General features: G+C 36.7%; 44 protein-coding genes and 1 pseudogene (1 of these 45 running past the window's edge). 22 read left to right on the forward strand and 23 right to left on the reverse strand.

Going from position 1 to position 45,731, the window contains the following annotated elements:
• Positions 1 to 184, reverse strand: partial view of a D-alanyl-D-alanine carboxypeptidase gene (locus HCO57_RS14060; protein WP_317171172.1) — the start only. The gene continues 599 nt to the left of window position 1, outside the view; the window shows 184 of its 783 coding nt (coding positions 1–184); it begins with the start codon at positions 182 to 184; its stop codon lies beyond the left edge, outside the window.
• Between the two features lie 93 nt (positions 185 to 277).
• Here HCO57_RS14060 and HCO57_RS14065 point away from each other — a divergent pair, with 93 nt between their 5' ends.
• Together HCO57_RS14065 and HCO57_RS14070 are read left to right on the forward strand one after the other, a co-directional pair.
• Entirely contained in the window at positions 278 to 475 is a 198-nt protein-coding gene (locus tag HCO57_RS14065) for a hypothetical protein (RefSeq protein WP_136951042.1), read from the forward strand.
• A 229-nt stretch (positions 476 to 704) separates the two neighbouring features.
• The gene (locus HCO57_RS14070) at positions 705 to 3,878 is read left to right on the forward strand and encodes a PAS domain S-box protein (RefSeq protein ID WP_167989541.1); all 3,174 of its coding nucleotides are present in this window, start codon (positions 705 to 707) and stop codon (positions 3,876 to 3,878) included.
• Here HCO57_RS14070 and HCO57_RS14075 read toward each other — a convergent pair.
• On the reverse strand, positions 3,875 to 4,822 hold the full coding sequence (locus HCO57_RS14075) for a LysR substrate-binding domain-containing protein (protein ID WP_167989542.1): 948 nt from the start codon (positions 4,820 to 4,822) through the stop codon (positions 3,875 to 3,877). The two genes, HCO57_RS14070 and HCO57_RS14075, sit on opposite strands and share 4 nt — an antisense overlap.
• Before the next feature lie 132 nt (positions 4,823 to 4,954).
• On the opposite strand from HCO57_RS14075, the gene HCO57_RS14080 reads away from it, so the two are divergent.
• On the forward strand, positions 4,955 to 5,428 hold the full coding sequence (locus HCO57_RS14080; RefSeq protein WP_167989543.1) for a Dps family protein: 474 nt from the start codon (positions 4,955 to 4,957) through the stop codon (positions 5,426 to 5,428).
• Between the two features lie 54 nt (positions 5,429 to 5,482).
• Here HCO57_RS14080 and HCO57_RS14085 read toward each other — a convergent pair whose 3' ends face one another.
• The 3 genes from HCO57_RS14085 to HCO57_RS14095 form a co-directional block, all read right to left on the reverse strand.
• A complete protein-coding gene (locus tag HCO57_RS14085) occupies positions 5,483 to 5,899 on the reverse strand; it encodes a DUF2141 domain-containing protein (protein WP_167989544.1) in 417 nt (138 codons plus the stop codon).
• A gap of 112 nt (positions 5,900 to 6,011) precedes the next feature.
• Positions 6,012 to 6,482, reverse strand: coding sequence for a GNAT family N-acetyltransferase (locus HCO57_RS14090; protein WP_167989545.1), 471 nt, complete (start codon positions 6,480 to 6,482; stop codon positions 6,012 to 6,014).
• Complete coding sequence (locus HCO57_RS14095) at positions 6,482 to 7,084, reverse strand: FMN-binding negative transcriptional regulator (RefSeq protein WP_167989546.1); 603 nt, start codon at positions 7,082 to 7,084, stop codon at positions 6,482 to 6,484. The genes HCO57_RS14090 and HCO57_RS14095 overlap by 1 nt, the downstream gene beginning before the upstream one ends.
• Before the next feature lie 191 nt (positions 7,085 to 7,275).
• Between HCO57_RS14095 and HCO57_RS14100 the strand changes: the two genes are divergently transcribed.
• On the forward strand, positions 7,276 to 8,322 hold the full coding sequence (locus tag HCO57_RS14100) for a M23 family metallopeptidase (protein WP_167989547.1): 1,047 nt from the start codon (positions 7,276 to 7,278) through the stop codon (positions 8,320 to 8,322).
• Positions 8,323 to 8,667: 345 nt separating this feature from the next.
• On the opposite strand, the gene HCO57_RS14105 is transcribed toward HCO57_RS14100, so the two are convergent.
• The gene (locus tag HCO57_RS14105; RefSeq protein ID WP_167989548.1) at positions 8,668 to 9,366 is read right to left on the reverse strand and encodes a peptidase E; all 699 of its coding nucleotides are present in this window, start codon (positions 9,364 to 9,366) and stop codon (positions 8,668 to 8,670) included.
• A 132-nt stretch (positions 9,367 to 9,498) separates the two neighbouring features.
• Here HCO57_RS14105 and HCO57_RS14110 point away from each other — a divergent pair, with 132 nt between their 5' ends.
• From HCO57_RS14110 to HCO57_RS14120, 3 genes are all read left to right on the forward strand, one after another.
• Positions 9,499 to 11,655 (forward strand): TonB-dependent receptor domain-containing protein, encoded by a 2,157-nt coding sequence (locus HCO57_RS14110; RefSeq protein ID WP_167989549.1) that lies wholly within the window; start codon positions 9,499 to 9,501, stop codon positions 11,653 to 11,655.
• A 105-nt stretch (positions 11,656 to 11,760) separates the two neighbouring features.
• Positions 11,761 to 12,384 (forward strand): hypothetical protein, encoded by a 624-nt coding sequence (locus tag HCO57_RS14115; RefSeq protein ID WP_167989550.1) that lies wholly within the window; start codon positions 11,761 to 11,763, stop codon positions 12,382 to 12,384.
• 3 nt (positions 12,385 to 12,387) lie between these two features.
• Positions 12,388 to 13,725: a 2TM domain-containing protein gene (locus HCO57_RS14120; protein ID WP_167989551.1), complete on the forward strand. Its 1,338-nt coding sequence runs from the start codon at positions 12,388 to 12,390 to the stop codon at positions 13,723 to 13,725.
• Here the strand turns inward: HCO57_RS14120 and HCO57_RS14125 are convergent.
• Entirely contained in the window at positions 13,722 to 14,159 is a 438-nt protein-coding gene (locus tag HCO57_RS14125; RefSeq protein WP_136951054.1) for a hypothetical protein, read from the reverse strand. The two genes, HCO57_RS14120 and HCO57_RS14125, sit on opposite strands and share 4 nt — an antisense overlap.
• 197 nt (positions 14,160 to 14,356) lie before the next feature.
• On the opposite strand from HCO57_RS14125, the gene HCO57_RS14130 reads away from it, so the two are divergent.
• The 4 genes from HCO57_RS14130 (at position 14,357) to HCO57_RS14145 (ending at position 16,111) form a co-directional block, all read left to right on the forward strand.
• Positions 14,357 to 14,635: a 2TM domain-containing protein gene (locus HCO57_RS14130; RefSeq protein ID WP_136951055.1), complete on the forward strand. Its 279-nt coding sequence runs from the start codon at positions 14,357 to 14,359 to the stop codon at positions 14,633 to 14,635.
• Positions 14,636 to 14,700: 65 nt separating this feature from the next.
• A complete protein-coding gene (locus HCO57_RS14135; protein WP_167989552.1) occupies positions 14,701 to 15,003 on the forward strand; it encodes a 2TM domain-containing protein in 303 nt (100 codons plus the stop codon).
• 2 nt (positions 15,004 to 15,005) lie between these two features.
• On the forward strand, positions 15,006 to 15,323 hold the full coding sequence (locus tag HCO57_RS14140; protein ID WP_245167604.1) for a 2TM domain-containing protein: 318 nt from the start codon (positions 15,006 to 15,008) through the stop codon (positions 15,321 to 15,323).
• A gap of 32 nt (positions 15,324 to 15,355) precedes the next feature.
• The gene (locus HCO57_RS14145) at positions 15,356 to 16,111 is read left to right on the forward strand and encodes a LytR/AlgR family response regulator transcription factor (RefSeq protein ID WP_167989554.1); all 756 of its coding nucleotides are present in this window, start codon (positions 15,356 to 15,358) and stop codon (positions 16,109 to 16,111) included.
• Positions 16,112 to 16,193: 82 nt separating this feature from the next.
• Here HCO57_RS14145 and HCO57_RS14150 read toward each other — a convergent pair whose 3' ends face one another.
• Positions 16,194 to 17,381, reverse strand: coding sequence for an LETM1-related biofilm-associated protein (locus HCO57_RS14150; RefSeq protein ID WP_167989555.1), 1,188 nt, complete (start codon positions 17,379 to 17,381; stop codon positions 16,194 to 16,196).
• Between the two features lie 175 nt (positions 17,382 to 17,556).
• Here HCO57_RS14150 and HCO57_RS14155 point away from each other — a divergent pair, with 175 nt between their 5' ends.
• The 3 genes from HCO57_RS14155 to HCO57_RS14165 all read left to right on the forward strand — a co-directional run bounded on the left by HCO57_RS14155 (position 17,557) and on the right by HCO57_RS14165 (position 20,329).
• The gene (locus tag HCO57_RS14155) at positions 17,557 to 18,240 is read left to right on the forward strand and encodes a DUF4331 family protein (protein WP_167989556.1); all 684 of its coding nucleotides are present in this window, start codon (positions 17,557 to 17,559) and stop codon (positions 18,238 to 18,240) included.
• 20 nt (positions 18,241 to 18,260) lie between these two features.
• A complete protein-coding gene (locus tag HCO57_RS14160; RefSeq protein ID WP_167989557.1) occupies positions 18,261 to 18,974 on the forward strand; it encodes a DUF4331 family protein in 714 nt (237 codons plus the stop codon).
• Positions 18,975 to 19,054: 80 nt separating this feature from the next.
• Positions 19,055 to 20,329, forward strand: a complete 1,275-nt coding sequence (locus HCO57_RS14165) for a tetratricopeptide repeat protein (RefSeq protein WP_167989558.1) — start codon at positions 19,055 to 19,057, stop codon at positions 20,327 to 20,329.
• A gap of 68 nt (positions 20,330 to 20,397) precedes the next feature.
• Here HCO57_RS14165 and HCO57_RS14170 read toward each other — a convergent pair whose 3' ends face one another.
• The gene (locus HCO57_RS14170) at positions 20,398 to 21,180 is read right to left on the reverse strand and encodes a DUF547 domain-containing protein (protein WP_167989559.1); all 783 of its coding nucleotides are present in this window, start codon (positions 21,178 to 21,180) and stop codon (positions 20,398 to 20,400) included.
• A gap of 116 nt (positions 21,181 to 21,296) precedes the next feature.
• On the opposite strand from HCO57_RS14170, the gene HCO57_RS14175 reads away from it, so the two are divergent.
• Positions 21,297 to 22,007: a TIGR04283 family arsenosugar biosynthesis glycosyltransferase gene (locus HCO57_RS14175; RefSeq protein ID WP_167989560.1), complete on the forward strand. Its 711-nt coding sequence runs from the start codon at positions 21,297 to 21,299 to the stop codon at positions 22,005 to 22,007.
• 3 nt (positions 22,008 to 22,010) lie between these two features.
• Here the strand turns inward: HCO57_RS14175 and HCO57_RS14180 are convergent, their stop codons facing one another.
• The 5 genes from HCO57_RS14180 to HCO57_RS14200 form a co-directional block, all read right to left on the reverse strand.
• Complete coding sequence (locus HCO57_RS14180) at positions 22,011 to 22,808, reverse strand: anti-sigma factor domain-containing protein (protein ID WP_167989561.1); 798 nt, start codon at positions 22,806 to 22,808, stop codon at positions 22,011 to 22,013.
• Complete coding sequence (locus HCO57_RS14185; RefSeq protein ID WP_167989582.1) at positions 22,808 to 23,338, reverse strand: RNA polymerase sigma factor; 531 nt, start codon at positions 23,336 to 23,338, stop codon at positions 22,808 to 22,810. Before HCO57_RS14185 ends, HCO57_RS14180 begins: the two co-directional genes overlap by 1 nt.
• Positions 23,339 to 23,504: 166 nt before the next feature.
• Complete coding sequence (locus tag HCO57_RS14190) at positions 23,505 to 24,329, reverse strand: hypothetical protein (protein ID WP_167989562.1); 825 nt, start codon at positions 24,327 to 24,329, stop codon at positions 23,505 to 23,507.
• A gap of 123 nt (positions 24,330 to 24,452) precedes the next feature.
• Complete coding sequence (locus tag HCO57_RS14195) at positions 24,453 to 25,667, reverse strand: bifunctional alpha/beta hydrolase/OsmC family protein (RefSeq protein ID WP_167989563.1); 1,215 nt, start codon at positions 25,665 to 25,667, stop codon at positions 24,453 to 24,455.
• Between the two features lie 53 nt (positions 25,668 to 25,720).
• On the reverse strand, positions 25,721 to 26,434 hold the full coding sequence (locus HCO57_RS14200; RefSeq protein WP_167989564.1) for a DUF2490 domain-containing protein: 714 nt from the start codon (positions 26,432 to 26,434) through the stop codon (positions 25,721 to 25,723).
• A gap of 228 nt (positions 26,435 to 26,662) precedes the next feature.
• Here HCO57_RS14200 and HCO57_RS14205 point away from each other — a divergent pair, with 228 nt between their 5' ends.
• Positions 26,663 to 29,812, forward strand: a complete 3,150-nt coding sequence (locus HCO57_RS14205; protein WP_167989565.1) for a carboxypeptidase-like regulatory domain-containing protein — start codon at positions 26,663 to 26,665, stop codon at positions 29,810 to 29,812.
• A gap of 11 nt (positions 29,813 to 29,823) precedes the next feature.
• Complete coding sequence (locus HCO57_RS14210) at positions 29,824 to 31,155, forward strand: alkaline phosphatase family protein (protein WP_167989566.1); 1,332 nt, start codon at positions 29,824 to 29,826, stop codon at positions 31,153 to 31,155.
• A 14-nt stretch (positions 31,156 to 31,169) separates the two neighbouring features.
• Here the strand turns inward: HCO57_RS14210 and HCO57_RS14215 are convergent, their stop codons facing one another.
• Both HCO57_RS14215 and HCO57_RS14220 read right to left on the reverse strand, forming a co-directional pair.
• Positions 31,170 to 31,787, reverse strand: coding sequence for a Crp/Fnr family transcriptional regulator (locus tag HCO57_RS14215; RefSeq protein WP_167989567.1), 618 nt, complete (start codon positions 31,785 to 31,787; stop codon positions 31,170 to 31,172).
• Between the two features lie 131 nt (positions 31,788 to 31,918).
• On the reverse strand, positions 31,919 to 35,140 hold the full coding sequence (locus HCO57_RS14220) for a VPS10 domain-containing protein (RefSeq protein WP_167989568.1): 3,222 nt from the start codon (positions 35,138 to 35,140) through the stop codon (positions 31,919 to 31,921).
• Positions 35,141 to 35,506: 366 nt separating this feature from the next.
• Between HCO57_RS14220 and HCO57_RS14225 the strand changes: the two genes are divergently transcribed.
• The 3 genes from HCO57_RS14225 to HCO57_RS14235 all read left to right on the forward strand — a co-directional run bounded on the left by HCO57_RS14225 (position 35,507) and on the right by HCO57_RS14235 (position 40,710).
• Positions 35,507 to 36,187, forward strand: coding sequence for a type 1 glutamine amidotransferase domain-containing protein (locus HCO57_RS14225; protein ID WP_136951073.1), 681 nt, complete (start codon positions 35,507 to 35,509; stop codon positions 36,185 to 36,187).
• A 103-nt stretch (positions 36,188 to 36,290) separates the two neighbouring features.
• Positions 36,291 to 37,541 (forward strand): MFS transporter, encoded by a 1,251-nt coding sequence (locus HCO57_RS14230; RefSeq protein WP_167989569.1) that lies wholly within the window; start codon positions 36,291 to 36,293, stop codon positions 37,539 to 37,541.
• Positions 37,542 to 37,704: 163 nt separating this feature from the next.
• Positions 37,705 to 40,710 carry a ThuA domain-containing protein gene (locus HCO57_RS14235; protein WP_167989570.1) on the forward strand — a complete coding sequence of 1,002 codons (3,006 nt, stop codon included), beginning with the start codon at positions 37,705 to 37,707 and terminating at the stop codon, positions 40,708 to 40,710.
• A gap of 229 nt (positions 40,711 to 40,939) precedes the next feature.
• On the opposite strand, the gene HCO57_RS14240 is transcribed toward HCO57_RS14235, so the two are convergent.
• A complete protein-coding gene (locus HCO57_RS14240; RefSeq protein ID WP_317171175.1) occupies positions 40,940 to 41,245 on the reverse strand; it encodes a CCC motif membrane protein in 306 nt (101 codons plus the stop codon).
• 178 nt (positions 41,246 to 41,423) lie between these two features.
• On the opposite strand from HCO57_RS14240, the gene HCO57_RS14245 reads away from it, so the two are divergent.
• Positions 41,424 to 42,197, forward strand: coding sequence for a DUF1080 domain-containing protein (locus HCO57_RS14245; protein ID WP_167989572.1), 774 nt, complete (start codon positions 41,424 to 41,426; stop codon positions 42,195 to 42,197).
• Positions 42,198 to 42,281: 84 nt separating this feature from the next.
• Here the strand turns inward: HCO57_RS14245 and HCO57_RS14250 are convergent, their stop codons facing one another.
• Together HCO57_RS14250 and HCO57_RS14255 are read right to left on the reverse strand one after the other, a co-directional pair.
• Positions 42,282 to 42,770, reverse strand: a complete 489-nt coding sequence (locus tag HCO57_RS14250; protein ID WP_136951077.1) for a hypothetical protein — start codon at positions 42,768 to 42,770, stop codon at positions 42,282 to 42,284.
• Between the two features lie 92 nt (positions 42,771 to 42,862).
• Complete coding sequence (locus HCO57_RS14255) at positions 42,863 to 43,438, reverse strand: Crp/Fnr family transcriptional regulator (RefSeq protein WP_167989573.1); 576 nt, start codon at positions 43,436 to 43,438, stop codon at positions 42,863 to 42,865.
• A gap of 185 nt (positions 43,439 to 43,623) precedes the next feature.
• On the opposite strand from HCO57_RS14255, the pseudogene HCO57_RS16685 reads away from it, so the two are divergent.
• Positions 43,624 to 43,794: pseudogene (locus HCO57_RS16685) on the forward strand (IS110 family transposase); the annotation flags it as partial.
• Between the two features lie 134 nt (positions 43,795 to 43,928).
• On the opposite strand, the gene HCO57_RS14260 reads toward HCO57_RS16685, so the two are convergent.
• The 4 genes from HCO57_RS14260 to HCO57_RS16765 all read right to left on the reverse strand — a co-directional run bounded on the left by HCO57_RS14260 (position 43,929) and on the right by HCO57_RS16765 (position 45,590).
• The gene (locus HCO57_RS14260) at positions 43,929 to 44,252 is read right to left on the reverse strand and encodes a type II toxin-antitoxin system PemK/MazF family toxin (RefSeq protein ID WP_167989574.1); all 324 of its coding nucleotides are present in this window, start codon (positions 44,250 to 44,252) and stop codon (positions 43,929 to 43,931) included.
• Positions 44,243 to 44,488: an AbrB/MazE/SpoVT family DNA-binding domain-containing protein gene (locus HCO57_RS14265; protein WP_167989575.1), complete on the reverse strand. Its 246-nt coding sequence runs from the start codon at positions 44,486 to 44,488 to the stop codon at positions 44,243 to 44,245. The genes HCO57_RS14260 and HCO57_RS14265 overlap by 10 nt, the downstream gene beginning before the upstream one ends.
• A 201-nt stretch (positions 44,489 to 44,689) precedes the next feature.
• Positions 44,690 to 44,872: an alpha/beta hydrolase family protein gene (locus HCO57_RS16760; protein WP_262887825.1), complete on the reverse strand. Its 183-nt coding sequence runs from the start codon at positions 44,870 to 44,872 to the stop codon at positions 44,690 to 44,692.
• A gap of 10 nt (positions 44,873 to 44,882) precedes the next feature.
• Positions 44,883 to 45,590 (reverse strand): alpha/beta hydrolase family protein, encoded by a 708-nt coding sequence (locus tag HCO57_RS16765; protein WP_262887826.1) that lies wholly within the window; start codon positions 45,588 to 45,590, stop codon positions 44,883 to 44,885.
• Positions 45,591 to 45,731 lie beyond the last annotated feature (141 nt).

The raw sequence follows: 45,731 nt of genomic DNA on the forward strand, positions 1-45,731 counted from the left end.
CTGTAAACTCTTGTTTAGTTTCAGTATGGTTTAATTGAACAATAAACTTTTTGTTTTGCCGTTGAATCCTGGGGGTTGTGCAGTTTGTTAATAGTAAAACTATTAGTAAGAGACACATCAATCTAATAGTAAAATATTGATTTATAACGGATTCTATATTTTGTTTTAAATTGATTAACAGCATTTTTTCTTATAATTAACGTTTGTGATTGTTCAACAATAGTATTTTTATTTGTAAATTAGTAAACGACCATTTTAACCTAAATATCGACAAAATATGCCGAGAGCAATGCTTGATTACACCAAAACTGTGCTACAGAAAGTCAGTTTTGATGCGAAGTTGTTCGCAAGAGAGCTAGAAAAAGCAATAAACCGCTTACTGCCCAATGAGGTTGAAGAATTAAAAATCTGGTTGAATACCTACATTTATGATAAGCCAGAGTTAAGACAAAGTTTAATTTATTTAAAAAAGTAATAAAAAGCCACTCATACTTGAGTGGCTTTTTTATTTTCAATACGTCTTACCATAATACTCGTGTTAAAATATTTAGATGTAAATAGGATATTTCTCACAATAAATGTGTTAATTTGTTTATATTGGTTTAAGATGTTGCTTTGGAAACTGGGTGTCAATCATTTTTTATTAATGATCTAGAAACCGTCCCTTTAAGCAAGTCTTCCTCAGTTCTTGTTTAATAGATGTTATGTCGGTTTTAGATCATATGGCAAATAAGAATCCCCATACTAACAAAGTCCTAGATAATAATGCGCCTTCATTTTTAAATGATTTATACAATAAATCCCCTTTTGGCATAGCAAAACTTGATAGCGATGGTCATTTTATGCAAGTAAATCAAAGATTCTGTACCATCACTTCGTATAAGGAAACAGATTTGCTCAGCATGCGTTTTATAGATGTTTTGGCACCAATAGAAATAGAAGATAAATCCAATCCCATACCCTTCGGATTTAATCAAAAAGACTATGCTACCATTTGCCTAGTAACTCCGAATCAGAATAAAATAAAGGCTAAAGTACATATTAATTCTGGTGAAGAAGACGGCAAAGCCTACTATACCTTGGTAATTGTAGATTATAGTGAAAAGCAAACGGTTGTCTCTACTCTGCAATTGCCAGAGCAAAATTGGTTTGAGAGAGCTTTTAATGATGCTAATGTGGGTATGTGTTTGTGTAATGCACAAGGCGATATATTACTTGTCAACAATTGGCTCGTAGCAAATATGCAGTATACTAAAGAAGAGTTTTTACAACTTAATTTAGGTGATGTAACTCATCCAGATGAATTGAAAATTGGACTGAAACGCTTTAAAGAAGTCCGTAATGGTTCACGAGACTCGTATAGTTTAGAGCAGCGTGTATTTAAAAAGGATACTACTGTTTTTTGGGTAGAAGTTTATGTGTCTGCTCTGCGAGAAAACAGGGGAGCAGATGATAGATTTGCTGTAATTGTTTTAGATATATCCAAACAGAAAAAGGCTACAGAAAAACTGAACCATAATAATATTTTTCTAAAATCGCTCATTGATAACCTTCCTATACCCATATTTTGGAAAGATAAAAACAGTGTTTATCAAGGATGTAATTTAAAATTTGCAGAAAATGTGGGCTTAAAGAATACAGAAGAAGCAATAGGAAAAACGGATTATGATTTTTTCTGGAGTGAAGGGTACAGCAAAACTTATCAAGAAAAAGATGCAATGATCATAAACTCTGGGAGGCCCATACTTAATTATGAAGAGCGCTACCAAATTCGTGGAGAAGAAGAGGAGGGTTGGGTGCTGACGAGCAAAGTACCTTTGAAAATAAATGGGGAAATAATTGGTGTTATTGGTTTTGGATTAGATATTACAGATTTTAAACAAGTAAAAAGTCAGGTTCATAAACAAAATGATTTTTTAAGGGCATTAATTGATTACCTACCCAATCAGGTTTTTTGGAAAGATGCGGAATGTGTCTACCAGGGCTGCAATGCAGAATTTGCAGCAATTGTGGGTCTAGAGCATCCAGAGCAAGTAATTGGTAAAACCGATTTTGATATTACCAAGGATGACAAACATGCTCAAAGTTACCAAGCTTGGGATAGAAAAGTGATGGCTAAAGGAGAGCCTGTTCTTAATTTAGAAGAGCGTTACTTTAAAGCAGATGGCAAAGAAGGTTGGGTGTTAACTAGTAAGATTCCTCTTTGGAACCCAGAAAAGACTAAGGTTACCGGCCTTTTAGGATTTTGTGTAGATATTTCTAACATTAAAGAGATAGAGGCGGAGCTAAAACAACAGAAAGATTTTCTTAGACTATTAATAGATAATATGCCAAACCAAGTTTTTTGGAAGGATAAGGAAAGCCGTTATTTAGGTTGTAATACCAAATTTGCGCGGGAGTTTGGCCTTGCTTCTACAGATGATGTAATTGGTAAAACAGACCATGATTTGGGATTAAACAGTGAATTTGCCGATAAGTTTGTAGAAGCCGATAAAAAAGTCATAGCCTCTGGTTTTCCATTATTAAATATGGAAGGTTCTTATGAAGATATTGAAGGGCAATTGCATTGGGGACTTACCAATAAATTACCATTAGTACTTAATGATGAAATTATTGGACTCCTAGGGTTCTGTGTGGATATTTCCAGTTTAAAAAGAGTACAGTCTGCTCTTGAATTTCAAAATAGAGCGTATGAAGCTCTGAACAAAAATTTAGTAAAAACCAACAACGAGCTTATTGCTGCCAAAGAAAAGGCTGAAGAGAGTAGTAGATTAAAATCTGAATTTTTGAACAATATGTCTCATGAAATTAGAACACCCATGAATGGTATTATTGGTTTTTCTCAGCTTTTAGAGGAGGCTAATACTACAGAAGAGCGGCAAACCTACATTAATATTATACAAAATAGCAGCAAGCAGTTGCTACGTATTATAAACGACATATTAGAGATTTCCATTCTCGAGTCTAAAAAAATAAACCTACAACGAACACACTTAAATCTAAATAGCTTTTTACTAGAACTGTATTCTGTATTCGGCTTAAAATCAAATAATTCTAAAATACAATTACAGTTAGAAATGCCCTTAGAAGATGAGGATAGTTACATCTATACAGATGGCTCCAAAATCCGAAAAATTTTGGAAAATCTGTTGGAAAATGCAATAAAATTCACCCCCCAAGGGCACGTAAAATTTGGATATTACATAAAAGACAAGGATTTGATTATTTACGTGGAAGACACCGGAATTGGTATATCAGAAGAACACAAAGATGTCATATTTGAGCGCTTTGTACAAGGCAGGGAAAATGCAGCGGTAGATTATGGAGGTTTGGGTTTAGGTTTAGCCATTTCTATGGAAAATGCAGTGTTATTAAATGGTAATTTAGCAGTACAATCAGCGGAAGGACAGGGCTCTACTTTTCTATTGACCATACCCCTTGGAGAAGAAGACTTTAAAGGACAGACTATTGGGGATATCCCAACACCCTATGAAGACCAACTAAAACAGTTTGTAATTCTAATTGCAGAAGACGAGGAGATAAACTATTTCTTTTTAAATACTTATATCAAGAAAATTAAAGAAGCGCAGCTTACTGTTATAAGAGCTAGAGACGGGGAAGAGGCTGTAGAATTTTGTAAAGAGCATCCAGAAATAGACTTAATTCTAATGGATGTAAAAATGCCAATCATGGATGGGTTAGAAGCAACCGAAATCATCAAAAAAATGCGTCCAGATTTACCCATTGTGGTACAAACTGCTTTTTCCTTAGAAGAAGATAAAGCAAAAGCTTTTGAGGCGGGATGTGATGGTTTCTTGTCTAAACCTATAGATAAGAACTTATTAAAAGATGTGTTACAAGAAAAATTGGGTTTCTAGTCTTTTTTAGTGTTAACAGGACTTATGATTTCTACATCTTGAAAAGTAATTGCACCGCGTACAATACCAGCAATAGTTTCTCTTAAAGCCTCTGTAATTTGCATTTTTAATTCGCTTTTATGGTAAATAAGACTAATTTCTCTTGCGGGAGAGGGTTTGGTAAAGTGCCTTAGATTTTTCTTCTTAGCATCATCCAAGTCCATGGTATTTAAATAGGGCAATAAGGTCATCCCTAAACCTTCATTAGACAAGTTGATTAAAGTTTCAAAACTGCCACTTTCTATCTGGAAATGCTCTCCTACCTTGTTTTTAGGCGACTTGCACAAGTTAATTACCCCATCTCTAAAGCAATGCCCATCTTGTAGTAATAAAACATCTGCTATTTCTAAATCGGCAGTTTCTATTTCTTTTTTCTCATGTAACCGATGATTTTGAGGTATGTAACCTACAAAAGGCTCATAGTACAATGGTCTTTCCTTAATAGAGGAAACCTCTAATGGCGTGGCGGCTATAGCGGCGTCTAAATGACCGTCCTGTAGATTTTCTATAAGCGTATCCGTAGCCTGTTCTTTTATAATCAGGTTTACCTTTGGGTATTTTTTTATAAAAGTAGAAAGAAACATGGGCAATAATGTAGGCATTACCGTAGGGATTATTCCCAATACAAAATCACCTCCAATAAAGCCTTTATCTTGGTCCACAATATCTTTAATACGGTCTGCTTCTGCAACAATATTCTTTGCTTGCGCCACAATTTTAGCCCCTACCTCTGTTATGCCAATAGGCTTTTTGCTTCGGTCAAAAATTAGAATATCAAGCTCGTCTTCTAATTTCTGCACTTGCATGCTTAGCGTTGGTTGTGTTACAAAGCTTTTCTCTGCAGCTAGGGTAAAGTTGCGGTGTTCTGCAACGGCTAAAACATATTGCAATTGGGTAATGGTCATGCCTATAAATTAAAGCGATAAAGATATAAATTACATCAATTAAAACTATGTAAAAAGCCTCTAAGTATTGCGTAAATTTATATCAGAATTAAAGCGACCTTAAAACAGAAATAAACATAAAAGCACAACAACATGAAAACAAATAAAATAGGTTTAGACCAAGAAAAATCAGTAGCACTTAGCAAAGATTTAAATACCTTACTCGCTAATTTTCAACAATACTACTTAAACCTTAGAGGGGTACACTGGAATATAAAAGGGAAACGCTTTTTTGATTTACATGAAAAGTTTGAAGAATTATACGTGGATGCCAATTTAAAAGTTGATGAGATTGCCGAACGTATTTTAACTTTAGGAGGCACCCCTTTACACACTTTTGAAGATTATACCAATGCGGCAAAAGTACCCGTAGGTAAAGACGTAACTAAGGATGTAGAAGCGGTACAATTAATCGTAGATTCCTTAAGCGAATTGTTAACTATTGAAAGAGAAATTTTAGATGCTTCTGACGATGCTAATGATGAAGGAACCAATGCAATGATGAGTGACTTGATTACCGAGCAGGAAAAAACCGTATGGATGTTTACCGCTTGGTTATCAGAATAAGAGAGTATCGGTTCAGAAGAGAAAAGTCCCGCTACAAAGCGGGACTTTTTTAGTTTAAAATCTTATGGTGTGGCTCACTGGTTCTTCTGCAACAGTAAAGGAAGAATCCTTAAATGTTGGTGGTCCATACATATTCATTTCTCCGGTTGTACCATAGCTTTCTTTGGGCATACCGTTAGCTTGGAAATCCATTTTGTTATTACCGTTAGCATCATGCAATATCATAATAGCATATGTGCCTGGGGCAACGTTCTCAAAAGTGATGGTTACAGCCCCTTTTTTCGCAGCAACAGAGGACATTTTTATTCCTTGCGCTTTCATAAAAGTTTCTGCTGTATGCAAACTGGCTAAAAGATTTCCTTCGTCATTAAGTACATTTTCAATGGTTACACTTACGGTAACACCATCGGTTTGCGCTTGGCTAAAGGTTAACGTACATACAATTGCGAATAAGGATAATAAGGTTTTCATATTTTTTGTTTTAGTAGTTAATGAACAGGGTAAAACTCATTAAATTCCACTCACTATTCAATTGTGAGTTACCCAATTGTTGATTTTGCTTACTGAGCCGTACATCAATAAGCTAAAATGTGTATTCCATTTGAATATCGGCACGTTCATACGGAGATGGTGGCCCCTCTATTTCTACAAAACCGAGCTTCTCATATAATTTAATGGCTGGTACAAGTACACGGTTACTTTCTATAAAAATGTTCTTTGCACCTAAACTTTTGGCTTTAGCTATAATGTGTTGCCCTAATAAATACCCTACTCGTTTGCCTTGGGCTTTTGGAGTAACTCCCATCTTGGCCAATTCGTAATCAAAATGGTAGCCATCCGTTTTAATCAAGGCACAAACGCCTACCACTTCATTGTTTAATAAGGCAACAGCAATATAACCGCCTTGGTCTATTATATTCTCTTGTGGATGATTCAAAGCTTTAAAATCTGATGGCTCCATTTTAAAATACTGTTCTATCCATTGCTGATTTATCGCCTTAAAAGCTTTAGCATATTCTGGTGAAAAGGGAACTATTTTTATGCTTTCACTCATTATTTTTTCATTTTATCGGCAACAGCTTTACTAGCTGCAGTATCCAATTCTTTTAATTCTGACATAATTGTAGCATGGTCTTCACTACGGGTCTGACTCATTTTATAAGCGGCCTGTATATCCGTTATTTTAACTTCAAACCCTACTGTGCCTTTAACTTGGCGCAAGGTTTTAGAAGAAAATTTAGATAAGTCGATAGGATTTTTAGCCATTTGCTCATATTTCGCTACTAATCGATGCATCGATGCCATAGTTTCCTCCTCAGAAAGCACTTTTAGATTTCCATAAACATGTACGGCAATATAATTCCATGTGGGTACTTCCTCTTCTTTATACCAAGAAGAAGAAATATAATGGTGTGGACCATTGAAAATACATAATACTTCTTTCCCGTCAACCAAAGCCTTTGCTTGTGGGTTCGCCTTGGCCAAATGACTCACCAAAATGGCTTCCCCATCCTTATCTGTTTCCAATTCTAACGGAATGTGGGTACCCCATGGTTTACCTTCCACTTGGTCTATTAAGATACCAAAGCTATTGGCTTGTATAAAAGCTTTTACTTCTTCTATATTTTCATTTTGATAATAGTGTGGTATGTACATGCTGTAAAGGAGCTCATTTAATTTAACAGATTAAACATACTCTTTTTTCAATTAAGAATACCCATACAAAGCGTTTACCTTGCTTTAGCATGAAATTAAAGAAACATATAAAATATATTATAAGCTTTGTACAGAAGTTTAAATTCTGTTTTTTATTGGCTACACTATTTATACTTTATGGCTGTAAACAAATGACCAGTTTGTCAGATGCTATTACTCAACCTTCTGCTAGAGAAGTATACGAACGCAATTATAGTTTAGAGAATACGGCGTATGCAGCGTGGCAGAATGCATTTGCTAACGCTTTAAACGATAGTGTAATCATCAACCTGCCCTATAAACAAGTAGGCAAGTTTTCTAGTGTTGAGCCTACGGTTTTAAGTTTTTCTTTAGCCTTGAAAGAAGGAGAGCGTTTGGTAGTGTCCTTACAAACAGATAGTATTACCTCTAATTTTTTAAGTCTATTCAAATATGATGAATCAAAAAAAATAGACTTACTACTAGAAAACAAACCCAATGCATCTTCTTTGTCCTATATCATAAGGGAATCGGGTATGTACAAATTACTCCTGCAGCCCCAACTTTTTGCAAATACAGAATATACCCTATTAATAAGGAGAAGGCCTACCTATTATTTTCCCGTTAGTGGAAAGGACAACAGCGCCGTGCAAAGTTTCTGGGGTGCACCACGGGCTGGTGGTACCCGTCAACATGAGGGTATAGATATTTTTGCTGCTAGAGGTACGCCCGTAGTTGCTGTAACAGATGGTCGCGTAGTGAGCACACGTAATCAAGGATTGGGTGGTAAACAAGTTTGGTTAGCAGATGGGCTGTTTGGCAATCGTTTGTATTATGCGCATTTAGATAGCATTATTGCAAGTACAGGGCAAAAAGTAACTGTTGGCGATACTTTGGGCTTGGTAGGGAATACAGGTAATGCAAAAACCACGGCACCACATCTACACTTCGGTATTTACAAATCCAAAGCAGTAGACCCTTATCCTTTTGTAAAAAAGATAGAACCATTGCCAAGTTTTGAATTAAATAATCCAACAACTGGTGGAATTATAAAAGCAGCCAAAGCCAATGTACGGCAAGGAAATTCAGTAAAATCAACTAAACTAAAAACCTTAAAAGAACAAGATACAGTACAAATTTTGGGGTATACTAAAAACTGGGTTCATATTAGGGACCAAAATGGAACGGCAGGTTACGTTTACAAAAATCTACTGCAATAAAAAAAGCGGGTCGAGACCCGCTTTCATTTCAAGTGTTTATGTAGGAAGGCAATTTATGCCCTGGATGTTTTAGAAGTAGTCTTAATAACTAATTTGTAATGGACTTTTTCCACTTTTGTATTTTGAGTAGAGCTAATCTTTTCATGCTGGTCATAGCTAGAATAGCATAATGTAGCTACTAGCACTAATCCATAAAATATACACTTTCTCATTCAATCGATTTAGGTTGTTTTGTGTTCTTTACGTATGCGAAGATTTTACATTTTAACTCCGTCCGCTACCTCAATCCGAATATTAATTAATTCATTTAAAAATTTGTGATAAGTGTATTTAAAAAGCTGCTTTTTAATCTTGTGCTAAAATAGTTCCCGGTATTAACTCCTCTACAATTTGGCCTTCTTTTTTATAAACATAATACGAATGGTTATCTGCATCTAAGGCAACAGAGGTATGTACTTTTTCATTTATAAAGTGGATAGCAGAACGGTCGTCACAAGCGTAACCATCTGCCAAGGTACCTGCTAAAATATTAGAATGATAAAGGGGTCTTCTAGATTTCTCAGAGTTGTAATGCGGACAATGACTCTTTTCTATAAAACCTAAGCAAGAAACAATGCTCAATTCTTTGGGTCTAGAATCTGTAGTGCCGCCCAGTGTCCAACATAAAGAGCCTGCGCTGCCACCGCCCATAATAACACCCTTGTCATAAGCCTTACGCAAGGCAATATCTATACCTTGGGCTTTCCAAATGGCCATCATGTTTAAAGTATTGCCACCGCCAACAACTACGGCGTCCATTTTTGATAGTATTTCATCAAAACTCTCTTTTTGGTCGTAAGAATTAATCCAAACCCGCAGCACATGGGGAATAACAGCTATTTGTTCGCAAACCTCGTAAAACCGTTGTATATATTCTGCATCGTCCCCACTGGCCGTTGGAATAAAACACAGGTTAGGTTTGGTTTTACCTGTGGCCTTTGCCATGTAATTTAAGAAAGGAACTGTATGTCTGCCACTACCGTAAATCAATAGTTGTCTTTTCATATAAAATTATTTTTGCGGTAAGTTAAAACGAATTTTTACAATCCAGTAGGTAATTTCTACAGTTGGGTTAGTAAGCTTTAAATAGTAGATAGGGTTTATAGATTTTTGGAGCATCAATCTAAAACAACAGTCATGAAAAACTATTTAGCACTATTACTTTTCTTTATCAGCTTTGCACTTTTGGCGCAAACAACAATTACAGGTACTGTTACCGCAGGTAAATTACCGGTAGCAGGGGCCAATGTGTATTTAGAAGGTACGTATGATGGTGCTTCTACTGATGCTGCAGGTCGTTTCTCCTTTATAACTACAGAAACGGGTACACAAATGTTGGTGGTCTCAAGTATAGGTTACGATACCCATTATGAAATGGGAGAGGTTACCTATTTTCAAGAATTAAAAATTGTTTTGCAAGAAGCCATTAATAGCTTAAGTGGAGTAACGCTAACAGCGGGTTCTTTTGAGGCGGGTACGGAATCTAAAGCGGCGGCATTAAAACCGCTAGATATTGTAACCACGGCAGGTGTGGCCGGAGATATAGGCTCTGCTTTGCAAACCTTGCCGGGCACCACTACAGTTAGTGAAGACGGGCGTTTGTTTGTGCGCGGCGGTAGGGCAGAAGAGACCCAAGTGTTTATAGACGGGCAGCGAGTTTTTCAACCGTTTATGGCGAGTACCAACAATGTACCCACAAGAGGCAGGTTTTCTCCTTTTCTTTTTAAAGGAGTTAGCTTTAGTACCGGCGGTTATTCTGCGGAGTATGGGCAGGCGCTTTCTGGTGTGTTGCTTATGAATACTACTGATTTACCAGACCAAGAAAAGACGGATATTTCTGTGATGAGCGTAGGTGCAGGTCTGGGACATACCGAGATTTGGGGCAATACTAGTTTAAGTTTTAATACCAGTTACATCAATTTATCGCCTTACGAAGCCTTGATACCTTCTACCAATGGAGTGCGTTGGAACAACCCGTATGAATCCATGGCTGGCGAAGCTGTTTTTAGGCATAAGGGGGAACGCAGTATGTTTAAATTCTACACGGGTTTTAACCATGCCAATTTTGATATAGACCAGGAGGACATCAATTTTGAGGAGTATGTAAATTTTAGATTGAAAAACAATAACCTGTATTTAAACGCGAATTATAAATACTTTTTTGAAAACAATTGGACGGTTTATGCCGGAGCTAGTACGGCATGGGATACCAATGCCATTACGGTTGTTGAAAATGACATAGAAACAGCAGATACTTCGCTTCATTTGAAGTTGAAAGCTTCTAAAGAATTCAGTAGCCGGTTTAAATTAAATGTTGGTTCTGAAGTGTTCCACACCAATTATGAAGAAGAATTTATAGCCAATAATGGATTCGATTTCACCACTGGCTTTGATGACTTGCTTTGGAGTGGCTTTGCAGAGGCCGATGTGTTTTTTAGCAACAATTTTGCCCTAAAACTAGGGGCACGCGCAGAGTATTCTAATTTAATTGAAGCTTGGAATGTAGCCCCACGAGCATCCTTGGCTTACAAAACGGGTCAGGATAGTCAGTTATCCTTAGCTTATGGTAATTATTATCAGAATCCATTAACCCAGTTTATCAACTACGATGCTACCCTAGATTATGAAAGAACGGCCCATTATATTCTTAATTATCAATACGCTAAAAACGGCAAAACCTTTAGGGTAGAAGGGTACTACAAGGATTATGACAATTTGGTGAAGTATGATACCCGTGAGCCACAATTCAACTCCAATTTTAGCAATTTAGGAAATGGCTATGCTGCCGGTCTAGATGTATTTTACAGGGATAACAAGAGCATTAAAAACTTGGATTATTGGCTATCTTATAGCTACTTAAATACAGAACGTGATTTTCTGGATTTTACGGAGCAGGCCACACCAAATTTTGCGAATGCTCACAATTTTTCTGCCGTAGGTAAATATTGGGTCAACGATTGGCGTTCGCAAATAGGAATGTCTTATAGTTATGGTTCTGGCAGACCCTATGATAACCCTAACACACCAGAATTTTATGCCGAAAAAACTAAAGACTACCACAATCTAAGCCTTAATTGGGCCTATTTAATAGACCAGCAAAAGATTTTATTTTTCTCGGTTAACAATGTGTTGGGTACTAATAATATTGGAAACTACCAGTATGCCAATACCCCAAATGCAGAAGGTGTTTACAACCGTAGAGCCATATCACCCGCTGCGGATAGTTTCTTTTTTGTAGGATTCTTTTGGACTATCAGCAGCGATAAAAAGAGCAATCAATTAGATAATTTATAAAAAGTACAATTCGGTAAGCAATTCATACAGTTGGGTAACTCCTATTGGTGTGGTTTGTTGGTTAACCCGAGTTTTACATCGTAATCAAACATTAAACAAACAGTCATGAAAAAAACTATTTTAATTTGTCTTTTAGCCGTAACTAGTGTGTTAACTGCACAAGACAAGTACACTAAGGGAATGCAAAAAGCTTTGCAACTTTGGGGAGAAGGTAAAATAACCGAAGCCTCTAATTTATTTGAACGTATTTCTATGGCAGAACAAGACAATTGGCTTCCCTACTACTATAACGCATTGGTAAATACAACCGCCTCTTTTGGCGAAACAGATGAAACCAAATTGAAACAACAATTAGAAAAAGCACAAGAATTCATAGACGTGGCCAAGAATATTTCGCCAGATAATGCAGAGCTATTGGTTTTAGAGGCCTTGACAAATACGGCCTACATTGCTTTTGATGGGGCTACCTATGGGATGACGCTTTCTGGAAAAGTAGTGCAATTGTATGGAAAGGCGGCACAGTTAGCGCCCAACAACCCTAGAGTAGTGTTTTCTAAAGCGGAGTGGGACATGGGGTCTGCCAAATATTTTGGAAAGGATACCATCCCTTATTGCAAAGATGTGGAACGCTCTTTGGAACTTTTCGCTAATTTTAAACCAGAAACCGAATTTTATCCAAACTGGGGGCAAGACAGAGCCAAAGAAGTTTTGGCCCAATGCAACAACTAGAGCATGCAAAAATTTATAAAGGAATTTTTTAAAGGAACACTCATAGGGACCGCAATTTATGTGGTCTTTATGGTTTATTTCTACTTTTTTACGGATGTAGATAAAACCCAATTATGGCGTGGAGCGTGGTCAGAATATTATGAGAATATTATTTTTTCTGTCATTATCTACATGCTCAACATTTATTGGTTTGATTATATTCTAAAGCGATTTGATAAGAAAATATGGGGTATTAAACGTTTTTCTATTGCCTTTGGAGGTAATATAGTAGTTTCTCTTATTGCAATTTTCTTTGCAAGACTTATAAGGCTTGTATTTTTTGGAGATGAGGTTTTTATGGAGTTTCTTCTTGGGGAGCGCGTACATAACTATACCCAATCCCTAATTATCTCTTTTGTAATAAACCTCATATTTTATGGGGCCTATTATTACAAGTATAGACAAGACAATAAGGTAAAAGAGCAGAAAATCATTGCGGGTACCGCATCTGCTCGTTTTGATGCATTAAAAAATCAGTTAGACCCACACTTCTTGTTCAATAGCTTAAATGTATTGACTAGTTTAATAGAAGAAGACCCCTATCAAGCGCAGAAATTCACCACGTCCCTTTCCAAAGTATACCGCTATGTTTTGGAGCAGAAGAATAAAGATTTGGTAACGGTAGATGAGGAGCTCAACTTTGCTAGGACCTATGTGCGTTTACTAAAAATGCGTTTTGAGGATAGCATTGTGTTTGATATTCCAGACCAGGCAACGGACCCGGACGCTAAGATTGTACCTTTAAGTTTGCAATTATTGTTAGAAAATGCAGTAAAGCATAATGTTGTTACGGCATCTAGACCATTGCACTTAAAAGTGTTTGAAGCCGAGAATAATTTGGTGGTGAGTAACAACCTACAGGCTAAGGAAGTGGTAAAAAAGAGTAGCGGGGTTGGACTGCAGAACATCAAACAACGTTATCAGATTTTAACGAATAGGGAGGTATCTATAGAAAAAACAGAAACCGATTTTAGAGTAACCTTACCCATGCTTAACCAACAAATATCTCGTGTGGAAACCCAGGACGAATTTTTAGAGGAAAAGCGTTACGAGAAAGCAAAGGAGCGCGTAGAGGCAATAAAAGGGTTTTATGGTAATTTAACGGCTTACGTATTTGTCATCCCTTTTTTATGGTGGATAAATTACCGTACTACGAGTTTTACTTGGGCAATTTTCCCCACATTGGGCTGGGGGTTTGGGCTAGCGGCTCATGCGTTGCAGGCTTTTGGCTATCATCCTCTTTTGGGTAAGGATTGGGAAGAACGTAAAATTCGTCAGTTTATGGAAGACGAAGATTTTTAATTTTCACTCTCTTTAAATTGCACTTCATTTCTCAAATCTTCTAAATGTATTAAGGCTTCATCTGGTGTAAGACTAACGTTTAAAAGCGAAATAGCTTTTTCTATAGTGCTACAAAAATGAAATACGGCATTATCACTACCAATGCGTTGTAGTAACGTAGCAAAAGCAGTTGTAGCTGGAGTGGTAACCAATAACACCTCCTTAAAGGGTATTGTTACCTTATTATTCCTTGAGGTGCTGGTTTGTATCACAGATTTTACAACATCATCAACTTCCATTTCTGTCAGGTCAGACAATACATATCTAATATCCTTAGAAAAAGGTTCTTTTAAAATACGCTCTAAGTGTTGTTTGTAGGTATCATGGCAAGCTTTACCTGAATACTTCTGTATAAGTAATTTTTTATGAGCTATATATTGATATACTATCTTCATCTATCAATGCAATTGATTTTACTCCAAATATAAAAATCGTAAGGTTTTTCTTAATAATCACTAACTATTTTACCTGGTGCATTATTGTATAACAATTCATCATTCTTTTTCTACAATTGAGTAAGACGCTTTATGGAAAGTGGTTCTGGTAAAGGATATTTACAGTGTAATTAATCAAAACAAAAAAAACAACTATTATGGAATACCAAAACGACGCTAAGTACAGAAGAGCTAAAGAAAAAGTAGAAAGCATAAGAAGTTTTTATGGTAATTTATTTGCTTATGCATTAGTAATTCCTTTTTTAGCATATATCAATTACAGTACTACAAGTTTTCCTTGGGTAATTTTCCCTGCTTTAGGATGGGGATTGGGCCTATTAGGACACGGATTGCATGCGTTTGCTCAAAATCCTTTTTTTGGTAAAGAATGGGAAGAGCGCAAGATTGCGGAACTTATGAAGGATCATAACTTTTAATAGTTACTATCTTTAAAAAAGCAACAAAGAAATATCAAAAAACGAATAGCAAATAATATTTAACAATGGATACAAAGTTTAATGAAAGCAAATACCAGAGAGCCAGAGATAGGGTAGATGAGCTCAAAAAGTTCTACAACAACCTAACCATATATTTAATTTTTGTGGTGTTCTTGGCGGGTATAAATTACTATACCACGGGTTTTGGATACATGTGGTTTCTGTGGGCAGCCTTTGGCTGGGGAATAGGAGTTTTCTTTCATGCACTAAAAACATTTAGGGTAAATCCATTTTTTAATAAAGATTGGGAAGAAAGAAAGATTAGAGAAATAATGGAAAAAGAAAGAGAAACAGAAAAATGGAAGTAATCATGAAAAAAACCAACGATGCAAAATATCAACGTGCGCAAAAACGCGTAAAAGAGATAAAAAGTTTCTACATACACCTTGGAGTTTATGTAATTATTAATGCGTTTATTTTAGCCAATTTTTTTATCCAAAGTGGGTTTGATCAAATGCGATTTTGGGATTGGACCAACTTCTCTACACTCTTCTTTTGGGGTATAGGATTAGCATTCCATGGCATACGTGTATTTGGAATATTTCCAATATTTGGAAGTAACTGGGAAGAACGAAAAATTCAAGAATATATGGATAGGGATAGCGCGGAAAAAGATAAGTATCTTTAAAAACTAAATAAACCAAAATAACCAAACCAAACATGAATGTACTAATCATAGAAGACGAAAAACCTGCAGCAAGAAGATTGGGTAGAATGCTGTCAGAATTACAAGTAGAAGTTGCAACCATGTTACACTCTGTAGAAGAATCTATTTTGTGGTTTAAGCAAAACCCACATCCTGAATTAATTTTTTTAGACATCCAATTATCAGACGGATTATCTTTTGAAATTTTTGATGCAGTACATGTAAAATCTGCAGTGATTTTTACTACTGCTTATGACGAGTATGCACTACAAGCTTTTAAGCTAAATAGCATTGATTATTTGCTAAAACCAATTGATGATGAAGACTTGGAAAAAGCAGTAAAAAAATACCGTGATTTTGCACCTAAAAAGGACAAGATTTCAATTGATTTTGAAGACATAAAAAAGCTCCTTGTTAACCCTCTGGAGCGGGAGTATAAAAAACGATTTACCGCTAGAGTAGGGCAACATTTAAAGATTATAAATGCAGATGAGGTAGAGTGCTTCTACAGTGAAAATAAAGGCACTTATGCGGCTACTACAGATGGTAGAAATTATTTGTTAGATACTACTCTAGAAAATTTGGAGGACGAAATCTCTCCTAAAACCTTTTTTCGCGTTAGCAGAAAATTCTATGTAAACATTGACCATATTAAAGACATAGTTTCTTATACCAATTCTAGGCTTCAAATAAAGCTAAAGACGTATAAAGAACAAGATGTTATAGTTAGTAGGGAGCGCGTAAAAGACTTTAAGTTTTGGTTAGAGTAAAGCTGTTTAAAAATCTGGTAAATTGTATTTTAAGTGTCGCTATAAAATTTTATTATAATTAAAGTGATACTCTAGATAAGGGCTATTTGTCTATTCGGTTGTCATCAAAAGCAGAAGGTAGTAATTGCGGAATCAATTTAATAAAAATGGGTAGTAAAACAGCCCCACCAGGAAGCATGAAAATTGCTAAAGATGGTATGCTTTTAAATAAATCTAATAATTGTTGCTGCATTTTTTTACGCTCCTGTGGCGTTAAGTCTTGCTTAGTAGATTTTGCTAAAAGCTGTAAAAGTTCTTTGCTCTCTACCAGTTCTTTTTTAAGTCGCTTACTGTTTCTTAAAATAAGTTTACTTACGTTTTTGGTCATCCCATCGTAAAATTGAGATGCCATATTAAGCTCTTTTAGATAAGGTATTTTTTCTCGGTTTTCATCAAAGAAAATAAGCACATTTTTTACCGCTTCTGCAATCGTATTTTTATCCCGATTTAACCCATAGCCTACCTCATAAATAAAGTCAGATTCCTCTTGTTCTAATTTACCATCTTCCCATACAGTTAAGCAGGCAATATCTAGTAAATATTTCTTTTCAGATTCGCTAAATTTAAGACTCAATAATTCATAAAAACTATGTTCAAAATGGGTTTCATTTAAATCAACATAACTTAAAGATGCAGCTAGAATTTCTAAAAGTTTTTCATCACTCTTTCTGGTTTCTTTAGAATTTAATGCTTGGTAAGCAATGTTTATGGTAACATATTCAAGTAGCTCTGCATGCGATTTTATATCAGGATTACCTCTAAGAAATTCCTTAAATATTAGAACGTCTACATATAGCAAAGAGTTAGTAAGGCTGTTGCCAAAAGCACGACTAAAGGCACTCCCGTTAAGATAAATTCTGGAGTCCAATAATTTCTCTAATTGGTCTTCTGTTTTTTTGCCAATTAGGATTTTGTCCAAGAAACCAATCTGCCCAAGATTCATCAATTTATAGTATTCAAAAACCATACTGACAAAGTGAGAGAAGTCGGTTTTCTGGGTCTCGAATTTATAAGAAAAATACAGTGCTGTTAATAGATTAATTTTAGCAATTTCATCCTCTGTATAGCTATGCTCAGCCACGGCAAAAGGGGGCGGAGTTAAATGTATTCCGTATACAAATCCATTAGCTAATAAAACCTGATAAAGATGATTTTGGTCAACATACAGCTCTTGCTTTTCTTGGATTAAATGTCCAAATTTTTTAATCCAACCAGTTGCGGATGGGTTCATATTGGTGTTTGATTGCTTAGATCAAAGTAAGAAAAAATCTACGAGCTTGTCGCTAATTAGTTATCACAGCTTATTTACAATTGTATTTTTTGTTGGGAATACTTTAACATTTAAAACCAAACCCACCCTTTTTAAACCCCGTAGGTAAGGGAAATAATCTTTAAAACATTTGATGATGAAAAAATCAATTAAAAAGGGAGTATTCTTTGGTTCGCTTGCAGTAGCAATGGCTATTGTGGTTGCAGCAGACCATATAGATGCCCCTAACAGTATGGGGACCACGGCAGATATTGCAGATTTCTATGCTTTTGAACCTACAGAAGGTTCTGATAATACCGTATTTATTGTAGACTTACAATCTAACGTAGTAGATGGTTTAGCATACGGTTCTTTTGATGAGGACGTGCTAACCGAAATTAATATTGATTTGGATGGCGATTTGGTAGAAGACCAAGTGATACAAGCCATACCAAGAGACGGTATTATGTACTTTTTTGGTCCCGTAGCACCAACAACCACAGGTATTTCTAGTGAAGTAGCAGTAGATATGCCATTGGGTATGGTAGAAATTTCTGCAGAAACTGCAATTACAGAAACTACTGCAGATGGCGTAAAATTATTCGCTGGGCCCAGACAAGATGCTTTCTTTTTTGACTTTACACAGTACAACCAAGTGGTTATGCCAAGCCCAGAAAACAATAGCGGATTTAATAATCCCGGTACAGACACTTTTGATGGCGCTAATACCATGGCACTAGTGGTAGAGATTCCTAATACAATGTTAGGAACGCCTACAGCGACTAATGTTTTAGGTTTAGAGGTGTACAAAACCTGGGTAACTACAAATAGAAAACAATAATCAACTTAAAAAGAAACAAAATGAAATTATATAGAATAAGCTGTATCGCAGCATGTAGTGCATTATTAGCGTTGAATGTAGCCTGTGATGCTGACGATAATGATACTCCAATGATGGATGATGATATGGTGGGTTTGGAAGATGATGGAATGATGGAGGTAGACTTTTCTGGCACATACGCACAAGTAGATTATATGGGGCGTCCTGGCATTAATACGGTTTTAAGTGGCAGCGGTGAACTAAAAGACATGCATAACGCTGCAATCCCTTCAGAAATGCAAGCAACGTTTCAACCGAGCTTTGAAGCGCAGCTAGAAGCATATCATGATGCATATGCAGTTGCCTTGGGTTTAACTGCAGAAGATGTGGATTACGAACCTAATATTTTAGGTGATATTTTAAATGGACCAGAGAATGATGGATATACAGAAAATCCCGTTAGTGCTACCGTATTGACAAGTGTTTTGGCGGACGACGTTTTAGAAGTTGCTCCCAATTTGCCAACAACGTATTTTAACCCAGGGGCTGGTGCACCCGCGTACGAAGGCGCTGTTGGTTTAACAGGTAGAACCTTAACAGATGATGTTATTGATGTTTCTTTAATTCTTTTATTTGGTGGCGGTAATGGCGCTAGATTTAATGGCCAAGATGGTCTGCCATTATTAGTAAGTGATGGTGTAGGCATCACAGCTACGGTGGCTACAGAATTTCCTTATCTGGGCAATCCAGAATAGTACTTTGAAAAAGAGAAGAGGGAGCTGTATTGCAGCTTCCTCTTATAAAAACATACAATTCATCCTAAAACACCCAAAAAATGAAAATACTACTTTCCTTTAGCTTGTTGCTGGTTCTATTCTCTTGCCAAGAGACTACCACATTTGCAACCCAACAAGAAGATTACAATACATATTTGGTGCAAAAAGCTCCTAAAACCCATACCAAATATTTTAATACTTGGAATAATAAAATAACACAAGACAGTTTGCAATTAATGAGTTTAGGCATTGTTGCTGGGGAGTACAATAATTATTTTTCTAAAACCGCAGATGTTGTATACTTAAAGAAGGCAGAACTGGCTTTAGAAAAGGCCTTAGCTGTTGCTAACATAGATAAGGCATCTTATGCAAGAGCCTTGGCGCGTAACTACATTTCTCAACATCGGTTTAAAGAAGCATTACAAATGGCGCATTTAGCAGACCGCGTTGGTGGTGGTAAAGAAGAAACCCAAGCCTTATTGTTTGATGTTTATATGGAATTGGGGGAGTACGATTTAGCACAAACCTATTTAGATTCTCTTACCAATATGAGCAGTTTTGGATACTTAATTAGAGCTGCAAAGTGGAATGATTATAAGGGCGATTTGGATACTACTATTACCCTTATGGAAAAAGCTTTAGCCAAGGCAGAATCTAGTAAGAATGCTAACTTACTTTTATGGTCTTATACCAATATAGCAGATTATTATGGGCATGCTGGTCGTATAGAAGATTCTTATCAAAATTATCTTAAAGCATTGCGTTTAGACCCAAACAACGCATACGCCAAAAAAGGTATTGCTTGGATTGTCTTTAGTTATGAAAAAAATGGAGCAGAAGCGTTACGTATTCTAGACGCTATTACTACCAATTACAAGTCTCCAGACTATTTTCTTTTAAAAGCAGAAATCCATGAGTATATGGGGAACATGGATAAAAAAGCGGTAAATCTAGATTATTATTATAACATGGTTAAAAATCCCAATTATGGAGCCATGTACAATGCTTACAACATAGATTTTATGCTAGACCACTTGCAAGAGTACAAAAAGGCATTGGCATTGGCCCAAGAAGAAGTGACAAATAGACCTACTCCAGAGACTTATAATCTTTTGGCAAAAACCTATCTAAAGTTGGGTAAAGAAGAAAAAGCACTGCAGATAACACAAGAGAAAATAGTAGGTAAAACACATGAGCCTAGTATTTTACTTACTACAGCTAAAGTATATAAAGCAAATGGAAAATCTACTCAGGTAGAACCGATTCAAAAAGAATTGAAAGAAGCTTCTTATGAACTAGGTCCTGTGATAGCTAAGGAAATTCAGAGTTTGTAGTAGTTTTTTTTAGGTTGATTGTTTGGTTAGAAGCGCTCAAGTGTGGTACTTGAGCGCTTTTCTTTTTTTTATAATGATATAAAATTGTCTAGGTCTAAAGTCCAATCGTAATTGGAATATTCCACATCAACATCTGCATCTGCCGGAATTAGTTGGTGTTGCTCTAAAATTTCTTTGGTACCAGATTTACCACCAAAATCACCTCTAAACCAAGAAAACAAAGAAGTTACTTTCGCTGTACCATCACTATAGGTGGTTGATTTTTCTAAAAAACGTGCGGTTCCTTTTTTAAATTGTTCTTCTACTTTTTGAGGGGTGTAAATAGCCACTGGAGGGCAATCTTTGGCCCCGCAGTTTAGTGCAAAATGTATACGGTAATCGCGTTTATTTACGCGCAATTTGCGCTCAAATTTACCTGGAAACCATTTGCGTACATATCCTAAACCTATTCCCCATTGCGATTTTCTTAAAATACCATGTTCAATAGTTTCAAAAGCTACCGTATGGCCTGCTATAGTAATTTGTTCTTTAGAAAAGAACGCACCCCGGTCATCATAATATTCTGGATGTTCTTTTAAAATTAGTTGTATGTAGGCGTTGTAAATATTTACCCAAAAAGCATACTTCTGAGCATCTGTAACCAAGCTCCTTTGCAAGTCTTCAAAAGAAGCTGCTGCCAGTTTATCTGTGATTTCAGTAGTGGGCGTTTCGTTTTTAATATGTTCTAGCAACTGTTCTGATAATACATTGAATTCTGTAGAAGCAAAGTTTTTTTCTTGTAATGGTGCTTTTTTTACCTTACAACAACTAAAAAATAAAAAGCTTAAAACCGCTAATAATCTTATCTTCATTAAAATATATTTTATCTATTTACGTAAACATGGTATTTTGGGTTTGTCGCTTAAAAAAGCAGATGCTTTCTTAAAACCTACTTAAAAGAATTTCCGTAGGTATTAAAAATTTCTAAATGATTAGTGTTGTAATTCCTGCTCATAATGAAGCAACTAATTTAGCTAACTTACTTCCTCACATCAAGGGCTTAAAACAGTATGAAAATACGGAAATCATAGTGGTTTTGTCTAAAGATACCCAAGATAAATCTATCCAAGTATGTAATAGGTATGGCGTGCACTGGTATCAATCTTCGGTTACTGGTAGAGCAGCACAATTAAATCTAGGAGCTTTGCACGCAAAAGGCAAGTATTTGGCTTTTTTACACGCAGATGTATGGCCACCCAGTAGTTTTTTTACGGATATCAAAGAGACGCTAGAAGGTACCTCGGAAGCAGGTTTTTTCTCCTATCAATTTAATAAAAACAGTTTTCTATTAAACATCAATAGTAAGTTCACCAAAAAAGATGGCATTTTTACCGGTGGTGGAGACCAATGCCTGTTTATAAGAGCTTCTGTTTTTAAAAAGTTACATGGGTTTGATGAGAAACAGGTAATTATGGAGGACTTTGAATTCTTTAGAAGAATGAAGCAGCAAAAAATACGCTACACTATTATTCCTAATAACCTTATGGTGTCTGCCAGAAAGTACGAAACGAATTCGTACCTAAAGGTCAATTTATCTAATCTTCTTCTCGTTGTTCTATTTAAAATAGGATACCCTGCGGTAAAGTTGAAACGGTTACATTCTAAATTAATTAGTACGCCTTATGCTGCTAGAAAATAGCTTTTAGCTACTCACAGCGCCTAAAGTATAAAGTTGTTCTAAAGTAGGGCTCTTACTACCGCCAGCAGGTTCTAATGTTATACCAAATGCTTGACTTTTATTAGTGTTATCTAACTCAAATAATTTGGTGTCGTTAGATGCAAAATCATCTAACAGCCCTAAACTTGTTGGCGTTAATGGATTTAGTTTTAAAGACCATACTTGGTAGGTAAAGCCTTCTGGGGGTTCAGGTAGACCTTGGGCATCTATAACTACTTTTTGCTCTTTTGTATTCCAATATACCTTGGCAAAAGACTCTGGGGCAACAGCTTGTCCGCCTAAGGCAACAACGGCCACGTTTTGGTCTCTTAATTGCTCTAATATGCTGTTAACCTTAGTAGTTGTTTCTTTTTCTACTTCTACCGCGGTTTTTAATTCCTCTTTTTCCGTAGTAGTCACCTCTAAGGTTTCTTTTAATATATTATTTTGTTGGTACAAGTAAAATAAGCCTATAGCCAATGCCACAGAGGCAGCCCAACCCGCATAGCTAAAGAAATTTTGGTTTGTACGTTTCTCTGCTACAGGGGTTATCGGGATTACGTTCTGAGTTTTCTTTCGTATAGTAGAAAGTGAATCCTCAGCTAAACCAGGAGACGCAGCTTTACTTAAGGCTAAAATACTGTCTTCTATAGCCAATATTTCTGCTTTAATCTCTGGATACTCTTGCGCGTAGCGGTCTATCTGCAAATTTTCTTCTGCAGTGAGTAGCCCAGCAACATATAGTTCCAAAATACCAGACGCTATGTATTCTTGCGTATCCATTATAAATTTAAGTTTTCTCTTAGTTTAGAGATACAACTTCTATTTCTTGTTTTTACCGTCCCAACAGGTATGTTAAGTTCTTCTGCTACTTCTTTTTGGGTATACCCCTTAAAGTATAACAATTCAATTACTTGTAAACACTTTTCTTTTAAGTCTTTTACTAATTTTTTTAGCCCGATAGTATTTGTTCTTTCGTCCATATCTTCTACACCCTCTACTATACCTACGAAATAATCTAACTGTAGGTTTTTTTTGTCATTTTTGTGCGATTTAGACCTTACTTCATCTATAGCAGTATTCCTGGCTATATTTAATATCCAAGTAAAGAAACGGCCTTTACTTTTATCATAACTATCAGCATTATGCCAAATTTTTATAAAAACATCTTGGCAAAGCTCTTGTGCTCTTTCTGGATTGCGTACAATAGTATTGATAACGCCACAGATATTCTCTGCGTACATTTGATGCAGAGTTTCAAACGCAGTTGCATCTTGCTGTTTAAATTTTAGAATAAGGTTATCTAAGTCTATTGCCATTGCGCTAAAGATAGGTATTGCAACATATTTTTAAGCATAAAACATATTTTAATTGTAAAAGGGAATCATGCACGGTCTCTATAACTTGACTATCAGTAAGCTTAAAAAAAGAAAAGCCATCCTAAGATGACTTTTTGTTTTTAGTATTTAAAAAATGATTTTACTCTTTCAAGGTAACCGTACGTTCAACGGTATTAAAAGGTCCTGGAATTCCGTTGCCTTCTTGATCTATTAGTTCTAGTTTAATAGTTACTTCTCCTTTGTTTAGACCCTTGATTACATGGGGTACCCATTCGGTTATCATAAATTCCTGTCCATTAATTGTTGCTTTAACCTTATTACCATCTGCTGATAATGTGGTATTCAGAACAAAAAAGTCTAACAATAAATTTTCTGTATCCTTACCAGAATACTCCCCTTTGGGTCTGCTGTAAATTAGGGTAGGAGCATCTATTTGTATACCTTTAGAATCCTCTGGATTCTCTCCAATTTCTAACTTCTGTACAACTACGGAGTTTTCATTTTTAACAGATTCGTGATAAGACCTGCTTAAGAAAGCAACTAAGTGGTGTACGCCTGCTGGCATTTCTTTAGTAAAAGTAGATTCATAATGCGCAGAGTACGGCTCATTATTTAGTATAAAATGAATATGCTGTCCTTTACCAGAGTTTGCAAGTAAGTTTGCGTTTGGACTGTCTGTTTGTGCTCCAAGTTCATAATTAGATACAGTAAAGTTAAAATCTACCGGGCCTGCCTCTGCAATCTTACCATCAGAAGGATTCTCCAAGCGCAGTACAGCATCGCTATAAGCAGGAGAATCTTCTAATTTGGATAATGTTATATTTTCTTCCGGAGTTTCGATTTTAACTTCCTCAGCCTCTTTTTTTGCATCATTATAGCCGTCTTCAACTCCTTTCTTAAAGTCTTTACAGCTAAAACTTAAAGCTAATATTGCTCCTAATGGTATTGCGATTAATTTTTTCATCGTCTTTGTCTTTGGTGTTTTCTTAGATTAGCTTAAAAGTAAAAAAATATGCAGCGCTAACCAATTTAATAGTGTAGCAATTTTAACGCTATTCTTATAATAACGAGCTGTTATGATTATTGACTAATCTAAGAACTCCGTAATCACTTGTGTTTGGCTATGCAAGGTTTTGTGTACTGGGCATTTGTCTGCAATTTCTAACATGCGAGCAATTTGTTTTTGGTCTAAATTTCCTGTAAACTTTATAAAACGATGAAACGTATCAATCTTGGCCGTTGGTTCTTCGCAATGTTCACAGTCTACAGCATGTTGTTTGTTGTAAGTGGTGTGGACTTCTATGTTTTCTAAAGGCCAATTTTTACGCTTGGCATACATTTGCACAGTCATTGCTGTACAGGCAGATAAACCAGCAGAAACCAACTCATAAGGAGATGGGCCAAAATTTTGGCCGCCAAAAGAAACTGGCTCATCTGCCACCATAAGGTGGTCACCAACCTTCATTTGTGTGGTAAAACTTGCATTACTATCTAGACTTGCTATTACCTCTTGCTTACTTTTTAAAGGTGTCTCTGCTTTTATAGTCACGTAGCGTGTGGCCCAATTGGCAATGACATTCCCTACATAGGTTGCGTCTTCTTTATCTGATAATAAATGGTCTGCACCATCTAAGGATATAAAGCTTTTAGGATGATGCGCTGCGGTATAAATTTCTTCTGCATTCTGAATTCCAACAATAGTGTCTTGTGGTGAATGTAGCACCAGTAATGCTTTACGCAGGTCCTGTATATTTTCTTTGGCTGCATTCTGCTCTAAATCTTTTACAAACTGCCGCGTAATCGTAAAATCTCTTCCACTTAAATGTACCACAGCTTTACCACTTCGTTTAATTTCTTCTAAGTTAGATTTAAAAAGATGTTTAACATGTTCTGGATGGCTAGGCGCACCAATGGTGGCTACTGCTGTTACAAAATCCAACTTTGCTGCAGCTTGTAAAACGGCTGCGCCTCCTAAAGAATGCCCAACCAAAAGACTAGGTGCTTTGTAGGTAGCATCTAAAAAATTTGCCGCAGCAATTACATCTTCTACATTACCAGAAAAATTGGTATCCGCAAATTCCCCTTCACTTTCTCCTAATCCAGTAAAATCAAAACGGAGAACACCAAAACCATTCGCGGTAAGGCCTCTGGCAATATTTTTAACTGCTAATAAATTTTTAGTGCAGGTAAAGCAGTGTGCAAAAAGCACAAAATTGTGCGGATGCTGGTTTATAGGTAGTTCCAATAGGCCTTTTAATTGTTGACCTTGCTGGTTGGTAAATTTTACTCTGTTTGTCTGCATAGTTTATGGTCTTTTACAGGGCCAAAGTAAAATGGTGGAATAAGCCCTATAGATTAACTTTTAGGTTTCTTTTTAAAGAGACTAGATAAGTCGGGATTGTAAAAGATTCCTATCTGGAGTCTATCATAAACCGCATTGGTAAATTGGTTTCTTAAGTAACCAATCTGCACACTGCTATTTTCTGTAACATGTACACCTAAAGCACCGTAAAGCCGGTTTTGTCCAAATAAATCGTCTTGTAGGTTTATAAATAATTCATCATAAAAATTTAAGAAAAAGGTATTGGTCAAGGGGAGTGTAACTTGCAGGCGATAACGTGCTCGGTGTTGCGTGTCCGTAGTGTTATTGGCAAACTCTAAAAAACGTTGTTCTAGACGATACCGGTGTTCAAATAGAAATTCCCACACTTTATTTTTTAAAATGAACTGTTCAAAAATTCGGTGTTCCTTACTATTGGTCTCTCCAGGTAAATCTATAAAACTGGCATCGGTCTCAATATATCCATACCCTAAAGTTGCTATAGCATCCTTATTGATATGGTAATTGGCGCCTGTTCTCAATAAAAGTTGATTAAAATTATCGGTAGTTTCATACAATCGAAATTGCGCTTCGGTATGTAAACTCCACTTTTCAGATAGCTTATTAGTACCAAAATACATGTACCATGCGCCAAACTCTTCCTCCCCAGAAATGGGCGTAGCAATCTGGGCGTTGCCTTTACTAATAAATAGGAATACAAATAGGGAAAGTAGCAGTAGTTTCTTCATTATAAAGTTTGAATAGTTGTTGCCCACAAGATATAATCTCTTGTTAAAATGCAAAGGCTATTTAACAATACTTAAGCACTCTTTTCAATTTGATGGATGGCAAAAATCAAGCAGGTCCCAAAGTTAATTCAACTTAAAATAAAGGTAAAGCTTGGTGCTAATGTTAAAAATTAACGTGGCACAATAAGGCTTCAATTTTAGTTTCGCCGCTTTAAAAACAGAACCAAAATGAAAACTTTTACCAAACTTATTTTAGTAGTATGTAGTCTGCTTTTGGGTGCCAATTGGGTTACCGCGCAGTCTACCAATGCCTCTATTAGAGGAACTATTTTAGATGACGGCAATGCACCTATGATGGGTGTCAATATTCTAGTACAGAATGCCGCAACAGGATTTAGAACCGGAACCATTACAGATATGGACGGTAATTTTGTATTACAACAGCTGCCTTTAGGTGGCCCTTATCGCTTTGAGGCTTCTTATACTGGATTTAAAACGGCGGTAAAAGAGGGGATAGAATTAAACCAAAGTGATGTTGTTGTACTTAAGATTAATTTACAAGAAAGTGTAAATGCGTTAGAAGAGGTAGTATTGACTGGTGAGGGTATCTCTCAACGTATTCAACAAATAGGAGCAGCCACCAAAATTGGTAAAGTACAGATTGCCAATCTCCCAACGGAAGGTAGAAACTTTACAAGGCTAACCAGTTTAAGCCCGTTGCAAGGCGGTGGGTCTCTAAATTTAGGAGGGCAGCGTAGAACTTCTACTAACATTACTATAGATGGGGCAAATGCTAGAAACACCTTAACGGCCGGTGAGGTTGGTCGTGGACCCTACACCTTGTCTCAAGAAGCAGTTAGGGAGTTTGAAGTATCTACTAATGACTACAGTGTTACACAGGGTAGACAAAGTGGAGGAGCCCTAAACGTCGTAACCAAATCTGGTACCAACACTTTTAGTGGTAGTGCTTTCTTTTACCACAGAGCGGATGCTTTACAAAGTAAATATAACATTAGAGGAGAAGACAGAGAAGCAGATTTTTACACCTCTCAATACGGAATTAGTTTGGGCGGACCTATTGTAAAAGACAAATTACATTTTTTTGCTACATATGAGCGTCAAGATGCAGGAGAGCCAATAAGTATTGCAGATATACAGAGTGATGCAGATGCAAATCGTTTAGGGATTTCTCAAGACAATTTAGACCGCTTCTTAAACATTGCTAGGACTAAATACGGTGTGAGTGATGCTCAGCAAGTAGGGCAATTTGATAGAGAAACAGAAGCCAATAACTTATTCATTCGCTTGGATTGGCAAATAAATGATAAACATAGATTAACACTACGTAATCTGTATAATAAGTGGGAAAGCCCATTTAATACCAGTGATAATTCGGATTTTGAAATTGCGGAATCTTGGTCAGATTTTGAGTCTAAAGAGAATAGCTTTTTGGTGTCTTTACGTTCTAATTTCTCTCCTGCTGTAACTAATGAATTCAAAGTACAATATCAGCATGCAGAACGCGCTTTTGTTCCAAGCAGTCAATTGCCGTCTAGCAATATTCCTAGGGCCATTGTAGAGGTTACTTCAGTATTACCTAATGGCAGTACAAGGTCTAGAGACATTCAAATGGGAGGGCAACGTTTTACGCCAGAAACCAATATGGAAAATCAGCTGCATATTGCAAATATTACGTATTTAAATACAGGTAAAGTAAACTATACTTTTGGTACAGATAACACCATAACTTACTTGGAAACCTTGCTTTCTAACGAGCAAAATGGTCGTTTTTTCTTTGATAGTTTAGATGATTTTGACAATATGAACGCAAGTAGGTATGCCAGAGAGGTGCCATTACAGGGTTTACCGTTGGTAGAGCAAACAGTGTTAGATTTATCGCTTTTTGCTGAGGCCGATTTTAATCTTACTAAGGACATAAACCTAAAAGCAGGTTTGCGTTGGGATGCTACTATATTTAATGATGCGGCAGAATTTAATCCTGTGGTTTTTGAAGATTTAGGCATTAGAACGGATGAAACCATAGAAGACTTTGATAACATTCAACCTAGAATTCAACTTACTTGGAATTTAAAAGGAGAGAATACAGATATCTTTAAATTAGGGGGAGGTGTATTTACATCTCAACCCCATTATTATGCACAAGTAAATAACATACAAAATAGTGGTACTTTGCTTGGAGCCATAGATGTTACTGGTGCGGCTGTGCCAACCCCAGATTTTGTTGGCTACAGACAAGACCCATCTACTGTTCCTGGAATACCAGAAGGTGAAACTCCGTTTTCTACCATCAATGCGGTAAGTCCAGACTTTGAAGTGCCAACCACCTTTAAAGGAAATTTTAGCTACACCCACTTTTTTGATAACGGGCTGTATTTTGGGTTGAATGCCTTATTGAGTCACACTAAAAACAATTACACTTACCAAGAAGCCAACTTAGTAACCAATCCCTATTTTGTAACTCCACAAGGTAGAGAGGTGTTTGTGCCTGCCAATACAATTACAGAGGGCGGACAGATAGATTGGACCAATTCTAGAATTTCGGATAGAGTAGGTAGAGCACTATACATGACATCTGACGGGATATTAGACCAAATGGCCTTGGTAGTAGAAGCAGGAGCAGAGATAGGCAAAGATGGTTACATCAATGGTAGCATTACGTTTAACCAAACTAAAGACAATTCTTCTTACAACTGTTGTGTAGCCAATACCTCTACTTTTTTACCTGTAGAAGGTGACCCAAGAGATTTAAATTATGGTTTTTCTGATAACCATTTTGGAACAAAAATGGTACTAAACGGAGCAACTCCTACTTGGAAAGGCTTTAAATTAGGAGTTACAGCCATAGGTTCTGGAGGATCTAGATATTCGTTAATGGTGGATGATAATACCAGTGCTAATGGCGATTTTAACCTTAGGAATGATATTGCTTACATTTTTGATCCTAATGACCCCAATACACCAGAAGCGATAAGAGATGCATACAACCAAGTGTTGGCAGACCCAGATACACCAGAAAATTTCAAGGAATATTTGCGAGAGAATTTTGGGCGTTTTGCAGAGCGTAATGGTGGGGTAAACCCCTTTGCGGCAACTGTAGATATGCGTTTAACCAAATCATTTACTTTTTTAAATACTCAGAAATTAGAGTTGTCTGCAGATTTATTTAACGTCGCCAATCTACTTAATAAGGAATGGGGAGTAAATCACAATTTTGGTAGAACTAGGGAGTTTATGCGTGTTAATGGTTTTAACCCAACTACCAATGCTTACGATTACGGTGTACAAACAGGAGCAGGGGTAGAACCAATTGGTGGTACGCCTTGGCGATTACAATTGGGAGCTCGTTATTCATTTTAATAGTTAGGAAGATGAAAAAGTTTTTAAACTTAGTGATAAGCTGTTGTGCAGCCACTGTATTTGCACAAACAGACCAACATGTAGTATTAGTTTCCGTTGACGGATTTAGACCAGATTTTTATTTGGAAGCCAAATGGCCAGCTCCCAATTTGAAACAAATGGCAAAAGAAGGTGTACAGGCTTTAGGGGTAAGAGGTGTCTTTCCCTCTGTAACGTATCCATCTCACACTACTTTAATAACTGGAGCAACACCATTACATCATGGCGTGTATTACAATGCTCCGTTTGAACCGGAAGGGCAAACCGGAAGATGGTATTGGGAGAGCAATTTAATACAGACCCAAACGCTTTGGAAAGCAGTACAAGAAAAAGGAGGCACAACCGCCTCTTTTTTCTGGCCTGTTAGTGTAGGTGGTGCTATAGATTATAACGTGCCGGAAGTTTGGACGGTAGACCGTAAAGGTCCTTTTATGGAGGCGAATCGTGCCAATGAAAACCCCAAAGGTTTTCTTGCAGAATTAGAAGAAAAAGCAACAGGTAAGTTGACCTCAGCCAATTTTAATGGCGATTATCTAAATAGAGAAGACAAAACTGGGGACATGGCTGCCTACACGCTAGAGACCTACAAACCCAATTTTATGACGGTTCATTTAATTGCTACAGACCACTTTCAGCATGCAGAAGGAAAGGAAGGTCCAATGGTGTATAAATCTATTGCGGCTGTAGATAGGGCCATTGGTAAAATAATGGAAGCAGCTGAGCGCGCTAAGATTTTAAATAAGACCACTTTTATAATAACTGGTGACCATGGTTTTGTTGATATTCATAGTGCCTTGAGCCCAAACATTTGGCTTAAAGAGATGGGACTACTAGCGGATAGCAAAGAACGCGGCAACTGGAAAGCAGTTTTCCATACCAGTGGAGCCTCAGCCTTTCTAATTTTAAAAGATGCTAAGGATAAAAAGACCTTAGAGCATGTAAAGAATAAGCTAGCTAGTTTACCAGCTAAATATAAAAAGTTGTTTAGAGTGATTGAAAAGGAAGAACTGAACGCTGTAGGCGCTAGTAAAGAAGCTGCATTGGCACTAGCCCCTGTAGAGGGTGTAGCCATGTCTGGTAGTACAGAAGGGAATGTATTAAAACCGCGTAAGGGCGGCACACACGGCTTTTTTCCTGATTTTAAAGCCATAGAAACAGGTTTTGTTGCTTGGGGAGCCCTCACCGCAAAGCAGAAAACTATAGAAAAAATGAACCTAGAAGATATAGCGCCTTTAATTGCGGAAATGCTGCAATTAGATTTTGAAGCTAAAGATGGCATTGCTTATCCCGGTATATTAAAATAAACGTGGTAGGTATATTAATATACTTTTCTTAAGGTGTTAGCAATTGTTTGACGGGTGGCCCCAATAAGGTCACCCAAATCTTTTTTAGTCAATAAATCAAATAATTGATACTCTTGACCAGAACAATCCAATACTTTTTCTTGAAAATATTCTTTTAAATAGAGTACCTTGTCTAAGGCCCCTTTTTCATTGGCCATTTTTATTTTTTTTTCTGCATTACACCATCGGATGATGAGGTAGCCTATAAACCATTCATTCACCTTTTTGTCTTTAGCAATGAGTTCTTTAAAAAAAGCTAAATCATAAACCCGTATTCTAGAATCTACCATAGCTTTAGAAAACTCGTAGAATTGGTCGTTATTTAAGTACTCAAAATTGCCAAAAAAACAGTTGTGCCCTATAACATCATAAATATACTCTTGTCCAGACTCTGTGTAACTGCCCAGCTTTACAGCGCCTTCTACTATTTCATAGGCAAAATTCAGTTTTTTGCAAGCGGTATAAATATGGTTACCCTTGGGTACAATTAGCTCAGTAATTTTACCTTGAGTAGCTATATTTTGTTCCCTTAAATGGTCTAATAAATTAAACTGCAAAAAGTTAGCACTTTTGGCAGCGCGTAGGTTAATCATGCTTCAATTTTTGCCGAAAATACCTCCCTAATTTTAAGTCAGCGTTAGGCAAAGGTTACTTAAAATAGAAAACCCCAATAGGGTTGGGGAAACAGTATAAAAAAAGCCCCCATTTTGGGGGCTTTGTTAGGTTACTTTAAACTGAATGTTTTTACGTCTTTAAAGGGCGATAAATCCAAAGCCTTGATACTGCTTTGGTAGGGTTTCCATTTTTCGTTAAAGAAGGTATTGGTTTTTTCCAAGGCCGATGTTAACTCATCCTCTGCAAATTTTAGCAACTGGCGCTCCGTGCTAGTAATCCCTGTTTGTCTGCTTTGGATGTAGCCAGAGGCTGTTCCAATTCTGTTCATAACAGTAATTTCTGGATTACGGGTAATACCTTGGCGCTTATCTTCTTTACCAATATATAAAGCTATAACGCTATCAATTTCTTTTACAATTTCTGTAGAGGCTTTTATTTGTTCTTTGAACTTTTCTTTATCCAAGTCTTGCATGTCTTTTTTAAAGCTGTTGGCCAAATCTTTACTTTCTACCAGTTGCTTTACGGCATCTGCAGCGGTTTGTGTAAAATCCTGTAACTGCTTGGCGGTATTGTAAACTTCATTCACAGAAGCCATATCTACATCCAATCTTGGGTCGGTTTCTACTTTAATCGTGGTTTCGTCCGTGGTTGTTCCATGACTTACCTGTACGCGATAAGTTCCTGGTTTAACCGTAACCCCTCCACGTTCTCTTTTACTTTTGCTAATTTTTCTAGAAGGGCGGTCTGGGCCTTTCTCGTCCATGTTCCAATATAACCTATGAAAGCCCGCCTTTTCTGGGGTCTTAATTTTTAGCGTACGGATTAATCGGTCACCATCAAAAATATCGAACTGTACAGAATCTTTTTTCTGAACACCCGTCATTTCTTTTTGGGTAGTTTCTACCTCCTCAGCATCATCCTTTTCTTCTTTTTTTGCTGATTTATCCGCTTTTTTGCTGCCTTCCTTTAAGAAATAGGTTAGCATAGCCCCATATGCTCTGTTCTCTGCATTGTACAATGCATCTGCGCCAAATCTGCTACCTGTGGGTTGTTGGTATGCTGCCAAATAGGCGGTTGGACTCTCAAATAGGGCTACTTCTTTATTTAGGATGCTCATGTCTTTGGCAATAGCACGTAGAGGTCTAATATCATCCAGAACCCAAGCGGCTCTACCAAAAGTTCCTATGACCAAATCTTGCTCTCTTGGGTGTATAGCTAAATCCTTTGTGGATACCGTAGGGAAAGATTTACCCCATTTTTGCCATTTTTCACCTGCATTGAAAGATACATACAAGCCATCATCCGTACCTAAGAAGACTAAATTTGGATTTTCTGGGTCTTCTATTATAGAAAGCGTATAGCTTTCTACATCGTTACCATCTACAATACGGGTCCATGTTTTACCATAATCCTTAGTTCTATAGGCATAGGGAGTGTAGTTGAAACGTCTATAATCGTTAGCGATTAATAAAGCTTCGCCCTTGTTTTTTTGCGAGGCCTTAATTTGTGGAATCCAACTTCCTTTAGGTAAGCCCTTTAGGTTGGCCGTTACTTCTGTCCAAGTTTGTCCGCCGTTTTGCGTAATATGCACCCGACCATCATCCGTACCCACCCAGAGCATATCCTTTTCTACCGGTGAAGGTTCTATTACCAATACCGTACAGTGATTTTCCGCGCCAGTAGCATCCATAGTTAAACCACCACTTTCACTTTGTTTTTGCTTTTCTGGGTCGTTGGTGGTTAAATCTGGAGAAATTACCTGCCAGGTCAACCCTTTGTCGGTAGACTTGTGTACAAACTGACTTCCAAAATAAACCGTGCTATTATCAAATGGGTCCTGACCAATACCGGCATTCCAGTTAAAACGAAGTTTGGTATCCGCGTCTGGTGGTGTTGGTCGCACAATATAATTGTTACCCGTCTTCCAATCGTAACGGCTTACAAATCCTTGTTGGCTCATTGCATAACCATATTGGCTGTTGTCTTTGTCTGGTACCACATCAAACCCATCACCAAACGCAATCTCTTGCCAGTAACTGTTACGTATACCTTGGGCTTTCCAAACGTAAGCAGGTCCTCTCCAAGAACCATTATCTTGCATTCCGCCGTACACGTTATACGGATACTCATTATCTACGCTAATGTGATAAAACTGTGCTACAGGTAGGTTGCCAATAAAACGCCAGGTTTTACCTCCATCTTTAGAAATGTTTAAACCACCGTCATTACCATCTATCATAAATTGGCCATTCTCTGGGTGAATGTAAAATGCATGATGGTCTGGGTGTACCCCATTGGCGACACCGTAAGCGGGCATTAAAGAAGTAAAGCTTTTACCACCGTCTTCAGAAACATTTACGTAAGTAAATACAGAGATTAACCGATTTTCGTTTTCTGGGTCTACACGAATATCCGAGTAATAAAAAGGACGGTTGCCAATTTCTTCTTTATCATTGACTTTTTTCCATTTAAAACCGCCATCGATAGACTTGTACAAGGCATTTTTCTTAGCCTCTACCAAGGCATAAACAATGTTAGGTTTATTCTTCGCTATGGCCAAACCAATACGGCCCAATTCGCCCTTAGGCAAACCATCTTCATCGCTAAGTTTTTTCCAATTTTCTCCACCATCATGGGTCATATACAGGCCACTGCCTTCACCACCAGATTTAAAAAACCAAGGGTCGCGCTTATGTTCCCACATAGCCACCAAAATCTTGTTAGGATTACTTGGGTCCATTACCATATCTGCAACCCCAGATTTAGGATTGGTGTATAAAATTTTCTTCCAAGTTTTACCACCATCCGTGGTTTTGTATACGCCTCTTTCTTCATGTATACCCCAAGGAGAACCAATAGCGCCAACATACACGGTATTTGGGTCTGTAGGGTCTATCAAAATACGATGTATGTGCCTTGTTTTCTCAAGACCCATGCTCATCCAGCTTTTACCACCGTCTAAAGATTTGTAAACGCCGTACCCACCATTTAAACTGTTTCTAGGGTTACCTTCTCCGGTACCTACCCAAATTACGGATGGATTACTTTGTTGTATGGCAACCGCACCAATAGAGGCAGTAAGCTCATGGTCAAAAATAGGCTCCCACTTAATGCCGCCAGAAGTAGATTTCCATAAACCTCCTGATGCAGTACCTACATACATTACATCTGGTTGGTCTGTAACTACATCAATAGTGGTAACACGGCCACTCATCCCAGCGGGGCCAATATTTCTAGGTTTAATGTCTTGGAGTAGCTCCATAGAAAATTCCTGCCCAAAACTTAGACAGCTTACTGCAAAACACAGTAAAAGAAGAATCAGTTTTTTCATTTTTTAAGGTTTGTCGAATTAGCTATTTTGAGTTAAACGGATGCTAATTTAATCGGCTCCTATTTGGGCCTAGGATATTAGCAATAGTAGTATTAGAACTAGGCGGCATACCTGGGCAAGACAACTTGTCTTTTATCATTTAGCATTGGATTAATTAGTCGCCTAAAGATACCAAAAACAGGCATCGTATATCTTAAAAGCTTGTTAACGCAAATTGAAGCGATAGCGTTCCCTTTTATTTCGATAACGAACCTCAATCTTAAACAAATAATAAATATTTGAATATTGACCTACATCAATGGAAAGCAAGTTTTAAGCTTTTAATTTTGTAGTCTAAATAATTGATAATTAAAAAGAAAAAGAAATATGAAAAATGTATTGTTTGTTTTAACTAGTCATGATGAACTAGGAAATACGGGAGAAAAAACGGGATTTTGGGTAGAAGAGTTTGCTGCTCCTTATTACTTATTAAAAGATAAAGGAGTAAACGTAACCTTAGCCTCACCAAAAGGTGGGCAACCACCAATAGACCCAAAAAGTAATGAACCAGATTTTCAAACTCCTGCTACTAAGCGTTATTTTGAGGATAAAGAAACCATGGATGCCATGGCGAATACACAAAAACTGAACACGGTAAATGCTGCTGATTATGATGCTGTATTTTATCCAGGAGGGCATGGACCGTTATGGGATTTAGCAGAAGACCAAGACAGTGTGCAATTGATAGAAAATTTCTACAATAGTAATAAACCTGTTGCTGCTGTATGCCATGCACCAGCTGTATTTAAGAATGTAAAAGACCAAAACGGAGAACCTTTGGTAAAAGGAAAACAGGTTACTGGATTTACCAATACAGAGGAAGCAGCAGTACAACTTACAGAAGTAGTGCCGTTTTTGGTGGAAGACATGTTGAAAGAAAACGGAGGGGTTTACTCTAAAAAAGAAGATTGGGCTGCTTATGCCCAAGAAGACGGACTTTTGATTACAGGTCAAAACCCAGCTTCATCAGAATTGGTTGCGGAAATGTTGTTAAGGAGATTGAATTAGGAATACCGCAACTGATAGTGAAAAGCGCAGGAATTCCTGCGCTTTTTTTGTGCTTTTCAATTATTATATCCATTTTTAGAAAAAATCAATATTCTCTTCCGTTTTGGATGACTCCCGCAATCACTGGTTATATCTTGCTTTACTCATTTTGTCTGGGGAAGCAATTTTTATATTACCTTTTGTAATTACCCGTATTTTTAGACCAACGGTGATGGCCGCTTTTGAGGTCAATAATGTAGAATTGGGAATATGCTTTTCAATTTATGGTATCGTAGCCATGCTTTCATATCTATTAGGCGGTCCTATTGCAGATAAATATCCTCCTAAAAAATTAATTGCTGTAGCCTTATGGCTTACAGCTTTGGCAGGGTTTGTTTATGCGCAATTTCCAGATTTATGGGGCTTACAATTGCTATATGGTTGGTGGGGTTTTACCACAATCTTTCTATTTTGGGCTCCCATGATAAAAGCCACCCGTGTTTGGGGTGGTGCAAATTCTCAAGGTAAAGCATTTAGTTTTTTAGATGGTGGAAGGGGATTGACCGGAGCACTTTTTGGTTTGCTAGGAGTACTAATTTTTACCTTAGTATTGCCAGAAACTGCGGGTAATGAAAGTGAAGAAGCTAAAAGAGTTGCTTTTGGTCGGGTAATTTATGTGTCTTCTGGTTTAATTCTATTGATTGGATTTTTAGTTTGGAAGTTTATGGAATTGCCAGACCAAAAAGAAACACAAGAAGTAGAGCGCATCTCTTGGCATCAGGTTAAAGAAGTATTACAACTACGGTCGGTTTGGTTGTTGATGCTTATTATTTGCTGTGGTTACGTAGGATACAAAATAACAGATGTAATCAGTCTTTATGCAGAAGAAGTAATGCAGATGGATATGGTACAATCCGCTCAAGTGGGTACTTTTTTGCAATTTCTTAGACCCGCAACAGGTATTGCTTTAGGCCTAATTGTGGACCGCTTTAAAATTACCCTAATTTTAGTCCTAGGATTTATAGTCTGTATGGTTGGGGGACTATTATTTGGTTTAGGTATAATTACTCCAACTACTAGTATTTTGTTTTTTATTTCTGTTTTTATCGTAGGTGTTGGTGTCTATGCGTGTAGAGCATTGTATTTTTCTATTCTAAGAATTGGTAGAATACCCTTAGCATTTACAGGTACTGCCGTTGGTTTAATTTCTTTAATAGGATATACACCAGACATATTTGCTGGTCCTGCGTACGGGTATTTGCTAGATACGTATCCTGGAGCTGTTGGTCATCAATTGGTTTTCTGGATGTTATTTGTTTTTTCTGCTTTAGGTACATTTTTTAGTATTCTGTATCATAGAAAATATAATAGGTAATCAAGGTAAAATCTTGCTTTTTTTAGTGCGATAAGCTTCTTGATTTTACGAAAACCCTTTCGCCCTATAAAACATCAATAAATTGGGATAAGGGATAGGGCACCACGTGTACTATAATTACGAAAACTTTGCGTTGCCAGTGATTTAACTAGTACATTGGGGTATGAAAAAATTACTGCTAACGATAACTGCCATTATACTATTAACTGTAAGTTGTAGTAAAAAGCGGGAAGGGGACCCTAAAATCCTTGTATTTTCTAAAACCATGGGCTTTGCGCATAAATCCATTCCGGATGGTATTACTGCATTGCAAAAAATGGGGGCCAAAAATAATTTTAAGGTAGATACGACCACCCAAGCTACTTTGTTTACGGATGAAAATTTAAAACAATATTCGGCAATTGTATTTTTAAGCACCACTAACAATGTGCTAGACCACAAACAAGAAGCTGCTTTTGAACGCTACATACAAGCTGGTGGCGGATTTGTAGGGATACACGCAGCTACAGATACGGAGTACGATTGGGGTTGGTATACCAAACTTGTGGGTGGGCAATTTTTGAGTCACCCAAGAGGTACTCCAGAAGCAGACTTTATCGTAAAAGATACGCAACACCCCGCTACCAATTTTTTCACGGATAGTATCTGGAGAAGAAAAGATGAAATGTATAATTTTAAAAACTTGAATCCTGAGGTCAATGTGCTTTTAACAATTGATGAAAGCACATATGAAGGTGGTAAAAATGGAGACCATCACCCTATGGCTTGGTATCATGAGTTTGATGGTGGCCGAGCATTTTACACGGCAGGAGGGCATACTTCTGAAAGTTTTAAGGAGGAATTTTTCTTAAAACATCTATTAGGTGGTATTACTTATGCCATAGGCGATAACCTAGAATTGGATTATAGTAAGGTGACTACACAGATACCACCAGATACAGACCGTTTTTCCAAAGTTCCACTAGCGGTTGGGCGTTTTTATGAGCCTACGGAGATGACTATTTTACCCAATAATGATGTTTTAATAGCACAAAGGCGAGGAGAAATTTTGTGGTACAATGCAGAAACCAAGGCTGTAAAACAAGTTGCTTTGCTAGATGTGTACCACAAAGCATTAGAGGCACGCGGAGTAAATGCGGAAGAAGGATTAATGGGTTTGCAGAAAGACCCAAATTATGAAGAGAACCATTGGGTTTATGTATTTTATTCTCCTACGGGAGACGAATGGGTAAATAGATTATCTCGTTTTAAGTTCATAGAGGGCGAATTTAAAATGGAAACAGAGCAGGTGATTTTAGATGTAGAAAGTCAACGTGAAATTTGTTGCCATACTGGAGGTTCTATTGCTTTTGGACCAGATAACCTTTTGTACTTATCTACAGGAGACAATTCTACACCATTCAATGAAAAAGGGGTTGAGTATACGAATAATGGTTTTGCTCCTTTAAACGATTTACCAGGGAAAGAACAATATGATGCCAGACGTTCTTCTGGTAATACCAATGATTTAAGAGGTAAAATATTACGTATTAAGGTAAACGAAGACGGTACCTATTCCATACCCAAAGGAAATTTATTTCCAGAAGGTACAGATAAAACAAGGCCAGAAATATATACCATGGGGCATAGAAATCCCTACCGTATTTCTGTAGACCCAAAAAAGGGCTACGTGTATTGGGGAGACGTAGGGCCAGATGCACCTAAGGATAATTTTAAAAATAGAGGCCCAAGAGGGTATGATGAGCTTAATCAAGCACGTGCACCTGGTAACTTTGGCTGGCCTTTATTTGTTGGTAATAATTATGCATATTTTGATTATGATTACGCAACAGGGGAGAGTGGACCTCAATTTGACCCCAAAAACCCAATAAACGATTCTAAAAACAATACAGGTCTTAGAGAATTGCCACCGGCGCAGCCTGCATATGTATATTATCCTTACGCAGAGACTAGACAATTTCCACAAGTAGCGCAAGGTGGAAGAAATGCTATGGCAGGCCCAACGTTTTATTCTGACTTATATGAAAACGGTGGTGGATTACCTACTTACTATAATGGTAAAGTCATAGTTTATGATTGGATAAGAGGTTGGATGAAGGCTGTGACGCTTTTTGAAGATGGCTCATTCAATAAAATGGAACCCTTTGCTCCAGAAGTAGAAATTAATAGTTTAATAGACATGGAGCTAGGTCCAGATGGGCGTTTGTATCTATTAGAATATGGTAAAGGCTGGTTTACTGCCAATCCCGATAGTGGCTTATCCTATATAGAATTTAATCCAGGAAATAGAGAGCCGGTCTTAGAAGAATTCACCATTAATACAGATGCAGGAGCGGTACCATTTACCTTAGAAGCTAATGCAAAGGCTTATGATAGGGAAGAAGATGCGCTTACATACCTATGGAAATTTGGCAATGGAACCGAAAAAGAAACTCCAGAAGCCAACATTTCTTATACCTACGAAAATGCTGGTGTTTACAAATTGCATTTGGTGGTAAAAGATGCAGAAGGTAAAGAGGTAAGGAGTACAGATAAAACCATTGTAGTAGGGAACCAAAGACCAAAAGTCTGGATTGAACTAACAGATGGGACTACTGAGACGTACCAACCTGGAAAGCCAATAGCCTATAAAGTAACCGTAGATGACCCAGATGGGGAAGTAAAACCGGAAAACGTATATGTTAGTGTGGACTACCAACAAGGGATGGATAAAGTAGATATGAATTATGGTCATCAGCAAGTTTCCGGAGAAGTAACAGGAAAAGCCTTAACACAATCCTTAGATTGTAAAAGTTGCCATAAAGAAAAAGAAAGTTCTATAGGACCATCCTATCAAGATATCTCTATTAAGTATGCCAAACAAAGAGGTAGTACCAATTATTTAATGACTAAGATAATTGGCGGCGGTTCTGGTGTCTGGGGAGAAGTGCAAATGCCAGCTCACCCAGATGTAAGTCAATTAGAAGCCAGACAGATAGCCAGCTACATAGAATCGTTAACGGTAGATAAAACTAAAAAAGAAAGCTTACCTTTAACAGGGAAAGTTGTGCCAGAAGACAGAGCAAAAACGGGAGTTTTTATACTTTCTGCCAGCTATACAGACGATGGTAAAGAAAATACCTTGCCTTTAACAGCGACTAATGCTGTGGTATTGCGCAAGAAAGAATAAACATTCACTAATACTTATCACCCATCAATGCAAAGAAGGTCGGGCAATTGCCAGACCTTCTTCTTTTATTTACTTCAAATTAATGTAGGCTTCCATGAGAATGTGATTTCAACTTCCCATTCAAAGAAATTTTAGATTGCATAACGGTTTTAGTTAAAGAAATATGTAAGTCAATTTACGGTGATAATGAGTTATAAAATCAATCTAAATTATAATATACTTTAATTATTTAATATCCAGAGCTTTCCAAGCCTTCATTCCATTTTCTGACAAACTCTGCAGACCAGGCATCCCAACCAATAGTTGTTAATGTCCAAATAGTAATTCCTATAATAAATAGATTAATAATAATACCGATGATAGCAATAATCTTCCCTTTTTTAATCTTTTTTAAGCTTTTGGTATCATAGGCGTTTGGATTCAAATGGTATACTTTTTCTGATTTTTTGGCCATAAAAAATGCTGATAAGGCAAATAATATAGCTATACCTCCAAAGCAGAAAAAGAATATACTAAAAAGCGATAAGGCATAAATAAGCCCGGTATTAAGTGATTTTTTTCCATAATTGGTTTTGGTTAGTTATTTAGGCGCATTATTTTGTTTTAAACGCGATTGGTTACGTTAAATATAAACAATGGTAATTTATATAAGAAATCTACTAACGGTTTAGTTAAGAAATTAGTAATTTACTGTTTGAACTAAACTGAAAAAAATGAAGTCTAAAATCTTTTTATGTGTAATGCTGATGTGTATTGTATTTATAGGGTGCAAACGTAAAGAGAAGCAAGTTTCTACAGAATGGAATACTAAAGCTAAAGCAGAACAAAATAAAGTACACAATAAGTTATTAGCCATAGAAAAAGAGCAAGGCTGGGAGCTTTTGTTTGACGGTAAGAGTTTAAACGGTTGGCACTTGTATAACAATGCGGACTCTACAAAATTTGGGGCTTGGCAGGTAAAGGATGGTATGCTGTTTTGTGATGCAAAAAACCAGTCTAAAGTTTGGGGCGATTTAGTGACCGATAAAGCCTATGAAGACTATGAGTTTTCGTTTGATTGGCAAATAGCGGCTAGGGGTAATAGTGGCATTTTTATCAACGTTCAAGAACAGCCAGATATATTAAATACTTATCACTCAGGGCCAGAGTATCAAATCTTAGATACGGACCATATGGATTACGGAACAGAAACTAAGGCACCGGGTTGTTTGTACGGGTTTCAAAAACAAATAAACAAAGTACAAGTAAAAGAAACTTGGCAATGGAATACCTCTACCATAAAGCAGAAAGATGGTAAGGTTGAATTCTATTTAAATGGGATACTTACAGCCAAAGAAGATTTTACAACCAAGTCATGGTCCGCACAAGTGGCAGCCTCTAGGTTTGGTGAATTCCCAGAATTTGGAAAACACACTAAAGGTAAGATAGCATTGCAAAACTGGTATTTTCAGGTGTGGTTTAGAAATATGAAAATTAGAACTTTGTAGTTTTTTGATAAGGAACATACATAAAAAAGGTTGCCTGTTTAAGGGCAACCTTTTTTCATTGCAACTATAAAAGGATAAAGAATATTATTTGCCTAAATCTTGTTCTAGATATGTTTTAAAAGATTGTACACGATTGCTCATTAAAGCGGCATAATCGTCACCCTTATATCTTTCAAAAGTTTTTTTAGAAATACCAGTAAACCAAGCAGTTTCAGTAAAAGTCACTGCTTCATTACCATTTAAACTACGTTTTATAAAAAAGTTGCCGTTAGATATTTTGTATCGTATGGTATAATATTCGTTCTCTACAATATCTACCAATTCAACCTCAATAATTTCACCAGTTTTAGAAATCATTTGGCATCTTTGATTGCTCTTTACATCTTCCGGACATTTTACCGCAACCACATTATTATCCCAAGAATTAAAAGTAGAAAAATCAGTTATAGCGTTCCATGCATTTTCAGAGCTTGTTTCTAGCACTACAGAAGCTTCAAAACTTTTCTCAGGATTATGTTGTGCCAAGGTTATTATTGGGAGCACAAACAGTACAATTTTAGCTAACATTTTCATAGTATCAGGTTTATCAATTTTTCTCCTGATAAAAATCTAATTTCCGCATTAAAAAAAATGTGTCAACTGACACAATTAGTTTTTAATGACTTTTAGATAGCTGCAATTTTTTTACGTATTCTGTGTAACGTTTCTCTAGAAGTCCCGAGATAAGAGGCAATAATACTTACCGGAACCTTCTGTACCATTTCTGGATTGGTATCAAGCAAATCTATGTAACGTTCTTCTACCGTTAACTTAGATTTTTTATTTGTCTCTAGTACTTTTAAAGAGAGAATTTGCTCAGTAATACTATGCATAAAGTTGGCAATGGTGGTATTCTGTTCTTTTAGAGCATTGTAATCCTTCCTCTTAATTTCGCAATAGAAAACTTTTGTTAGTGCAATACAGCTATCTTGCGTTTGTTTTTGGTTGATAAACTCGTTAAGCATGGTCCAGAAATAGTTTGGACTGATTACATTTAGTGTAACTCGGGCTCCGTTTTCCGTATGTGTATAATAATGCAAAAAGCCTTCTGCTATAAAATAGACACTATCTACTCTATCATTCACTTGTAGTAAAGGTTGCCCTTTATCTAAAGTTTTTGGCTCACAAAAACTTACCAAAAGTTCCAAATTTTCTTCTGATAACACTCCAAACTGCCCCAAATATTCTTTTAGTTTTTGCACGTGTTAAAATTAAACAATTTTGAAGTTATTAATGTCTTTTGTGTTTTAGTTCTAACTCTTAGAAATCCAACACTTATTACAAGAGGGAGGGGTTCCTAGGGATAAAGTAATCTCGGAGCAGTTTTAGCAAGGTGGGCAACAAAAAACTGCGAAACCTTTTGTTTTTACGCGCCTTTAATGCCTGTAAATATTACAAGGGTTGTAGCATGCTCTACCAGCGTATCCTTGCCAAGGGCAAGAGCAAAAAGCTAGCCTTGATTGCCATAGCTAACAAGCTATTGAAACAGGCGTTCGCAATAGTAAAATCAGGCCTGCCCTACGATGAAGATTACGTGCCGGTCAGGATAAACGGATAAGGATAAGAATAGCTGATTGTAATAACTAAAATCCAAAAATAGTAGGATTCTGTCCAAGATAAGTAGGTCTCAAATTTAATGCAGAAATTTGTTGGTTTTAACCTCAGTTCTTTGTTAGCTTTCAGTGCTTTTTTCTAGGCCACATAAGTTTCTTTTAATACTGCTTTACATTTCTCAATTTCCGATTTTGTCAGATTTTCAAAAATTCGGATAATTCTGATTTTGTCAACTGTCCGAATCTGGTCGATAGCAATCATTCCTTCCTTTCCGTTGTGTTTTACAGAAACTCTAGTTGGATATTTTTTCAGATTCGTTGTCATTGGTGCAAGAACAATTGTGTTCAAATATTTATTCATTTCATTTGGAGAAATGATAACACAAGGTCTTGTTTTTTTTATTTCACTTCCAATTGTTGGGTCAAGATTTACAAGAACGATTGAATATTGTTTTAAATCCATTCCTCTAGGTTTTCATCATCGAATACATCGTTCATGAGTAATTTGTCGTCTCCGTTCTCGCTCATTTTTTTAAATTCCATTTCCCAATTTTTTCTTGGCAAAGCAATTGGCTTAAGAATTATTTGTCCTTTTTCAAGGATAAGTTCAACCTTGTCTTTAATATTATATTTATCTAAAATGGTCTTGCTTAAACGAAGTCCTTTTGAATTTCCGATTTTTATTATTGATGTTTCCATAATTTTAAAATGTTATTACAAAGTAAATACATTTTAATGAAAAATCAAAATTCGAATCGTATTAATGCCAACGGTTTTATGTATGGCCCGTTGCGGGAAATCAGCTATGATTTTCCGCCGTAACCGAAAGATAGTAAGTTGCAATGAATTCCGATTAGGAATTCAGCCGCAATGAGCTATACACGTTGTTGCCTGTAGTTTTTATTTTTTTAATCGTTTATCAAACCATTCTATCACTATCTCGTTTAATTCTGTTCTATATTCCGAAAAAAAATGGTCTGTCTCTAACTTTTTTAATTCATAATTATATTTAATTTCTTTTAGTTTATTGGCAATTTTGTCCGCTTGTTCTGGATTTACCCTTTTATCGTTTGTTCCACACAAAATTAAAAGACTACTGTTTGTCTAATTCATCTGCCCAATAAATCACTGACCGCTTTTTCAATTCCGATTCTTTATTGTTCCAATAATCAGGAATACATTCGGCAAACACATTGGTTTCCATTTTTGGTCTGAACTTGGTTGTGTCAAATAGGTCAGAAGCTCCATTACCGACAATAGCGGTTTTTATTTTGTCCGATTTTTGCAAAGATAAATAGGTCATCATTCCACCTCTTGACCAACCGAACATTCCGATACAATTTGAGTCAGCTTTTTCGATTTCCTTTACGGTTTCTGTCAAATTCAGCACGTCATTAATTTCAGCTCCACCGAATTCATCTTTTTCTCGATAATTACTACCAATAATTACATAACCTTGTTCAGCTAATTTTGAAGTGTACATTATTAATGAAGCAACTGTTAATTTGCCAAAATCTCTATTTCCACCACGATTGAAAATAACAACTGGGTATTTTCCATCTTTCTTTGGCTCAACTAACAAGCCTTTGACTTTTAGTCCGTCGCTCTCGTAAGTGATGAAATAGAATTCCAATTTTTTTAAGTGTTCAAAATTTGGTTTCAATTCGTTGTCTTGGGAAATCCTATTCCAAATTGGTGTTTTTGAGATATCGACCAATTTTTTAGAAATTAATTTTCCGTTTTGAGCAAATCCAATACTTAAAAAAAGTGAGAAAATGATTGATGTTAGGATTCTGTTCATAGATTGTGTCTTGTCCTGAAATAGGTTGACCATTTTTTTGAGATTAAATGGTTAAAAATTCCAGTTGTTTTTTATTTTTTCTGTACGATTTGTACGGTTTGTTTTTGTTTAGATGTACATGGTTGGGTGTTTCAAAATCCA

This window comes from Croceivirga sp. JEA036 (assembly GCF_011882165.1).
Lineage (GTDB): Bacteria > Bacteroidota > Bacteroidia > Flavobacteriales > Flavobacteriaceae > Croceivirga.

Bases quoted from the DNA above. Each gene is read 5' to 3' on its own strand.
- HCO57_RS14065 (WP_136951042.1), top strand. From the start codon at position 278: ATGCCGAGAGCAATGCTTGATTACACCAAAACTGTGCTACAGAAAGTC.
- HCO57_RS14070 (WP_167989541.1), top strand. From the start codon at position 705: ATGTCGGTTTTAGATCATATGGCAAATAAGAATCCCCATACTAACAAA.
- HCO57_RS14075 (WP_167989542.1), bottom strand. From the start codon at position 4,822: ATGACCATTACCCAATTGCAATATGTTTTAGCCGTTGCAGAACACCGC.
- HCO57_RS14080 (WP_167989543.1), top strand. From the start codon at position 4,955: ATGAAAACAAATAAAATAGGTTTAGACCAAGAAAAATCAGTAGCACTT.
- HCO57_RS14085 (WP_167989544.1), bottom strand. From the start codon at position 5,899: ATGAAAACCTTATTATCCTTATTCGCAATTGTATGTACGTTAACCTTT.
- HCO57_RS14090 (WP_167989545.1), bottom strand. From the start codon at position 6,482: ATGAGTGAAAGCATAAAAATAGTTCCCTTTTCACCAGAATATGCTAAA.
- HCO57_RS14095 (WP_167989546.1), bottom strand. From the start codon at position 7,084: ATGTACATACCACACTATTATCAAAATGAAAATATAGAAGAAGTAAAA.
- HCO57_RS14100 (WP_167989547.1), top strand. From the start codon at position 7,276: ATGACCAGTTTGTCAGATGCTATTACTCAACCTTCTGCTAGAGAAGTA.
- HCO57_RS14105 (WP_167989548.1), bottom strand. From the start codon at position 9,366: ATGAAAAGACAACTATTGATTTACGGTAGTGGCAGACATACAGTTCCT.
- HCO57_RS14110 (WP_167989549.1), top strand. From the start codon at position 9,499: ATGAAAAACTATTTAGCACTATTACTTTTCTTTATCAGCTTTGCACTT.
- HCO57_RS14115 (WP_167989550.1), top strand. From the start codon at position 11,761: ATGAAAAAAACTATTTTAATTTGTCTTTTAGCCGTAACTAGTGTGTTA.
- HCO57_RS14120 (WP_167989551.1), top strand. From the start codon at position 12,388: ATGCAAAAATTTATAAAGGAATTTTTTAAAGGAACACTCATAGGGACC.
- HCO57_RS14125 (WP_136951054.1), bottom strand. From the start codon at position 14,159: ATGAAGATAGTATATCAATATATAGCTCATAAAAAATTACTTATACAG.
- HCO57_RS14130 (WP_136951055.1), top strand. From the start codon at position 14,357: ATGGAATACCAAAACGACGCTAAGTACAGAAGAGCTAAAGAAAAAGTA.
- HCO57_RS14135 (WP_167989552.1), top strand. From the start codon at position 14,701: ATGGATACAAAGTTTAATGAAAGCAAATACCAGAGAGCCAGAGATAGG.
- HCO57_RS14140 (WP_245167604.1), top strand. From the start codon at position 15,006: ATGAAAAAAACCAACGATGCAAAATATCAACGTGCGCAAAAACGCGTA.
- HCO57_RS14145 (WP_167989554.1), top strand. From the start codon at position 15,356: ATGAATGTACTAATCATAGAAGACGAAAAACCTGCAGCAAGAAGATTG.
- HCO57_RS14150 (WP_167989555.1), bottom strand. From the start codon at position 17,381: ATGAACCCATCCGCAACTGGTTGGATTAAAAAATTTGGACATTTAATC.
- HCO57_RS14155 (WP_167989556.1), top strand. From the start codon at position 17,557: ATGAAAAAATCAATTAAAAAGGGAGTATTCTTTGGTTCGCTTGCAGTA.
- HCO57_RS14160 (WP_167989557.1), top strand. From the start codon at position 18,261: ATGAAATTATATAGAATAAGCTGTATCGCAGCATGTAGTGCATTATTA.
- HCO57_RS14165 (WP_167989558.1), top strand. From the start codon at position 19,055: ATGAAAATACTACTTTCCTTTAGCTTGTTGCTGGTTCTATTCTCTTGC.
- HCO57_RS14170 (WP_167989559.1), bottom strand. From the start codon at position 21,180: ATGAAGATAAGATTATTAGCGGTTTTAAGCTTTTTATTTTTTAGTTGT.
- HCO57_RS14175 (WP_167989560.1), top strand. From the start codon at position 21,297: ATGATTAGTGTTGTAATTCCTGCTCATAATGAAGCAACTAATTTAGCT.
- HCO57_RS14180 (WP_167989561.1), bottom strand. From the start codon at position 22,808: ATGGATACGCAAGAATACATAGCGTCTGGTATTTTGGAACTATATGTT.
- HCO57_RS14190 (WP_167989562.1), bottom strand. From the start codon at position 24,329: ATGAAAAAATTAATCGCAATACCATTAGGAGCAATATTAGCTTTAAGT.
- HCO57_RS14195 (WP_167989563.1), bottom strand. From the start codon at position 25,667: ATGCAGACAAACAGAGTAAAATTTACCAACCAGCAAGGTCAACAATTA.
- HCO57_RS14200 (WP_167989564.1), bottom strand. From the start codon at position 26,434: ATGAAGAAACTACTGCTACTTTCCCTATTTGTATTCCTATTTATTAGT.
- HCO57_RS14205 (WP_167989565.1), top strand. From the start codon at position 26,663: ATGAAAACTTTTACCAAACTTATTTTAGTAGTATGTAGTCTGCTTTTG.
- HCO57_RS14210 (WP_167989566.1), top strand. From the start codon at position 29,824: ATGAAAAAGTTTTTAAACTTAGTGATAAGCTGTTGTGCAGCCACTGTA.
- HCO57_RS14215 (WP_167989567.1), bottom strand. From the start codon at position 31,787: ATGATTAACCTACGCGCTGCCAAAAGTGCTAACTTTTTGCAGTTTAAT.
- HCO57_RS14220 (WP_167989568.1), bottom strand. From the start codon at position 35,140: ATGAAAAAACTGATTCTTCTTTTACTGTGTTTTGCAGTAAGCTGTCTA.
- HCO57_RS14225 (WP_136951073.1), top strand. From the start codon at position 35,507: ATGAAAAATGTATTGTTTGTTTTAACTAGTCATGATGAACTAGGAAAT.
- HCO57_RS14235 (WP_167989570.1), top strand. From the start codon at position 37,705: ATGAAAAAATTACTGCTAACGATAACTGCCATTATACTATTAACTGTA.
- HCO57_RS14245 (WP_167989572.1), top strand. From the start codon at position 41,424: ATGAAGTCTAAAATCTTTTTATGTGTAATGCTGATGTGTATTGTATTT.
- HCO57_RS14250 (WP_136951077.1), bottom strand. From the start codon at position 42,770: ATGAAAATGTTAGCTAAAATTGTACTGTTTGTGCTCCCAATAATAACC.
- HCO57_RS14260 (WP_167989574.1), bottom strand. From the start codon at position 44,252: ATGGATTTAAAACAATATTCAATCGTTCTTGTAAATCTTGACCCAACA.
- HCO57_RS14265 (WP_167989575.1), bottom strand. From the start codon at position 44,488: ATGGAAACATCAATAATAAAAATCGGAAATTCAAAAGGACTTCGTTTA.
- HCO57_RS16765 (WP_262887826.1), bottom strand. From the start codon at position 45,590: ATGAACAGAATCCTAACATCAATCATTTTCTCACTTTTTTTAAGTATT.